A 42,481-nucleotide genomic window follows, 5' to 3' on the forward strand; every position below is an offset into this window, starting at 1 on the left:
GAGACGACCGGGTTCAGGCTGCACCCCGGGGTGAAGTTCGGGTCCTCCAGCAGCTTGAACTTGTCGAGCGTGATCACCCACGCAGCAAGCAGCCCTACCGCGCCCGTGACCACCAGCATCCATGCGAACGCCCGGCCCGCACCGACCCTCGTGTCCTGCTCGGGAACCTCGTTCCGGGCGGGGGACGCCTCGTCCTTCACGCGCGTCATCGTCATGGCGGCGACGTTACACGCGGAATCCTTTCATTGCGGTTTTAGCCGTTTCCTTCCACCGGAACGAGGGAAGGCCCCGGCGGCAGGTCAACACCCCTGCCTCCGGGGCCTCTTCGATCGGCCCGGTCAGGTACGCACCCTGCGCACGGGCAGCAGGCAGTGGGCGCTGAGGGCCACCATCTCCTCGTCCCCGAGGAACTCCCGCAGCTGCTCCTCGCCGACCGGCTTCCCCTGCACGGCCTCCGGCCAGGGGCGCAGGGAGCAGATCAGATAGGCCTTGCCGCTCTCGTGCGCGGCCTTCTCCCACTCCGGCGGCACCGGGCACTGCACCCTCATGAAGGGCAGGTTGAGCACCGCCTGTTCGGCCTCCACCAGCAAGGTGACCGGAATCCGGGTCTCGCGGGCGAGGTCCGTCACCTTGTCACCGATCGACAGCCCGATCTTCTCCAGCTCGCCGCGCAGCGCCTCCGACCCGGCCTCCGGCCCGTCGCGACCGTCCCCCAGGGAGTACACCATCAGGTACGGCATCACGGGCGAGTCGGAGTCGGCCTCGGGCTCACTGGCCCAGGGGATGACGATGAGGGTGCCCAGGACGGATTCCTGCTGCCCCGGCGTTGCGGCGGTGGTGGAAGAAGTCATGGTGCCGGATGGTACTGGCGCCTTACGGGTCCTTCAGGCGTTTTTCCACCCGTTCGGCCTATATGCCGGGGCTGTGATTCACCTGGGCGGGTAATGAGATGCGGTACCCCCGCCGGAACGGTCCGTGAGCAGGATCGTTTGCCCGGTGGGAGCCATGACGAGCAAGGGGAGCCCGATCGATGAGCGTCGCACAGTCGTTTACCCGTCTCCTCCCGCGTCGGCGCGCCGTGCTACGGGCGCTGTTCACGCTGTCCGTCACCGCGTTCACAGGCGGCACGCTCGCCCATGTCGCCGCCACACCCACCGAAGGGGCGGAAGGGGGGACGCCGGGTGGGTCCGACGAGATGTACAAGGGCCGGCACATCCAGGTCCACCCGCGGGCCGGGGCACGGTTCGACGTACGGATCGACGGGAGACCCCTGCACCTGATGCGGTGCGCCGGCGGCGGCTACCTCACTCCCGTCGACCACTACCAGTCGTACCCGACGCCCCTCGCCGCCGCTCGCGCCGCCGTGGACGAACTGGGCTCCGCCCAACTGGCCGCAGGAGGACACCATGGTGTACGTCCGTAAGAACCAGCGCGACCTGACCGCCGCCGAGCGGAAGAAGTTCGTCAGCGCGGTACTGGCACTCAAGCGGAGCGGCCGGTACGACGACTTCGTCCGAACGCACATCGAGTACTACAGCGCGGACGGCGAGGACGACCTGCGGGTCGCGCACATGGCGCCGTCCTTCCTGCCGTGGCACCGGCAGTACCTGCTGGAGTTCGAGCGGGCCCTCAGGAGCGTGGACCCGACGGTGACCGTCCCCTACTGGGACTGGACCCGCGACAACACCCCGGCCGCGTCCCTGTGGGGCGAGGACTTCATGGGCGGCAACGGCCGGCGCGGCGATCACCAGGTGATGACCGGGCCCTTCGCGTACGCCAAGGGCAACTGGCCGATCACGGTCGGCGTGACCGAAAGCCCCTTCCTCACACGGAACTTCGGCAACCCGGCCAACCCCATCGGCCTGCCGACCAGGCAGGAACTCGCCCGGGCGACCGCCGAGACCGTGTACGACTCCGCCCCATGGGACTCCACCAGCCGTACCGGCTTCCGCAACACACTCGAAGGATGGACCCGGGCCAGCGGCAACGGCCGCTGGCGCAACCACAATCGCGTCCACCGGTGGGTCGGTGGCCTGATGCTCGGCGGCGCGTCCGTCAATGACCCGGTCTTCTGGCTCCACCACTCCTTCATCGACCTGATCTGGTCGCGCTGGCAGAAGAAGAACCCCCGGGCCGCCTACCTGCCCGCCACCCCGCCCCCACCGAGCTCCTCCCAGTACCGGCGGGTCGTCGCCCGGCACGAGCCGATGCCGCCGTTCGAGGTCACCCCCGCCCAGGTCGCCGACCACCACCGCATCTACCGCTACGCGTGACGGCGCGCCGTACACGGGAACGGCCCCCTGGCCGGTGAGCCGGGGGGCCGTACGTGGCTGGACGCGCGGTGTGTTCGCTCAGCCGCCGTAGCCGTTCTTGTGGTCGTCCTTCTTGTGGTCGTTCTTCTTGTCGTCCTTCTCGTGGTGCTGGATGTTCGCGCACTTGTTGCCGAACGCGGGGTTGAGCAGGCCGACGATGTTGACGGTGTTGCCGCACACGTTGATCGGGATGTCGATCGGGACCTGGATCACGTTGCCGGAGATGACACCGGGGGAACCGACAGCAGCGGCGTCGGCGCTGGCGCCGGCCATGGCCACGCCGGATCCGCTCAGAACGACAGCGCCCGTGCCGACGATGACGGCGGCAGACCTTGCGATGCGAGACATCAAAATCTCCTTGTGCGTGGAAATCCGACCGCGGGCCTGCGGTCGTCACTCCCCTACAACGCCGCTGTCCAGGCCGGGTAACGGCCGCGCCACTCCAACAGCCGGTCGCGGCACAGGGTTCCCTCATTCGGCCGCGGGGAGAGCGCAGGGAAGGGTGAGGGGACGGTCAGTTCTTCGGCTGCGCGAGGCCGAGCGTCGAGCCGACCGCTGCGGTCACGGTCGGTGCCAGGAACCCGACCTGCGGCAGCTCGACGCCCGGCAGACCGAACGACTCGGCGCGCGGCAGGGTGACCGGGGAGCGGAGGATCGCGCCCGGCGTGGTCGCCTGCACCACGGAGGGGGGAGCCGCGACCAGGGCGCGGCCGGTCTCACCCTCGACGACGCTCGGCAGCGGGGCGCTGACCAGCGTTTCCGGCACAACCGCCGTGACCGGGAGCTGCGGCAGCCGCAACGACTGGACCTTGCCCTCCCCGTATCCGGTGAGCCCCATGGGTGCCCCCGGCATCGGGATGGGGACGCCGGTACGCAGTGTCGGCGTCTCCGTGGGCAGTACGGTGCCGAGTCCGTGCAGTGGCACGTCCACCGGTGCGACGGGTACGGCGGCGGCCTCGGCGGGCGACGCCATCGCCGCCGATGTGAGGCACGTGACGACGATCCCCATGCCGGCCTGAATTTTCCGGTTCATTGCTGCGTACGCCTTCCGGGGCTGGTGAGTACGGTGTTGCTGCCCGAAAGAACGAGCACGCGCCGAGAAGCGCGTCAGGTTTCGCCTGGTTGCAGCAATGCCGCCGCACCGGTGTTGACGACCGGATACGCCGAAAGGCCGACGGAAACGTCGTCGTTTCCCGTCGGCCCCGGCAGCGTCGCGTACGCAGCGGTACTTCCCGGCGTTCTGCCGGGTTTTCGCCAGGCGAATTACTTGCCCAGCGCGGGCAGTCCGCCCAGGAGCGGCTTCGCGGTGTCCTTCGCGGGCTCCAGCCCACCGGCGGTGTTCTGCACCTTGTTGACGGCCTTGCCGTCGGTCACTTTGCCGACCGCGTCGGCCGGAACGGCCTCGGTCAGTCCGCGCTTGCCCAGCGTTTCGACTCCTCCGTTGAGGCTCGACGGGGTGAGGTTGTCGACGGCGAAGGCCGGCGCGGCAGCGCCCAGAGCCATCATGGAACCGGCGACGACCGCAGCAACCTTGGTGGGCTTCATTGGAGTGAGTCCTTCCTGGAATGGCGTCTGTTCGCTGCAACTCACGCACACCACAGGCCATTTGGAATCACCTGTGCAGTGCTCTGCCTTCTGTAACGAGCCCTCCGCGTGGGGGAAACTCCGCGAGCCCGGAATTCTCGGCACTGCACTCGAACGATACGAACCCGTCCTATTCTCCGATCAATGTGAAAAGGAAGGCCGGCGGCCGTGTCGGCTCAGCGGGGACTGAGGCGGCACGGCCGTCGGAGTGGGGGTGCGTTCGCCTAGCGGTCGGCGGTCACCGGCGTCTGCGGGCTGGTGGCCGGGAGCGTGGTCGCGGGCAGCGTGTTCATGCCCGCCGCCGGCGTCCCGGTCATCTTGGCGACGTCCCGCATGATGGTGTCCATCAGGGTCTTGGTCGCGGCCTGGACCTGGGACGCCGAGGTGACCGCCTGGCCCTCCACCGCGGCGGCGACCAGGTCGTCGATGGCCTTGTCCATGGCGGCGAGAGCCTTGTCCATGTCCGCGTCCGCGGTGTCGACGGAGCCCATGGCGTCCAGGGCATCCAGGCCGTCCACGGAGTTCACCGGGTCCAGGAGGTCCGTGGGCATGTCGTCGGCCGCCGCCCCGGTGCCGGTGGTGCCGGTGGTGCCCGTGGTGCCGCTGGTGCTGCCGGTCTTCGATTCGGCCGCCGCCTCCCTCAGGGCCTCGATGGCGGCCGTGAGGTCCTTCATCTGCTGGTTCATCTCGGTGGCGGGGAGCGTCTGGGTGCTGTTCGTGCCCGATACGGTGCCGAAGACGGAGTCGAGCACGCCGCCGATCGAGCCGAGGATGTCGCTGATGTCCTGCGGCGACGTGGCCCGCTGCTCGGCGGCTTGATGGGTGGAGTGGGCGAGTGCGGGTCCCGCCGTACCGAGCGTGAGCGCGGCACAGAGTGCGGTGACCGCCACACGGCGGGGTGTCAGGAGACGCATGCCTTGTCCTTCCAGTGATGCGTCGAGAATGTGACATCACCGTGAGTCCGCTCATTGCGACCCGCAAACGCATGCGTGACAAGTGTGAATGGGCCCTACGGGTGAATCCGGCCGCCTGACCTGCCGCGAAAAGCCGCCGGCGGTACGTCGGCGGGCAATCGCCTTGCGCCGCCGATGGAGTGGCCCGCCCCGCTGCGCAAACGCAGAAGTGCGCCATCCCACGAGGGATGGCGCACAGTCGTCACGCCGGGTTGTCCGCGTGAAGCGGCGCGTCAGTCGTTGATGCAGACGTTGCCGAAGGTGGGGTTGAGCAGGCCGACGATGTCGATGGTGTTGCCGCACAGGTTGATCGGGATGTGGATCGGCACCTGGACCACGTTGCCGGAAATGACACCGGGAGACTTCACGGCCGCGGCATCCGCGCTGGCGTCGGCGTGCGCGACGCCGGTGGCACCGGCGACGGACGCGGCGACGGCGAAGGTCAGGACGGCTGCCTTCGCGGTACGGGACATGGTGACGAACTCCTGGGTTGGTGAGGCGCGGCGGCCGACGTGGCGGCTACACCGACAACGCCCCCAGAATCTCGCCGGTTGCGCGACCGAATGGGTGACGCGCCCCGCCGGACGCTCGCGCGCGACACGCCGCACCGGCAACGCGGCGTAAAAATCGGCAAGTTGCTCCAGCGGTGTTTCGCATGCTTCTGGTCGTGTTTGTTGAGTTATAACGTACATCTCGCTGGACGCGTCCTCACTCGTCAAAGCGGAGAACCAGTATGGGGAATTCAGAGGTTCTTGCAGTGCGGGCGCACCCGAATTCCGCGCGCCGCTGACATTCGCCCGAGCGCCGGAAAGCGCCGATCCCGCCGACCCCGTCGACTCCGCCGAAACCCTCCCTGCCGCCCGCTTCGCAGAAAGCTTCGTAGAAAGGGTCACGCGTGCGTCCCCCATTCACCGCATTGCATGTTGTCCAGCCGGGTGACGGCGGGGTGGCCCGCGTGGTCACCGACGTGGTCGGCGCGCAGCTGGAACTGGGAATGCGGGTCGCCGTCGCCTGCCCGCCCGGTACACCGCTGGCGGTCGCGGCCGACGTGTGCGGCGCGGACGTGCACCCGTGGCGGGCCGGCCGTGAGCCGGGCCCGCGGCTGGTCGCGGAGAGCCGCCGGATCGCCGAGCTCGTCGACCTCGTACGTCCCGACCTGGTGCACGCGCACAGCGCGAAGGCCGGGCTGGCCGCCCGGATCGCCGTACGCGGCCGGGTGCCCACCGTGTACCAGCCGCACGCCTGGTCGTTCGAGGCGGTCGACGGAGTGGCCGGCGCGCTCGCCAGGTACTGGGAGCGCTGGGCCGCCCGCTGGACCGACCGGGTCATCTGCGTCAGCGACGCGGAACGGCTGCGCGGCCAGCGCGCGGGGGTCCGGGCGCTCTGGTCGGTGGTCCACAACGGTGTGGACGCCCAGCGGTTCCGCACCGGGCCGGGCCGGGGCGCCGCCCGCGCCGCACTCGGGCTGCCCCCTTCGGCACCGCTCGTGGTGTGCGTGGGGCGGCTGTGCCGCCAGAAGGGCCAGGACACGCTCCTGGAGGCATGGACCGCCGTCCTCGACCGCGTACCGCACGCCCGGCTCGTCCTCGTCGGCGACGGCCCCGCCGCCGGGGCGCTGCACGCCGCCGCCGAGCGGTTCCGCGGGCCGGGGGCGGCGGGGGCGGTCGGCGCGGTCGGGCCTCCGTCGGTCACCTTCACCGGTGCCGTCGCCGACCCCGCGCCCTGGTACCGCGCCGCCGACCTGGTCGTCCAGCCGTCCCGCTGGGAGGGGATGGCCCTCGCGCCGCTGGAGGCCATGGCGGGCGGCCGGCCCGTCCTCCTCACCGACGTGGACGGCGCCCGCGAGAGCCTGCCACCGGGCCACGCGACGTACTGCCTGATCCCGCCCGGCGACCCGGCCGCGCTGGCCAAGGGCCTCACCGTGCTCCTCCAGCGGCCCGTCCTCCGGGAGGCCCTGGGCCGCCAGGCCCAGCAGCACGTACTCCGGCGATTCGACGTGCGGCGCGCCGGCGCGGCCATCGCGGACGTGTACCGCGAGGTGACCGCCGCGCCGCGCCACGAGCTCAGGGAGCCGATCTCCCAGTGACCACCGAAAGCACCAGCCCGGCCACCACCACCGTCGTCCCGCCCCAGGGGGCGGCGGACCGGGTGGCCCTGCCGCCGCGCCGCCCTGTTCCCGCCCCGCCCTTCGTCTCCTCCCTGGTCGCCACCGACTGCGTCGCCGTCCTGCTCGCCGCGCTGCTGCTCGACCCCGGGCAGCGCAGCGCCGCCCTGCTGATGCAGCTCACCGCGGGCCTGGTCGTGCTCAACGGGTACGCCGGCCTCTACCGGCCCGGCGCCGTCGCCTCCGTACTCGACGAACTGCCCACCCTCGCCGGGCGTGCGGCGATCGCGTGGTGCGCGGCCGCCGCGCTGCTCGCCGCGCGGTCCGCGCAGCTCGCCGTGGGCCTGGCCGCGCTGACCGCCGCGTACGCCGTCCACCTGGGCTTCGTGTGCGGGTGCCGTGCCGTCCTGCACCACCGGCGCCGTGCCGCCGCCCGCGCGCACCCGCGCTCCGCGCTCGTCATCGGCTCCACGACCGCCGCGCAGCGGCTGGCCGAGACGCTCGCCAGGCACCCCGAGTACGGCATCCGTCCGGTCGGCATCGTCACCACCCACCGCCCTCCGGCCCCGGCCGAATCGTCACTGCCGGTGCTGACGACCCCGGAGGAGATCCACCGGGCCGTCATCCAGAACAGCGTGCGCGACGCGGTGTTCGCCGGGGGCGAGCAGCCCGACCTCATCGCGCTGCTGTGCCACTACGGCTGCGTCGCCTGGCTGGTCGGCGACACCGGTGACGGCACGCCGATGAGCCAGCACCTGTGGGGTCACGCCTGCCGGCGCCTGGAGGCGCCGCCCGCCCACCGGGGGCGGCTGCCCAAACGGGTCCTCGACGTCACCGTCGCCGGGCTCATGCTCGCCGCGCTCTCGCCGATCCTGCTGCTGTGCGCGGCCGCGATCCGGCTGTCAGACGGCCCCGGCGTGGTCTTCCGCCAGGAGCGCGTCGGCCAGGACGGCCGGCTGTTCACCCTGCTGAAGTTCCGAACGCTGCGCCCTGCCGACGACGAGGAGGCCGCCACCCGCTGGAGCGTCGCCCACGACGAGCGGATGAGCGTCGTCGGAACGTTCCTGCGGCGTACCTCGCTCGACGAGCTGCCACAGCTGTGGAACGTGCTGCGCGGCGACATGAGCCTGGTCGGCCCGCGCCCGGAGCGTCCCTACTTCGTCACCAAGTTCAGCCGGGTCCACCCCGGTTACGCGGCACGGCACCGGATGCCCGTCGGGCTGACCGGGCTCGCCCAGGTGCACGGGCTGCGCGGCGACACCTCCATCGAGGACCGGTGCCGCTTCGACAACCACTACATCGACCACTGGTCGCTCTGGCAGGACGTGTGCATCCTGCTGCGTACGGCGGCCTCGCTGATCCGCCCGGCGGGCAGCTGATGCCGGTACGCAGGTGGGCGCCGTTGGTGCCGTTGCTCGCCGTCGTCGCGCTGCTCGCCGTCCCGCCGCCGCACGGCTCGTCGGGCACCGGCACGCCGGCGGACGCCGCGTCCGCCGTGCTGGTCGTCTTCTGCGCGGTACGGGTGGTCCGGGACCGGGCACGGCCCCTGTCACGGACGGCGGCCGTCGTGCTGGGCCTGCCCGTGCTGGGCATCTGCACCGCGGCCGTCGCGTCCCACGACCCGGCGGCGAGCCTCCCGGGCGTCGCCCGTTACCTCCAGGTCTTCGTCCTCGTACCGGCGGCCGTGGTGCTGCTGGTGCGGGACCGGCGGGACTTCACCGTGGTGGCCTGGGCGGTGATCGGCCTCGCCCTGGTGCAGGGCGCGGTGGGGGTGGTGCAGTACCTGACCGGCACGGGCGCCTCGTACATGGGGGAGGACGTCCGGGCGGTGGGGACGTTCGGGGCGACGGACGTGATGGGCATGGCGACGGCCGTCGCGTACGGGATCGTCGCCGCCGCGGGGATCGCGCTCGGCTCGCCGGGGCGGCGGGCCAGGGCGTGGGCCATGGCATGCGGCGGGCTGCTCGTCGTACCGCTGGTGGTGTCGTTCAGCAGGGGCGCCTGGATCGCGACGGTCATGGCGTGCGGTCTGCTGCTGACGCTGTGCGGGGTGCGGCGGGCCGTGCGGGTGGGCCTGGCGGCGGGGGCGCTCGGTGTGGTGCTGGTGGCCGGGCTGGGCGTCGGCTCGCAGCTGGTCCAGGAACGGGTCGCGAGCATCTCGCAGGTCACCGCCGCCCCCGACCGGTCGGTCACCGACCGGTACACCATGTGGGCCGCGGCGGCCGGGATGTGGCGCGCCGAACCGCTCACGGGCGTCGGGCTCAAGGGCTTCCCCCACTACCGGGACAGCCACGCCTCGCTGGCCCTGTCGTCGGGCAGCGACACGGCGGGCGCCGGCAGCGGCTTCCAGCGGCAGCCCCTGCTGTCGCCGCACAACATGTACCTGCTGGTCCTGGGCGAGCAGGGCCTGCTGGGCCTCCTGACGGTCGCGGGCAGCTGGCTCGCCCTGCTGGCGTGCGCCCTGCGGCGCCTGGCCGACACCCGCCGGGACGGCCTGGAGTGCGCCCTGGTCGCGGTGGGCCTGCTGGTGTGGCAGCTCGTCGACTTCGCGTACGCGGACATCGGCGGTCCCGCGACGGTCCTCACCGCCCTGGTGCTGGGCCTGGCCGCCTGGTGGTCCTTCGCCCCCCGCCCGGCGGCGACCACGTGCCCGGCCGGACTCCGGGGCGGCCCGCCACCGTCCCCTCGCCCCCGGGCCCCCTGGACGCCGTCCGACACGGCACCCGGCGCCCCGCCACGTACCGTGCCCGGCCCGGCCGCCGCCGCTCCGCCGCCGAACCGCCCCGTCACCCGCAGCGGGGGAGGTGGGCATGGCTGACCGCCCGCAGCGGGTGGCGATGGCCGCGCGGCCCGCGCCCGAGGGCGGGCCGACGGCATGGGCGCCGTCCGGCCGCCTCCTCGCCCGGGCGGCCGCGCTCACGGCCGCGCTGACGGCGGTGGGCGCCCTGCTGGGGCTGGTCCGGGACCAGTTGCTGGCCCGCACGTTCGGCGCGGGTACCGGCACCGACGCCTTCCTCGTCGCCTGGACCGTCCCGGAATTCGCGGCCACGCTGCTCATCGAGGACGGCATGGCCCTCGTCCTCGTACCCGCCTTCGCCGCCGCCCTCGCTCGACGGGCGGACCGGACCGGCGGCCCCGACCCCGTACACGCCCTCGTCAGGGCCACCCTTCCCAGGACGGTCCTCGTCCTGAGCACGGCGACCGGGCTGCTGGTGTTCACCGCGCCCTGGCTGGTCGCCCTGCTCGCGCCCGGGCTGCCGGAGCGGCAACTCGCCGTCGACTGCACCCGGTGGACCGCGACCTGCCTGCTCTCCTTCGCGCTCACCGGGTACTGCAGCGCGGCACTCCGCGCCCACGGCCGATTCCTCGCACCGGCCGCCATCTACGTCGCGTACAACGCCGGCATCATCACGGCGGTCGTCGTCCTCGACCCCGGCGCGTGGGGCGTACGCGCCGCCGCGGCCGGCGTCGCGGCGGGCGGCGTGCTGATGGTGCTGATCCAGGCGCCGGTCCTGTGGCGCCAACTGCGTGCCCCCGCCGCTCCGGCGAGGCCGCGACACGGCGAACCAGGACAGCGGCGCCTCGTCCTGGCCGCGCTCGCGCCGGTGATCGTGTTCGCGGTGAGCCGGCAGTCGCAGGTCCTGGTGGAGCGGTTCCTCGCCGCCCCGCTGCCCGCCGGGGCGATCTCGCACCTCAACTACGCGCAGAAGGTCGCCCAACTGCCGATGGTGCTCTCGCTGATGCTCTGCACGGTCAGCTTCCCGGTCGTCGCACGGGCGCTCGCGGCCGGTGACACGGCGACCGCGCGGCGGCGGGCCGAGCGGGACCTGCTGCTCGCCGGGGTGATCGTCCTCGTCGGCGCCGCCACCGTCGTGGCGGCCGCCCCGCAGATCGTGCACCTGCTGTTCCAGCGCGGCGCCTTCGACGGCGCCGACACCGCCGCCACGGCGGCCGTCATGCGGGTGTACGCCCTCGGGCTGCTCGGCCACACCCTCGTCGGCGCCCTCGTACGCTGCTACTTCTCCGCCTCCCGCCCCCTGTGGTACCCCGCCGCCGCCATGCTCGGCGGCATCGCCGTGACCGCCGCCGCCGGCGGGGCCTGGGCCGGGTCGTGGGGCACCGAAGGCATCGCCGCGGCCAACGCGCTCGGCATCACCCTCACCGCCGCCCTCCTCCTGCTCGGCGCCCGCGGGCAGAGCGTCCCGCTCGACGCGCGCCGCCTCGCCGCGGGCCTCGCCCGGCTCACCGTGGCGGCGGCCGTCGCCACCGCCGCCGGGTGGTGGTGCGCGGCCGGCCCGCCGCTCCTGGCGGTCGCCCTGGCGTGTGCCGCCGTCCCGGCCGTCTTCACCGCCACCGCCTGCGCGCTGCGCGCCCCGGTGGTCCCCTCCTTGATCCGCTCCGCGCATCCGTTCCGTCGGCTCACGAAGGCCCGATCATGAACCAGCCCAGAATCCCCCTGTGGGTGGCGATGTACCACTCGATCGACGACACCACCGACGACGACCCGTACCACGTGACCGTCTCCCCCTCCCGCCTCGACAAGCAGCTGCGCTGGCTGCGCGACCACGGCCTGCGCGGGGTCGGCCTAGGGCAACTCCTGCTGTACGCGGCACGCCACGGCGACACCCGCGGACTGGTCGGCCTCACCTTCGACGACGGATACGCCGACTTCCTCGACAACGCCGTCCCGGTTCTGCGCCGCCACGAGTGCACGGCCACCGTCTTCGTCCTCCCCGGCCGGCTCGGCGGCGACAACACCTGGGACGCGCTCGGCCCCCGCAAGCCGCTGCTCACCGAGGACGGCGTCCGCCGCTGCGCCGCCGCCGGCATGGAGGTCGCCTCGCACGGCCTGCTCCACGTCTCCCTCCCCGCCGCCCCCGAGCGCGTACTGCGCGAGGAGACCGCGGACAGCCGCGAACTGCTCCGTACGATCACGGGAACCGCCCCGGACGGCTTCTGCTACCCGTACGGCCACGTCGACGAACGGGCGGTGCGCGCCGTGCGCGAGGCGGGGTACGCGTACGCGGCCGCCATCGACCCCGGTCCCGTGAACAGCGTGTTCGCCCTTCCCCGGGTGCACATCGGGCAGCGCGACACCGCCTGGCGGCTGCACGCCAAGCGCCGGCTGCACGGGGTGCGGCGCGCCCCGGTACCCGTGTCATGAGGCCCCTGAAGGTCCTGCACGTCATCACCGGCCTCGGCATCGGCGGCGCCGAACAGCAACTGCGCCTGCTCCTGCCGCACATGGACCGCGTCCGCAGCAGCGTCGTCACGCTCACCAACCCCGGACCGGTCGCCTCCGCCCTCCGCGCCGACGGGGTGCCGGTCGCCCATCTCGGCATGCGCGGCAACCGCGACCTGTCCGCCCTGCCCCGCCTGACCCGGCTGATCCGGCACGGCGCCTACGACGTCGTCCACACGCACTTGTACCGGGCCTGCCTGTACGGCCGGCTCGCCGCCCGGCTCGCGGGCGTACGGACGGTCGTCGCGACCGAGCACTCGCTGGGCGCCGCACAGATCGAGGGCCGGCGGCTGAGCGGAGGGGCGCGCGCCCTGTACCTGGCCGGCGAGCGGCTCGGTACGTCGACGGTCGCCGTCTCCGACACGGTGGCCCGCCGCCTGGCCGCGTGGGGCGTGCGCCCGGGGCGCATCCGGGTCGTCCCGAACGGCATCGACGTGGAGCGCTTCGCCTTCGACCCGGCCGCCCGGCGGGCGGCGCGCCGGCGGCTGGGGCTGGCGCCCGACGCGTACGTCGTCGGCGGGGTGGGCCGGCTGGCGCCCGGCAAGCGGTTCGACACGCTGATCCGGGCGGTGGCGGCGGTCCCGGGTGACCCCCGGCTGCTGCTGGTGGGGGAGGGCGAGCAGCGGGAGCGGCTGGAGCGGGTCGCCCGGGAGTGCGGGGCGGCGGACCGGGTGGTGTGGGCGGGTGCGGTCGACCGCGGCCTGCCGGAACTGCTGGCCGCCATGGACGTGTTCGTGTCGACGTCCGCCGACGAGGCGTTCGGCCTCGCGATCGTCGAGGCGCTGGCCGCCGGGCTGCCCGTGCGGTACGTGGCGTGCCCCGCGCTCGACGACCTGCCGCCCGAGGAGGCGCCCGGGGCGCGCCGGATCGGTGGGACGGTCGCGGAGGTGGCCGCCGAGCTGCGGTCGGTCACCCGCGAACGGCTGGCCGTGCCCGCGGCCGTACACCGCTACGACATCGCGCGCAGCGCCCAGCAGTTGATGTCGCTCTACCAAGACCTTTACGACGGCCTTCACGACGACCTTTACGACGACCTTTACGACGGAGCGAGTTGTCGATGACCACGACCCAGTCCCTTGCCGTACGCCGCGCCATCGGCTGGCTCACCCGCCTCAGGCGCACCCGTCGCCGGTGGCTCGTCCCGGCCGCCGTGCTGCTGGGCGTCGTCGTCGGCGGCTGCTACGGGCTGCTGAAGACCCCCGAGTACGCGGCGACCAGTCACGTCATCGTCGTACCGTCCGCGAAGTCCGACCCGGCCGGGGCGATGGGCCTGGCACAGGCATACGGGCGGGTCGCCACCGACATCGCGATCGTCGGCGACGCCCAGGTCGCGGCCGGCGTGCCGGCGGACACCCTGCGCGCGAACGTGCAGGCCGCGACCTCGCCGGACGCCCCGATGATCGCCATCACCGCGAGGGCACCGAAGGCCGCGGCCGCGGCGGGCATGGCCGACAGCGTGGCCAGGGCCCTCGTGCAGAAGGGCTCCCACACGGAACGCAGCACCGGGGTGAAGGTCCTCCAGTTCACCCGGGCGGCCACGCCCACGAGCCCCGTCTCGCCGTCGGTGTCGCTGTCCGCGCTCGTCGGCGGCTGCGCGGGCGGGCTGCTCGGCGCCCTCGCCCTGCTGGTGCGGCCCCGGTACGCCCGGCACGGCGGCCGGCCCGGGTACGGGTCCGTGCCGGGGCCGGTGGCGCAGCAGGAGGCGCTCGTATGACGTGGGAGGTCACGGTCTGCCGGGACGGCGAGGAGTTCGGCCGGCTCGGGCGGGAGTGGACGGACCTGTACCGGCGCTGCGCCACGGTCACGCCCTTCCAGTCGCACTCCTGGCTGCACTCCTGGTGGGTGTCGTACGGCACCCCCGGCCGCCTGCGCATCGTCCTCGTACGCCGGGACGGCACGCTCGTCGCCGCGGCGCCCCTGCAACTGGTGCGCGGGCCGCTGCCGGTACTGACCCACTTGGGCGGGGCGATCACCGACTTCTCCGACGTGCTCGTCGACGACACGCACGCCGACGAGGCGGTACGGGTACTGACCGGCGCGCTGGGGCGGCTGGCCCGTACCGCCGTGATCGACATCCGGGAGGTACGGGCCGAGGCCGCCGCCCAGCGGGTGTACGCGAGCTGGCGCGGGCCGCGCCACCGCCTGCCCGACTCCGTCTGCATGGAACTGCCCGCCGCGTCCATCGACGAACTGGTCGGCCGGCTGCCGTCGTCCCGCGCCCAACGGGCCCGCTCCAAGCTGCGCAAGCTCGACAGGCTGGGCATCGAGGAGTACGTCGTCCCGCCCACCGAGGTGCCCTACGCCTTGCAGCGGCTGCTGGACCTGCACCAACGCCAGTGGGCGGACCGGGGAGTGACGCCGGAGCACCTCAAGCCCCGGTTCGCGGAGCACCTTCAGCGGGCGGTGCGGTCGATGGTGGAGTCGGGGGAGGCGATGGTGACGGAGTTCCGCATGGCGGGCGACGTGGTCGCCGCCGACCTCACCCTGATGTCACCGCTGCTGTCCGGCGGTTACCTGTACGGAGCGCATCCCGTGCTGCGTGACAGCAAGGTGGACGTGGCCACCCTGCTGCTGCGCAACGGCGCCCGGGAGAGCAGCACCAGTGGCCGCACCACGCTGAGCCTGTTGCGCGGGCGCGAGCCGTACAAGAGCCACTGGCGCCCCGAACCGGTCGTCAACCAGCGGCTGATGCTCGCCCGCCGGCGCACGGCGGCACCGCTGCTCCTCCTGGCCGGGTACGCGGCCGGCCGCCGCTGGGCGGCGGACCGGCTGCGCGACCGTGCCTGGGTGCGGCGGCTCAGGACGTGACGTGACGACGCCATTCGAGCCGGACGCACAATGTGCGGCCGAGCCACTTCTCGACCCAGTCGCCCAGATCCAGCGTCGTACAGGCGGGCTGCTGGGGCTGCGGCTCCGGTTCGGGCTGCGGTTCGGGCTCGGGCTGCGGTTCCGGTTCCGGTTCCGGAGTCGGCTCCGGGGCCGGCTCCGTGGGACCGCCCTTCCCGGACAGCATCGTGCGGAACACCTCGGACGACTTCGGATTCTCGCCGCACTGCCAGACGCCGTGCGGGCAGTAGTCGGTGATCGTGTGGTACAGCGGCTTGTGCCGGTCGATCCAGTCCAGCATGCGCCGCATGTACTCCGGGTTGTCACCGTTGCGGAAAAGACCCCACTCCGGATACGAGATCGGCTTGCCGTGCTCGGCGGCGAACTCCACGTGCTGCCGCAGCCCGTAGGGTTCGTTCACCTGCTCGTCGAAGGTCTGGCCCGAAGGCTGGTCGTACGAGTCCATCCCGATGATGTCGACGACGTCGTCACCGGGGTAGCACGCGGTCCACGGAATGGCGTCCCGCCCGCGGTTGGGCGCGAAGTCGAACCGGAACCGCTGCCCCGGCACCTCGCGCATGGCGGTCACGATGCGCTTCCAGTACGCCTTCCAGGCCTCCGGGTCGGGGCCGCAGCGGTGCGAGTACGTGATGCCGTTCATCTCCCAGCCGAGGACGACGACAGTGTCCGGCACGCCGACCTGTACGAGACGTTCCGCCAGCGCCCGGAAGTGCCGGTCGAACCGCCCGTCCGCGCCCAGCCGCAGCAACTGGCGTACGACGGGGTCGGGCAGGTGGCTCTCGTTGCGCTCCAGCATGGGCACGTTGAGGACGAACAGGCGGTCCTTCTGAGCCCGCCGCCACTGCGCCCAGTGCTCCAGGAACCCTGGGCGCCCCTCGATGTTGGTCCACACGTCGCCGGGCAGATAGGTGTGGCCCACGCGGAGCTCGGTGCCGCCGAGCCACTTGCTCAGCCCCGCCATGCGGTGGATGCCCAGCGGCCCGTAATGCAGGTAGGCCCCCACCGCCGTCCTGGCCGCCTCCGCCCCGTCCTGTGCCCCCGCTCCGGGTTTCGTCCCGCCCGCGTCCCCGGGGCCCGCGCCCTGCCCCGGCCCGTCCTCCGTCCCGCCCTCGGGCCCGGGTTCCGCACCGGGCGCCTGCCTGCGCTCCAGCCCCACCGCCGGAGCCGGCCCCGTCCCGCCCTCGGGCCCGGGTTCCGCACCGGGCGCCTGCCTGCGCTCCGGCCCCACCGCCGGAGCCGGCCCCGTCCCGGCATCCGTCTCCGCCCCGTCCCCCACCACCGTCCCGCTTCCTGAACCGCTTGTGGTTCCCGAGCCGCTCCCGGCGTCCGCACCGCTCCCGGCCGCCATCGCCGTACCCGTACCCGACCCCGTACCCGTGCCGGCGTCCCGGTCCCCGTCGGGCCCCGGCCCCTGCCGCGGTCCGGTCACCGGTGCCGGCCCGGCGGCGGGTCCTGGGGCCGCGTCCGCGCCGGGTGCGCGGGGGGCTGTCGGTACGGCGGCGTGGCCGGGCGTGGCCGACAGGGCGGAGCCCGCCATCAGCACGCTGAGCAGGCCGGCGGTGAGCACCCCCCGCCGCGCGCCGTTCGTCTTCGCTCTCCGGTGCCCCATGTCCGCTCCTTCGCCAGGCGTCAGGATTTCGCCAGCCACTCGGAGCAAAAGTATTCTTAATGGGCCGGTCGGGATCGCGGTCCCGGCCAACGCTAGGCCGTTGGGGGATTTCATCGCCCGCTTGGGGCATCGGGGCAGAGAAAAGCCGGTCCCGGAGTGCTCCGGGACCGGCTGTCACACGGCCAAGGCCTGACGCTGCGTCACTTGTTGATGCAGACGTTCCCGAAGGCGGGGTTCAGCAGCCCGATGGCGTTGACGGTGTTGCCGCAGATGTTGATCGGCACGTGCACCGGCACCTGGACGATGTTGCCGGACAGCACGCCCGGGGAGCCCACAGCGGCAGCATTGGCGTCAGCGTCGGCGACAGCAGGCGCGGCCGCACCCAGCGCCATGACGACACCGGCGGCGGCTACCGCAGCCTTCTTGCACTTCATAGTTTCGGGTCCTTTCCACAGGAGGAAGTCTTGCCACGGATTTCGTGACGAGCGAGCCGGAAGCGGCCCGGCTTCCACTGCGAAAATCACAACGAATGCCAAAGCGGAAAGACACCATCGAGGCTGATTTCCACACCGATTCACTCGAACCGCCGAGCACCGGCGGGAGGCAGACGGCTCAACGGCTGGGCCACACGGGGCGGGTCACCAGAACCTCCCATTCCTGGTCCGGCAGTCCGGGGACCGCCCGGCCCAGCGCTCTCCATTCGCGCACCAACGACGAATAGACGGGGACCGTGTCGGCCTCCGTCGCTTGCCTGCTCTGTGGGATGAGGGGCACACGCTGCCATTTACCGGCGCGAGGAGCCATGCCGAACCTTTCCGTTCACAGCAGCCTTGGCGAGGCTCTCGCATCATGTCACAGCCCGTGCTCGTCTCCTCACGGTTTCCGCATCAGAGTCACGGTCGGCGGGGCAGGGCGGCGAAGCGCAGACCGAAGTGGCCGAGGGTGCGTGGCAGCGGCCGGTCGGGCCGCAGCCGGCCGGGCCGTTCCGGCAGGTACGTGTGCCGTTCGAGCAGGGCCGCCAGCATGGTCGAGGTGACCAGCAGCACCAGGTCCTCTCCCGGGCACTCGCCGGGGCCGGCGCTGAACGGCATCAGCGCCTCGGTGTCCTGGGCCGTGCCGTCCAGCCAGATCTCCGGCGTGAACCGGTCGGAGTAGGGCAGCGACTCGTCGCGGTGGAACAGGGGCGTGTAGATCAGGAATTCGGTCCCGGCGGGCAGTACGTCCTCGCCCCAGTCGGTCTCGCGCACCGATTCACGCAGCAGGAACGGTGTGGTCGGCCACAGCCGTACCGACTCCAGCACGCAGGCACGGGTGTACGGCAGGAGGCGCGGCTCGGTGAGGTCGGTGACGGCCAGCTCGTTGCGTATCTGCGTCTCCTGCGCGGTGTGCGTGGACAGCAGGGCCAGGGCCCGGTAGGCCGCGATGCCCGCCGCGTCGAAGGCGAACAGCCAGTGCGGCACCTGACCGGCCGGGTCGGTGCCGGGCTCGGCGCGGGCGGCGGCGAGGGCGGCGGCGAGGCTGCCGGGCTCGGCGCGGTCGAGGTGGCCGCGGAGGCGGCGTTCGAAACGGTCGCGCAGGGCGGTGCGGCGCGGGGCGGCACCCGCCCAGTTCGCGGTGGAGCGCAGCCTGCCGAGCATCGCGGTCAGGCCCGTGTCGTCCCGTCCGGTGTCACCGAGGACGAGGCGGCGGGCGGTGCGGTCCCAGGCGGTGCGGAAGGCCGGCCAGTCGATCTCGCCGTCGCCGGCGGTCACCGCGCCCAGCAGTCCGCCCGCCTCCTCGCGGACGGTCCGCACCATCCGGGGGGCCAGGCTGTGCATCTGGTGGCCGTACTCCAGTACGGCCTCGTTGAACGCGCGCCGCGTGTCACGTTCCGCACCCCGCGTGATCAGCACGCCGTGCGGCTGGAACTGCTCCAGTGCCGCACGCTTCTCGCGGGTGGAGGGGGAGTACGGGTCCGGTGTGCCGTTCAGGACACGGGCCGCGTCGCCGGGCCGGAGGACGACGGCGAAGTGGCGCCCGGCCACATCGAACCGGAGCGGGCCGGGGCCGTAGGCGCCGCGCAACTCGGTGAGCAGCCCGGTGGCGCGCCGGTCGACGGCGTACCGCTCGGCGAGGGCCGTCCCGGCCCGGCTGCGGACGACGACGCCCGCCGCGAGAGTCGGTGCGACGACCTGCGCGACCAGCCGTGCGGTGTCGCGCGTGGACGCCCGGGCGGGGGTGTGCGTGGCCGTGTCCGTGCTGCTCATGGCCCCCGGGTGCCCAGGCCTCCGGCGGGTGAAACCGCAGGTGGGAGCGGCTTGCGGCCCGTCGGCGGTGGCCGGTCAGCCGCCCGTGGTCGGCCCGCCGCTGCCGAAGCCGCCGCTGGGGGTGCCGCCCCACTTGGCGTCCTTCTCGCTGCGCGGCGAGGAGTCGGGGTCGGTGCTCTGGTGCCTCAGCTCGTACGGCATCACCCGGTCCTCGCGCTCGTCCAGCTCGGCGGGGCGGCGGTGGCCCTCCGCCTCGCCCGGCAGCCCGGCGTCCAGCGGGCGGTGCGGCTGCTGGTCCGGTGTGGGGGGAGCGGGCTCCCGGTTCCGGATGCGCCGCCCCAGCCAGAACGCGCCGATCAGGAATCCGACGAGGAGGACACCCGCCACCAGCGGACCAATGCCGACGAGATGGTCCTTAGCGGCGAATTCCGTAGTGAATGTCGTGAGAGAGTTCATATGGGGCGTGTACCCCGTCATGTCGTGATCAGACATGTCCGTGGGCGTGGACGAGCCCATCATCGTTTAAGTGATTCATCCGTTTTTAGGTGATTGATCTCTTCGGGTGACCTGGCGCAACCTAAACGGTGGCCTGCTGTTGATCAGGGCGACCCCGAGCACAGGGTCTCTCGACGAGAAGGATGGACCATGATCAAGAAGGTTCTGGCCACCGCCGGCGTCGCCGCGGCCGTCCTTGGCGCGTCCGCGCCGATGGCCGCCGCCGTGGGCGACCGCGGAATCGACACGCAGAACGGCAACTTCGCCACCCAGTCGTACGGCAACACGACCACCGGTGGATACATGAGCCCGCAGATCGGTCTGATCCAGGGCTCGTTCAACAAGCCCTGCATCGGTCTGCCGGTCCAGGCTGACGTCCAGAACATCGTGGCCCTGGTCAACGTCGGTGTTCAGGACATCCTCAACGACACGCAGAACCAGCAGTGCGCCGAGAACTCCACGGCGGTCAAGGGCGACAGTGCCTTTTCGCACATCCTGGAGAACGTCCTCTCCGAGAACGGTGCCATCGCCGTCCAGAAGTGACGCGCGAGGTCGCCGTCCCGCGCGGTCGTCACGGCCGTGCGGGACGACCCAGCGTTGGCCTTCGGGCCACGCACAACGGGCTGACGCCCACCCCACGCGCCCGACGCCGGGCGCTGGCACGACCCGAGCACCGGGTCTCTCGACGAATGGGATGAACCATGTTCAAGAAGGTTCTGGCTACCGCCGGCGTCGCTGCGGCCGTGCTCGGCGCGTCCGCGCCGATGGCCGCCGCCGTGGGCGACCGCGGTATCGACACGCAGAACGGCAACTTCTCCAAGCAGATCTACGGCAACACCAAGACCGGTGGCTACATGAGCCCGCAGATCGGGCTGATCCAGGGCACGCTGAACAAGCCCTGCATCGGTCTGCCGGTGGAGGCTGACGTCCAGAACATCGTGGCCCTGGTCAACGTCGGTGTTCAGGACATCCTCAACGACACGCAGAACCAGCAGTGCGTGGAGAACTCCACGGCGGTCAAGGGCGACAGTGCTTTTTCGCACATCCTGGAGAACGTCATCTCCGAGAACGGTGCGCTCGCGATCCGCAAGTGACGCGTTCCGCACGCGGAGCCACCGCCTGGGCGGGCCCCACATCCGGCACCACGGATGTGGGGCCCGCCCTCGTGTGCGTGGGGACACGGGCGGGGAAGTCGTGTGAAACATTCGCCGGGGGCTGCCGCGTCAATGGGGTGTAAGGACGACGGCGGTGGGGTGAAGGGGAGGGCATGAGAAGGTCCCGAGCGGACGATTTCATGGAGTTCGCGGCGGGCCGCACCGGGCATCTCTTCCGCTCCGCCTGCCTGCTGACCAGTGGCGACACCCATCTCGCCGAGGACCTGGTGCAGGAGACGCTGGGGCGGATGTACGCGCTGTGGGGCCGGATGGCGCGGATCGACAGCCCTGCGGCGTACGCCCAGACCGTCCTCGTCCGCACCTACCTCACGCAGGCGCGCCGGCGCTCCTCGGGTGAGCGGCCGCTGGCCGAACTCCCCGAGACCGCCATGGGGCGGGGCGACGATCCGGCCCTGCGGGTGGCGCTGCTGGACGCGCTGGCCCGGCTGGCACCCAAGGACCGGGCGGTGGTGGTCCTGCGGTACTGGGAGGACCGCAGCGTCGAGGAGACCGCCGCCGCCATGAACGTCAGCGCCGCCGCCGTACGCACACGCTCCTCCCGGGCGCTCGCCCGGCTCCGTGAGCAACTGGGCGGGAGCCTGGCGGAACTGGCCGCCGCCGTCTGACCGAGGCCTCGCCCTCGACCCCTCGTTCGTTCCGCCCAGATCAGGAGCTGGTGGTTTCGCATGCCCTTTGAAGACGAGCTCGGGAAGGCGCTCCACAACACCGGTGGCACCTTCAGCGTCAATCAGCGTGGCCTGGTGGAGGGCGGCCTGGCACGCGGCCGCAAGAAGCTGGCCCGCCGCCGCGTCGCCATGGTCACGGGCAGCGCGCTGACCGTGGCCCTGGTGGCGGTCGGGGGGCTGTACGCGGTGCGGCCGTCCGAGGAGGACGGGGCGGGCGACCGGACGGCGGCCGCGACGACCCCCGAGGCGTACCGGCACTTCGAGGTCACCGCCGAGGAGATGAGGAACATCTTCGAGAACGGCATGAACCGCACCGGGATCGCCAAGATCCGCCCGCGCGTCGAGGGCAGCGGCAGCACGGACCCGGCCACGCCGGCGAAGGCCTCCATGACCTTCGAGGACGGCTGGGGTGAGGCGGTCGTCACCGTGTCGGTGCGCCGCGTCGACCCCTCGGACGCCAAGCTGAAGAAGCTGCTCGCCTGCCCGCCCAAGAAGGGCTCCCCCTATGAGGAGTGCACCAACCAGCCGGGCGACAGGGCCGTGAAGGGGTACACCGAATCCGGCAAGGCGGGCGGCGTCAAGAAGTGGGAGGTCACCATGGTCTCCCCGAACGGCTACCTCATCGAACTCGCGACCCAGAACGTGCAGGTTGCCGGGGCGGTGTCGCCCAAGGGCCGCAACCCGCGCATGAACCCGGGCAAGCTGCGGCACCTGGGGATGTTCGTCGACGCCTCCTTCACCCCGGCGGGAGAGCCGAACACCTTCGGGACGGTCAAGCCGGGATCCGCCGCGGAACCGGGCGACATCCTGCCCATCCTGAAGTCCCTGCTGCCCGAGCGCCTCAACGTGTCCTCCGAGGGCGGCAACGGCGCCGAGGGCCATGTCGTGGTGACCGACGGCAACGGAGGCGTGACCTACATCGAGGCGGTCAGGGTCGCGGGCGACAAGGAGTTCTGGAGCGAGACCCTGTCGGACGGTACGAAGGTGGGCACCCAACGGGTCCCGGCCCAGGAGCCGGGTGTCGTCCGATGGCGTGCCGACGCGTTGCGGGTGAACGGCCTCCGCATGGCGGTGTCCGCCTACAACGCCCCCACGCCCACGTCGGCCAAGCGGGGCGCCGAGCCCCTGATCACCATGGAGGAGCTGAAGGCCATCGCCCTCAGTCGGACCTGGCTCGTGGCCCGCTGACGCCCTGGGCAGCCGTCACTTCGCGTCGGAGTAGCGCTCCACCGTCGCCGTCGTGAAGGGGAACCGCACCGGGGTCTCCCCGAAGGCGATCCGTCCGGCCGTGTCACCGGCCGTGCGGATCGCCTCGGCGACCGCCGGGGCCTCGGCGGCGGGACAGTGCACGATCACCTCGTCGTGCTGGAAGAAGACCAGCTCCGCCCGCATCCCCGCCAGTGCCTGCCGCAGCGCCGCCAGCATCAGCAGCGCCCAGTCGGCGGCGCTGCCCTGCACGACGAAGTTCCGGGTGAACCGGCCCCGCGCACGGGCGTTCACCGAGGCGTACCCCGGGGTGAACTCCCCGTCCGACAGCGGTTCTTCCGCGCCTTCCTGGGGGATCCCCGCCTCGTCGGCCTCCGCCGCACCCGCCGCGCGCGGGCTCGTCCGGCCGAGCCAGGTGCGCACCAGCCGCCCCTCCTCACCCGCCTTCGCCGCGTCGTCGACATAGGCCACCGCCCGGGGGAACCGGCGGCGCAGGGCCGCCAGGTTCTTCAGGCCGTCCCCGCTGGTCTGCCCGTAGACCGCGCCGAGCAGCGCCAGCTTCGCGTGCTCGCGGTCGCCGGAGAAGGCCCGGTCGGACAGGCGTGTGTACAGGTCGTCCTGGTGGCCCGCGACCTCCATCAGCCCCGGGTCCCGGGAGATCGCCGCCAGCACCCGGGGTTCCATCTGGTCCGCGTCCGCGACGACGAGCCGCCAGCCGTCGTCCGCGACGACCGCCCGCCGTATGACCTTCGGGATCTGAAGGGCGCCCCCGCCATTGGTCGTCCAGCGCCCGCTGACCGTGCCACCCGGGAGGTACTCCGGCCGGAAACGCCCGTCCCGCACCCAGTCCTGGAGCCAGCTCCAGCCGTGCGCCGTCCAGATCCGGTACAGCTTCTTGTAGGCGATGAGCGGCTCGACCGCCGGGTGGTCGATCCCGGCGAGCTCCCAGCGGCGCGTCGAGCGCACCTTGATGCCCGCCTGGGCGAACGCCTTCACCACGTCCGCCGGCAGGTCCGGGCGGACGCGACGCCCGAAGGCCGCCGACACCTCGTCCGCCAGCTCCGCCAGGCGGCGCGGCTCGCCCCCGCCCGCGTACCGCTCGCCCAGCAGCTCGTGCAGCACCGCGCGGTGGACGTCCGCCCGCCACGGCAGCCCGGCCCGGTGCATCTCGGCGGCCACCAGCATCCCGGCGGACTCGGCCGCGGTCAGCAGCCGCATCCGCCCGGGATGCTCGGCGGCCGCGTGTCTTCGGTGCTGGTCCGCGTACACCTCCAGGAGGGCCTCGAAGGGGAGGTCCGTCGAGGGCTCGGGCTCGAAGAGCGACGACTGCGCGCCCGGCTCGGCCGCCCTGAGCGGCGGATCCGGCGGTACGGGACGGTCGTGCAACCGTGCCCAGGCCGCCGCCGCGGAGCGGGGCTCACCCAGGCGTCCCTCGTGTCCGAGCAGCAGCTGCTCGGCGTCCTCGATGTCGTAACACCGCTCGACCCGGACACCGGCTGCCAGGAGCCGCGGATAGACCGCACCGGTGGACCGCCACACCCACCGGCCGACCTCCGGCCGTGACCGCACCGCCTCCACGAGGTCGGGCTCGGTCAGCACGGGGCCGGCGGGCAGGCCGTCCCCACCGAGGGGGACGAGCCGCGCTCCACCGCCCTCGGTGCCGTCCACCACCCAGCGTTCGCTCACGCATGCGAGTCTGGCACCCGGCACTGACAATCGGCCGGAGCTACGCCGCCGCGTGGCAGACCGCGGCCGCCTCGCCGCGCGAGCCGACGCCCGGCTCGGTGAGGGCGTTCGCCCCGTGGTCACGCCGCAGCAGCGTCAGCCGCCGCTTGCTCAGCCCGCCCGGGTCCACCCCGTCGACCTCGACGCGCCCGCCCGTTGCCGGTCGAGGCCGGCCGCGCACCGGAGCAGCGTCGGCCTGCCGGACCCGGACGTGAAGGACCCGGCGCGGACTGCCGGCAGGTGTCTTCGGGGGTGGGGCCGTCCCTGCCCCCTGCGACCATGGACACCGGAAGCGGCGTACGCGCGAGGAGGCGGGGACCATGTCAGCGGGGCACTCGGAGGCAGGTGTCGTGGAGCGGGCGTTCGCCGCCGCTCTGTACGCGGAGGACGACACCGCCCTCGACACCGGTGCCTCCCTCCTGGCCGCCGACCCCGCCGCCGACCCGGAACTGGTCCGCCGGGGCGAGGAGTTCCTGCGCCGGGCGTGGCAGCGCGGCTGGCAGCCGGCCGATGTCCTCCGGCTCGTACGCCGTGACCTGGACGAGCACCACGTACGGCTGGTGGCGGGACTGATCGTCGCCGAGACGGGCCGTTATGAGCACCTGCCGCCCCGGTGGGCCGCGCAGCTCGCGGAGCTCGGCGACACCGACTGGCGCGCGGACCGTTTCTCGTACGCCACGGCCGTGCTGGAGCTGTACCGGCTGCTCGCCCGGCTGCCCGCGATCGAGCCGGTTGGCCCCGCGCCGGGCACGTCGCCCCTGCACGCCGCGCCCGTGCACGGCGAGCCCCGCATGCTGGCCCGGATCCGGGCGCTGCTCGCCAAGGCGGAGGCGACCGACTACCCGGAGGAGGCCGAGGCGCTCACCGCGAAGGCGCAGGAGCTGATGGCGCGGTACAGCCTGGACGAGGCCGCTCTGGCGGCGCGCACGCACAGCGCTGAGGAGCCGGGGGCGGTACGGGTCGGCGTCGACGCGCCGTACGAGACGGCCAAGGCGATCCTGCTGGACGCGGTGGCGTCGGCGAACCGCTGCCGGGCGGTGTGGAACGAGGCGTTCGGCTTCTCGACCGTCGTCGGCTTCGAGCCGGACCTGGAGGTCGTCGAGCTGCTGTACACCTCGCTGCTGGTCCAGGGGACGGGTGCGATGACCAAGGCGGAGGCGGAACAGCGGAAGGGCGGACGGAAGCGTACGAAGACGTTCCGCCAGTCGTTCCTGCTGGCGTACGCCCACCGGCTCGGCGACCGGCTCGCGTCCACCTCCCGCCGGGTCACCGCCGAGGAACCGACCCTGCTGCCGGTCCTCGCGGCACGGGACGTGGCGGTCACGGCCCGGGCGGACCGGATGTTCCCCGAAACGACCACCACCAGGGTGCGGGGCGCCACCGACGAGGCGGGCTGGCACCACGGCACGGCGGCGGCGGACCGGGCGCGGACGGACCACGGGCGTGCGCGTGGCCCTGAGCAGGGGCGGCTGCCCCAGTAGGGGCGAACCCTCCCAGTGCCCGCAAAGCCCGTCAGCCGCGTGAACAACGCTCCGGGTCAGTACACCTAGGGCGTGTCCGCCCTGCGGAGCGTGTCCTTCGTGCCGCCGGTCCAGGTGACGACCAGCTTGCCCTTGTCGGTCCTCGCGGAGCCCTCCGTGCGGGCGGTGTATCCGTCGCCGCAGGTCAGGGTGAGTGTGACGGGGTTCGTGCCCCGGGCGGTGCCCTGGCAGACGTGCGCGTCGGCCAGCGCCACGGCGTGGCCCTTGCTGATGGTGACGCTGACGGGCTTGCCGTCCGTGAGCCCCACCCAGGACCCCTCCGCCTCGCCGGAGGTGACGGGGGAGGCGGTCGGGGACGGGGTGGGGCTGCTGAGCGGCGTCCCGGCTTCGCCGGGTCCGCCGGAGGGTCGCTGGTCGCGGCCGCCGCCGCAGCCGGCCAGCGCGAGCACGGCGGTGACACCCGCCGCCGCGACGAACCCGGTACGTACGAGCCTGAGCGCGTTCACGCCACGTCTCCCCAACGTCGGTGCCGGAAACGCGCGCCAAGCTACCAGCCGGTAAGGCCTGCTACCAGGACGACTTGGTGACCCCGGGCAGGAAACCGGCGTGCGCCTGCTGTCGCACGTTCACCCGCGAGAGCCCGAACCTCCGCAGGTGTCCGCGCGGGCGGCCGTCCACGCTGTCGCGGTTGCGTACGCGCGTGGGGCTGGCGTCGCGCGGCTGGCGGCGCAGTTCGGCCTGGGCGGCGAGCCGCTCGGCCTGAGGGGTGCCGGGGTGCCGGATGAGTTCCTTCAGCTCGGCGCGGCGGGCCGCGTACCGCTCGACGACCTCCTTGCGCCGCTCATTGCGGGCGATCTTGCTCTTCTTGGCCATCAGACCTTCACTCCCCGGGCGCGGATCCGGGCCACGGCGGCCTCGATCCCGATCGAGTCGACGGTCTTGATGCCCTTGGTGGAGAGGGTGAGCCGGACGTACCGGCCCTCGCTCGCCAGCCGGTAGCGCTTGCGCTGGATGTTGGGGTCAAAGCGCCGGGACGTACGCCGGTGCGAGTGCGAGATGCGGTTGCCGAAGCCCGGCTGGGCGCCGGTCAGCTGGCAGTGGGCGGACAAGGGTGACCTACCTCTCTGGACACTGTCTTGGTAATGGAAACCATTTCCATTTACTCTACCCCCATGGCCCGCAACGAACTCCGACCGGTCATCAAGCTCCGGTCCACCGCCGGCACCGGCTACACCTACGTGACCCGCAAGAACCGCCGTAACAACCCCGACCGCATGACGCTGCGCAAGTACGACCCGGTCGTCGGACGCCACGTCGACTTCCGAGAGGAGCGCTGACCGATGAAGCAGGGCATCCACCCCCCGTACGAGCCCGTCGTCTTCCGTGACAAGGCGGGCGGCTTCGCCTTCCTGACCCGCTCCACCGCGACCAGCGACAAGACGGTCGAGTGGGAGGACGGCAACACGTACCCCGTCATCGACGTCGAGATCTCGTCCGCGAGCCACCCCTTCTACACGGGCCAGGCGCGCGTGCTGGACACGGCCGGGCGCGTGGAGAAGTTCCAGAAGCGGTACGGGTCCCAGGCCCGGAGCGAGGCCCGCTGATGCTGTCCGTCGCCCTCGTCGGCGGGCTGCACTCCGACGCCCGCGCGGCCGCCGTGGAGCGGCTGCTCGCCACCGTCCCCGGCAGCGTGGCGCTCCACCACGACCTGTCGACGGCCCCCGAGGGGACGGTCGTGCGGACGGTGCGTGACGCGACCGGCGTCCTGTCCACGGACGAGGCGCCGCTGGTCAACGACTGCGCGTGCTGCGCGCTGCGTGAGGACCTGGTGCCCGAGCTGGAACGGCTGGCCGACGCCGGACTGACGCGGCTCGCGGTGGTCGAGCTGTGGGACTCGGTCGAGCCCAAGGCGATGGCCGAGGTCGTCGCGGCGGCCGGGCTCACCGTCACGTCCGTGATCACGGCCGTCGACCCGGCACTGCTGCTGCCGTACCTGGGCAACGGCGACGACCTGATGGAGGCGGGGCTGGCCGCGGCCGCCACCGACCAGCGCACGGTCGCCGACACCTGGGCCCGCCAGCTGGAGTACGCCCCCGTGCTCGCCGTCCTGGACAGTCCCGACGCGGACGACGAGGACCGCGCGCTGCTCGCCCAGCTCCACCCGACGGCCCGCCGGGTGCCGGTGCCGGACGGGGACCTGGCCGCCGCCGCGCTGGCCGGGTTCGACGTGGAGGCCGCGGCGGCCGCCCAGCACCCGGCCTGTGCGCTGCTGCCTCAGGAGGCGGAGGCGCACGGCGTCGGTACGTACGTGTGGCACCGGCGCCGCCCGTTCCACCCGGAGCGGCTGTACGCGGCGCTGGAGGACCTGTGCTGTGCGGCGGCGCGCAGCCGGGGGCGGTTCTGGCTGGCCGACCGGCCGGACACGCTGCTGGCGTGGGACGCGGCGGGCGGCGCCCTGTGCGTCGAGCCCGCCGGGCCGTGGCTCGCCTCGCTGCCGGACGCCGCCTGGGAGATGGTGCCGCCGGTGCGCCGTGCGGCGGCCGCGCTGGACTGGGACCCCGAGCACGGGGACTGCTGCCAGCACCTGGTCTTCACCTCGCCCGGCCTGGACCGTGAGGGGCTCGCCGAACTCCTCGACTCCTGCCTGCTCACCGACGCGGAGTACGCCGCCGGCCGCGAGGCCTGGAAACGGCTCCCGCCCGCCTTCGACGCCCTCCTGGAGGTCTGACCCCATGTCCCCCCGCCGCTCGGCCGACCGTAAGCCCGCCAAGGCCCGCCCCAACCCGCTGGACCGCGACGGCATCACGTACATCGACTACAAGGACACCGACCTGCTGCGGAAGTTCATCTCCGACCGCGGCAAGATCCGCAGCCGGCGCGTGACCCGTGTATCCGCCCAGCAGCAGCGGCAGCTGGCCCGCGCGATCAAGAACGCGCGGGAGATGGCACTGCTGCCGTACTCGTCGTCTGCGCGCTGACGTTCCTCGGGTACGCGCATCCGACGAAAAGGCCCTCCTTGTAGGAGGGCCTTTTCGTATGCCGTGGAGGAAGGAGGGAGCCATTACGGCCCCTCAGACGTCTCTATGGGCGTACGGGGGAGTAGCAGCGCTCTTGTCACCACGGGGACACCCGCTGTGCACGTGCATCTGCACGCGCGCCTGCACGGGAAATCACCGCTATGATCCCGATAGTTGACACCTGCATCATGTATCTCGGGGAGCGTCCTGTGCACCACGTGTACAACGGCATGGCGGCCACGGAGCTTCACGGCGTCGTATGGCAGAAGAGCAGGCACAGCAACTCGCAGGGTTCGTGCGTGGAGTTCGCCAAACTGCCCGGCGGGCATGTCGCCGTACGCAACTCGCGCCACCCGGACGGCCCGGCGCTGGTCTACACCCCGGCCGAGATCGAGGCCCTGCTGCTGGGCGTCAAGGACGGCGAGTTCGACCACCTGATAGCCGGCTGAGGCCCGTCGGCCCCCGGTGCGCGGCGTCGAGGCGCCGCCCGGGGGCGGCGCCTCGACGGTGTCCGGCGGGGTCTACGGCTTCTGCGGCGTCTCCGAGAGGCGGAACAGCGCCCAGACCACCTTGCCGTGCAGCGTGCCGGCCAGCGGGTGCCAGCCCCAGCTGTCGCTGAAGGACTCGACCAGGAACAGCCCGCGGCCCGACTCGGCCGCGAAGTCCTCCTCCGACTCGCGCGTCGCGGGGCTGTCCGGGCTGGGGTCGCGCACCGCGCACACCAGCCGGCTCGCCCAGCGCATCAGGTGCAGCCGTACGGGCGGGTCGTGCGGGGCCTCGCGGGGCGTGTCGGCGGGCAGGGCGTGCCGGAGCGCGTTGGTGACGAGTTCGGACACCACCAGCGCCACATCGTCGAACCGGTCGGTGAGGTCCCACTGGGCGAGCGTGGTGCTGGTGAACTTCCGGGCGCCGCGCACCGCTTCGAAGCGGGCGGGCAGTGCGCACGAGGCGGAACTGGAGACGGAAGCGGCGTCGATCGGCGGAAGCCCCTGCCTTAAAGGCTCGAGCATGGTCGATCCATTCGTCCCCATGCGAGGCACTCCCGGGATTCGCGGCTGTGGTGCGACAACACGAACGACTACGCAGGTGCGCGGGGTCCATGGTTCCGAACGGGACCACCTGATGCAAGGGCAGATGCACGTGCACGCGCCCGACCTGTCCACCCCCGTGCCGATTGCTGGCCATATCTTCCCCCCATGACTTTTACGGGCAGCGCCCCTGCGGGGGCGTGACTCGGTCAAGGCTTCGTCTTTCCGTAACCGGGCGAGTACGCGGTGAAGCGTTTTGGTGGCAGAATCCGCCGTCTCGGGGCTCGGGGGTGCTCCGTCGTACACATCAGCGATGGGGAGGGTTGGAGACGTGACCGCAAGTGAATCGAGCGGTTCCGTGGTGCGGCGCATCCTGCTGGGTTCGCAGCTGCGGCGGCTGCGTGAGTCCCGCGGCATCACCCGTGAGGCCGCCGGCTACTCGATCCGGGCGTCCGAATCCAAGATCAGCCGTATGGAGTTGGGCAGGGTGAGCTTCAAGGCGAGGGACATCGAGGATCTGCTCACCTTGTACGGCGTCACCGACGACACCGAGCGCGAGTCGCTCCTCGGCCTCGCCCGCGAGGCCAACGTCACGGGCTGGTGGCACAGTTACGGCGATGTGCTGCCGGGCTGGTTCCAGACGTACATCGGCCTGGAGGGCGCCGCCTCGCTCATCCGCATCTACGAAGTGCAGTTCGTGCACGGCCTGTTGCAGACGGAGGCGTACGCGCACGCCGTCGTCACCCGTGGCATGCCGGACGCCCCGCGGGCCGAGATCGACCGGCGCGTCGCGCTGCGCCTGGAGCGCCAGAAGGTCCTCGTCTCCGAACGTGCACCGCGATTCCACGCCGTTCTCGACGAGGCCGCGCTGCGCCGCCCGTACGGGGACCGGGATGTGATGCGCGACCAGCTCAAGCACCTCATCGAGGTCTCGGAGCGGCCCAACGTCACGCTCCAGGTCGTGCCCTTCAGCTTCGGCGGCCACGCGGGCGAGAGCGGCGCGTTCACCATGCTGCGGTTCCCCGAGTCCGACCTCTCCGACATCGTCTACCTGGAGCAGCTGACGAGCGCCCTCTACCTCGACAAGCGCGAGGAAGTCGCCCAGTACGAGCGGGTGATGGAGCGGCTGCATCAGGACAGTCCGGGCCCCGAGGAAAGCCGCGACCTTCTCCGAGGTCTCCTCCAACTCACGTGACCCGCCAGTAGGATGACGTCCCATCAAACGCCTGGATGAGCCTCGGCGCGCGCCCTCGGGAAGGGATGGCATGTCCTACTTCACAGACCTGGCCCTGCAGTACATAGACGGTGAGTGGCGGGCCGGCGGCGGCTCGTGGGACATCATCGACTTCAACCCCTACAACGAGGAGAAGCTCGCCTCCATAACCGTGGCCACGGTCGAGGAGATAGACCAGGCCTACCGGGCGGCCGAGCGGGCCCAGCGCGCGTGGGCGGACACCAATCCGTACACGCGCCGCGCCGTTTTCGAGCGGGCGCTGCGGCTCATCGAGGAGCGCGAGGCCGAGATCACCGAGGCGATCATCGCCGAGCTCGGCGGTACGCGGACCAAGGCCGGCTTCGAGCTGCACCTGGCCAAGGAGTTCCTGCGCGAGGCGGTCAACCTTGCCCTGCGCCCCGAGGGCCGTATCCTCCCCTCGCCCGTCGACGGCAAGGAGAACCGCCTCTACAGAGTGCCGGTCGGGGTCGTCGGCGTCATCAGCCCGTTCAACTTCCCCTTCCTGCTCTCGATCAAGTCCGTCGCCCCGGCGCTCGCCCTCGGCAACGCGGTCGTCCTCAAGCCCCACCAGAACACGCCGATCCTCGGTGGCGCCCTGGTCGCGAAGATCTTCGAGGACGCCGGTCTCCCGGCGGGCCTGCTCAACGTCGTGATCACCGACATCGCGGAGATCGGTGACGCGCTGATCGAGCACCCGGTGCCCAAGGTCATCTCGTTCACCGGATCCGACCGGGTCGGCAGGCACGTCGCCACGGTCTGCGCCGCCAACTTCAAGCGGTCCGTCCTGGAGCTGGGCGGCAACAGCGCCCTCATCGTGCTGGACGACGCGGACATCGACTACGCGGTCGACGCGGCCGTCTTCAGCCGGTTCGTGCACCAGGGGCAGGTGTGCATGGCCGCCAACCGGGTGCTGGTGGACCGGGCGGTGGAGCGGGAGTTCACCGAGAAGTTCGTCGCCAAGGTCCGCACCCTGAAGACCGGTGACCCCGCCGACCCCGCCACCCACATCGGCCCGCTCATCAACTCCTCCCAGGCCGAGGCGGTGACCACGCTCGTCGACCAGACCGTCGACGCCGGCGCGACGGCGCTCGTACACGGCACCGCAAAGGGCAACGTCGTGGCACCGACCGTGCTGGCCGGCCTGCCCGCCGACTCCCCGGTGCTGGGCCAGGAGATCTTCGGGCCCGTCGTGATGCTCATCCCCTTCGACGGGGAGGACGAGGCGGTACGGATCGCCAACGACACCCCGTACGGGCTCAGCGGCGCCGTGCACACGGGTGACGTCGAGCGTGGCGTACGCATCGCCCAGCGCATCCACACCGGCATGATCCACATCAACGACGGCACCGTCCACGACGAGCCGATCGTGCCGTTCGGCGGTGAGAAGCACTCCGGCGTGGGGCGGCTGAACGGCGAGGCGACGGTGGACGCCTTCACCACCTACAAGTGGATCTCCATCCAGCACGGCCGGAGCCGTTTTCCCTTCTGAGAGCCCCTGCCGCGCGAGTTGAGGACAGAATCTGACCGCAAGGGTCCGTAGGTTGGTTGTCGTAAGGCACCGACCGGAAAGGCGGACCAGGTCATGGTCACTCACGTTCCCGCAGAGGCTCACGGCGACGAGCGCGGCGCGCTGCTGAACTTCATCGAGGCGCAGCGCGGCGCGGTCCGCCGTTCGGTGCTCGGGCTGACCGATGAGCAGGCCGCGTCCCGCCCCAGCGCCAGCGAGCTGTCGCTCTCGGGCCTGCTCAAGCACGTCGCCGAGACGGAGCTGAGCTGGCTGCGGATGGCGCAGCAGCAGCCCAACGAGAAGCAGCGCACCGAGGAGACCTGGGCGGACAGCTTCCGGCTGGTGGAGGGCGAGTCGGTGGAGGGCGTGCTGGCGTTCTGGGACGCGGTGGCCGAGGAGACGGCGGAGTTCCTGCGGACGGTGCCGAGCCTGGACGACACCTTCCCCCTCCCCGACGCCCCCTGGTACCCCAAGGACGCCCGCGTCTCGATGCGCTGGCTGGGCATGCACCTGGTCGAGGAGATCGCCCGGCACGCCGGGCACGCCGACATCATCCGCGAGTCGCTGGACGGGAAGGGCGCCTTCGACCTGATCGCGCTGGAACGGGCCTGACCCGCGCCGCGCGCCGGAGCCCCCCTCTGCGTACCCTGGCCTGGTCAAAGTTGACTAGGAAGGTGTGTGAGGGGATGTCGGCGATCCGGCTGCTGGTTCTGGGGGCCGTGCGCCAGCACGGGCGGGCGCACGGCTACCAGATCCGCAACGACCTGGAGTTCTGGGGCGCGCACGAGTGGTCCAACGCCAAACCCGGCTCGATCTACCACGCGCTCAAGCAGATGGCCAAGCAGGAACTGCTGCACGCGTACGAGACCGCGCCGAGCACGGCCGGCGGCCCGCCGCGTACCGAGTACGAGATCACCGACAAGGGCACCGAGGAGTACTTCGCGCTGCTGCGCGAGTCGCTGACGGCGTACGACCGGAGGGACCTGCTGTCGGCCGGTGTCGGCTTCATGGTCGACCTGCCCCGGGAGGAGGCCGTCGCCCTGCTCGGACGGCGCCTCGAGGGGCTGGAGCGGTGGCGGGCGTCCGTCACGGAGTACTACACGCCCGAGGACGGGCCGGAGTCGCTCGGTCACATCGGCGAGATCATGAACATGTGGGTGCACTCGGCGGACGCGGGGGCCGAATGGACGCGCGGACTGATCGAGCGGATCGAGGGCGGCGCGTACACGTTCGCGGGGGAGGGTGAGCCCTTCGTGGGTGTGCTGCTGGAGGGGCAGGAGAACCCGTACGCGACGGGGACGCCGCATCCCGAGGACGATCAGTAGCTAGAAAAGTTTGACTAGTGGTCGACCGTGGTAGTACTCTCGCCGAGTAGTCAAGTTTGATTACCGGGTGAGGGTGGAGGGGATCCATGGCGGACGCGATCGTCGTCGAGGGCGCACGGAAGCGGTACGGCGACAAACAAGCCCTTGACGGGCTGGACCTGGTGGTCGGCCGGGGTACGGTGCACGGCGTCCTGGGGCCGAACGGCGCCGGCAAGACCACCGCGGTACGGGTCCTGGCGACGCTGCTGCGGCACGACGAGGGCCTGGTGCGGGTAGCCGGGTTCGACGTGCGGACCCACGCGGACGAGGTACGGCGGCGGATCGGCCTGCTCGGGCAGCACGCGGCGCTCGACGAGGGGCTGAGCGGACGGCAGAACCTGGAGATGTTCGGCCGGCTGCACCACCTGGGGGCACGGCGGGCGGGCGCGCGGGCGGACGAGCTGCTGGAGCGGTTCGGGCTCGCCGGCACCGGCCGCAAGGCGGTCAAGCAGTACAGCGGCGGCATGCGGCGACGGCTGGACCTGGCCGCCTCGCTCATCGGTGCCGGGCACGGCACCGAGCCGGAAGTGCTGTTCCTGGACGAGCCGACGACCGGGCTCGACCCGCGCGGGCGGGCCGAGGTGTGGAACTCCGTGCGCTCGCTGGTGGGCGGCGGCACGACCGTCCTGCTCACCACGCAGTACCTGGAGGAGGCCGACCAGCTCGCGGACCGGATCTCGGTCGTCGACCGGGGCCGGGTCATCGCCGAGGGGACGGCGGACGAGCTGAAGGGCAAGGTCGGCGGCGACCGGATCGACATCGTCGTCCGCGACACACGGCACCTGGCCGCCGCGGCCGCGCTGGTGCTCGGCACGGCCGAGGTCGACGAGGACCGGCGGCTGGTCAGCGCCCCGGTCGAGGACAGGATGACGGCGCTGACCCGGGTCGTACGGGACCTGGAGGCGGCCGGGATCGAGGCGGAGGACATCGCGGTGCGGCGGCCGACCCTGGACGAGGTCTTCCTGCACCTCACGGGCGGTACGAAGGCGGAGGTGGCGGCATGAGCGCGATTGGATGGGCCGTGGCCGACTCGTGGACCATCACCCGGCGAGAACTGGCCCACTGGGCACGCGAACCGGCGCAGATCGTCATCGGGCTGGCCTTCCCGGTGATGATGCTGCTGATGTTCGGCTACCTCATCGGTGGCGGGAGCGGCGTCGAGGGCCGGTACATCGACTATCTGATCCCCGGCATGTTCGCGCTGACCATGGCGTTCGGCCTCGAAGCCACCATGCTGGCGGTCACCCAGGACCTCAACAAGGGCGTGATCGACCGCTTCCGGTCCATGCCGATGGCCAACGGCGCGGTCCTGATCGGGCGTTCGGCCGCCGACATGCTCCAGTCGGCGCTCGGCCTGGCGGTGATGATCGGCGCCGGGTACGCGGTCGGCTGGCGGGCGCACGGCGGCCCCGGAGCGTTCCTGGCGGCCGTGGCGCTGCTGCTGTTGCTGCGGTTCGCGATGCTGTGGATCGGCATCCACCTCGCGATGGTGGCGGGCAGGCCGGAACTGGTGCAGGCGGTGCAGATCCTCGTCTGGCCGTTCGCGTTCCTGTCCAACGCGTTCGCGGCACCCGGCTCGATGCCGGACTGGCTGGGCTCGCTGGTCGAGTGGAACCCGCTGTCGGCGACCGCGGCGGCGGTACGGCACCTGGTCGGCCCACCGGAGATCGCCCAGGCCGCGGGAGCGTCGTGGGCGGCCCGGCACGCGGAACTGCTGGCGGTGGGCTGGCCGCTGGTGCTCCTCGCGGTGTTCTTCCCGCTGGCGGTGCGGAGGTTCGGCCGGCTGAGCCACTGACGGGCGCGGGCGCGCGGTGCTTCCACGGCGCCACGGCCCGCCCCGGCCGGCCTGCGAGGCTGAAGAGGGCTTGCACCTCACGTGGCGTGAGGGCCCAGCCTGGTGGGCGTACCGAGAAGAAGGGAGCGGAGAGCCATGAGCTACTCCGTGGGACAGGTCGCCGCTTTCGCCCATGTCACGGTGCGCACCCTGCACCACTACGACGAGATCGGACTGCTCTCCCCGAGCGGCCGCAGCCACGCGGGCCACCGGCGTTACGACGACGCCGACCTCGACCGGCTGCAGCAGATCCTGTTCTACCGGGAGCTGGGCTTCCCGCTCGACCAGGTCGCGGTCCTCCTCGACGATCCCGACGCGGACCCGCGGGAACACCTGCGGCGCCAGCACGAGCTGCTGACCACGCGGATCGCCGAACTGCAGAAGATGGCCGAGGCCGTCGAACACGCCATGGAGGCGAAGAAGATGGGCATCAACCTCACGCCCGAGGAGAAGTTCGAAGTGTTCGGGGACCACGACCCCGACCAGTACGCCGAAGAGGCCGAGCAGCGCTGGGGCGGCACCGAGGCCTACCGGGAGTCCCAGCGCCGTACCGCGCAATACACCAAGGCCGACTGGCAGCGCATCAAGGACGAGGCCGCCGAGTGGGGCGCCCGGTACCAGGCCGTGATGTCGGACGGCGAGCCGCCGACCGGCGAGCGGGCGATGGACCTGGCCGAGGAGCACCGGCAGCAGATCGTCCGGTGGCACTACGAGTGCACCTACGAGATCCACCGGTGCCTCGCGGACATGTACGTGTCGGACGAGCGTTTCAAGGCCTACTTCGACGCCATGGCCCCGGGCCTCGCCGAGCACCTCCACGACGCCATCCACGCCAACGCCGCCCGCCGCGCCTGACCGCCCGCCCGCGCGGCTGCCCCCGGGGGTGGGGGCTTCGCGGGGGTGGGCCCCGGCCCCCCCCGGGGGCGCCGCGGGGGCGGGAACCGGGCTCGGAGGGGGCGTGGAACCGGGAGGGGGGTGGAAGCGTTGATAGCTTTGGGCAGCCATCCCCCGCCCACCGACCCAGGAGCCCCGGAACCCGTGAATACGCTTGCGCTCGGACCGAGCTGGCTGGACCCGGACTACCTCATCGAGACCTTCGGCCTCATCGGCGTCCTGGTCATCGTCTTCGCCGAGTCCGGACTGCTGATCGGTTTCTTCCTCCCCGGTGACTCACTGCTGTTCACCACCGGCCTGCTGGTCACCACCGGCGTGCTCGACACCCCGCTGTGGCTGGTGTGCACGCTGATCGTGCTGTCCGCGATCATCGGCGACCAGGTGGGTTACCTCTTCGGCCGCAAGGTCGGGCCGGCCCTCTTCAAGCGCCCGGACTCCCGCCTCTTCAAGCAGGAGAACGTGGAGAAGGCCCATGAGTTCTTCGAGAAGCACGGCCCCAAGTCGCTGATCCTGGCCAGGTTCGTACCGATCGTCCGGACGTTCACGCCGATCATCGCCGGTGTGAGCCGGATGAACTACCGCTCGTTCATCACCTTCAACGTCATCGGCGGTGTCCTGTGGGGCGCCGGCGTGACGCTGCTCGGGGCGTCGCTGGGCAAGATCGAATTCGTGCACAAGAACATCGAGCCGATCCTGATCCTCATCGTGCTCATCTCGGTCGTCCCGATCGTGGTCGAGTACCTGCGGGCCCGCTCGCAGAGCAAGAAGGAGCCGGTCGTCGAGGACGGCACGCCCCCGGCCCAGCGCGGGCGGCACGCCAAGCGCTGACCTCAGGACACCTCGTCCTGGACGGGCCCCTCTTCCTGTTCCTCCTCCTCCGCCGCGGCCGTCATCGTGCGGACCAGCGGCGTCAGGGCCGTACCGAGCAGGGTCGCCGCGGCGATCGAGCCCAGGGCGATGCCCCAGCCGACCGGCCCGAGCGGGGTGCAGCCGAAGAACTGGCTGACGCCCGGGGTCTGGATGACGGCGGCCAGCACCGCCGCCGAGCCCAGGCTCGCGGCCAGGACGTTCCGGTCCAGGCCGCCCGTCGCGAGGGTCTGCGCCAGCTGCGTACCGACGACGGCGGCCAGCGCCACCGTGCCGGCCCGCCTGCTCCGGCCGGTCAGGCGGGCACCGGTCCACGCCAGCCCCGCGCCGGTGGCGGTGATGGCGCCGCGCAGCAGCATCTCGTGGGTGAGCGCGCTGCCCAGCGAGCGGCTCGGGCCCTCCGCCAGGAGCCGTTTCGCCGTCTGGCCGGCCGGTTCGCGCACGGCGATGGCCAGCGAGGGCGCCAGGTCGGTCAGCAGGTTGACCAGCATGATCTGCCGGGCGTTCAGCGGCGTCGCGCCGGTCAGCGTGGAGACCAGCACGCTGAAGGTGACCTCGCCGAGGTTGCCGCCGATGAGGATGCCCAGCGCGGCCCGTACCGACGCCCACATGGCCCGGCCCTCCATCAGCGCCGACACGATCGTCTCCAGCCGGTCGTCGCTGACCACCAGGTCCGCGGCCGCCGTCGCGGACGGGGTGCCGCGCCGCCCGAGCGCGATGCCGATGTCGGCGAGGCGGATGGCGGGCGCGTCGTTGGCGCCGTCGCCGGTCATCGCGACGACCCGGCCGATGCGCTGGTACGCCTGGACGATACGGACCTTGTGGTGCGGGCTGCACCGGGCGATGACGTCCACGGTCGGCAGCAGCTCGTCCAGCTCGTCGTCGTCGAGCTCGTCCAGCTCGGCGCCCGTGCAGACCTTCGGGTCGGTGACGTCGCTGATGGTGGACGCGATGGCGTCGGCGGTGGCCGGATGGTCACCGGTGAGCATCACGGTGTGCACGCCCGCCTCCCGCAGCCGCGCGGTCGCGGGCGCGGCGCCCGCCCGGACCGGGTCGGCCAGCGTGACGAACCCCAGGAAGGTCAGGTCCCGCACGCTGTCGTCGGTGAGGTCCTCGCCGGGGTCCATCCGGCGCTCCGCCACCGCGAGGACCCGCCGCCCGGCGCCCGCCAGCTCCTCCGCCTCGGCGTTCAGCCGGGCCAGCCCGTCGTCGTCGAGCGCCTCCGCCCGGTCGTCGGGGGTCCGCCGCCGGGCGCAGCGGTCCAGGACGTTCTCGGGCGCGCCCTTGACGCTCAGCAGCAGGCCGTGCGCGGTCTGCCCGGACGTGGCGTGGTAGGCGCGGGACGGCTCGAACGGCAGCGTGTCCAGCCGCCGCCAGCGCGCCGCCGCCTGCCGTACCGACACCTTGGCGCCCGCCGCCCCGGCCGTCACGGCACGGTCGGTCTGGTGGGCCATGGGCTCGGCCTGCCGGGCGGGCGGGGTGGCCCGCAGCGCGGCGGCGAGGACGTCCTTGCGGCGGCCGTCCAGCCGGTCCAACGGCAGTGCGCTCTCCCCGTCGCTCACCGCGGCGAGTTGCAGCTTGCCCTCCGTGAGCGTCCCGGTCTTGTCGAAGCACAGCACGTCGGCGCGGCCGAGCGCCTCGATGGTGCGCGGGTTGCGGACGAGCGCGCCGACGTCCGCCAGGCGCCGGGCGGCGGCCAGCTGGGCGGCGTTGACCAGGAACGGCAGCCCCTCGGGTACGGAGGCGACGGCGAGGTTCACGGCGGAGGCGAGGTTGTCGGCGAGGGGCCGTCCGTGCAGCAGGCCCGCCGCGGCGACCGCGCTGGCCGACCCGATCGCGATGGGCAGGCTGGACCGGGTGAGCGAGGCCAGCCGGGCCTCCACGCCGGTCTCGGGCGCGGCCTGCCGGGCGGTGGCGAGGCTCCGCCCGACCTCGGTGCTCGAACCGGTCGCCACGACCACGGCCACGGCCCGGCCGGAGGAGACGGTGGTGCCCTCGTAGACCATCGAGCGGCGGCCGGTGATGTCGGTGGCGACCACTGGCGCCGGGTCCTTGTGGACGGCGAGGGACTCGCCGGTCAGCGACGACTCGTCGACCTCCAGCCCCTCGGCCTCCAGCAGCCGGCAGTCCGCCGGCACGACGTCCTCGGGGCGCAGCAGCACGATGTCGCCCTCCACCAGGTCGCCGGCCGTCACCAGCCGCTCGCGCCCGCCTCGGCGTACACGGGCGCCGATGGCCGAGCGGCGGAACAGCTCCTCCAGCGCGCGTTCGGTCCGTACGCGCTGGAAGCCGCCGATGAGCGCGGAACCGCCGGTGATCGCGGCCACCAGCATGGCGTCGGTGCGTGACCCCACGGCGGCGGCGAGGGCGGCACCCCCGGCCAGGACGGGGGTCAGGGGATTGGCCAGCTCCTCGACGAACGCGGCCGGCAGGGTGAGGCGGGCGGGCTCGTTGCCGCCGGTGGACCCTCCGGTGCGGGCGGCCGCCTCGTCGGCGGTCAGACCGTCGGAGCCGGTACGCAGCCGCTCCAGGACCCGGTCGGTGGGCATCAGGTGCCACGGCACGGTCGTCACCGGCGGGGCGAGGGGACGGGCCAGGAGCTGCCGGGCACGCCAGGCGCCCATGGTGAACGCCACGCCCGCGGCGGTGGTCCCGGCCGCCATGCCCCGCGCGGTCGCCTGGGCGGGCGGCGCCTGGAGGGCGGCCACGGCGCCGACGCCGCTGCCGCCGGCCGCGAGCACGGCGCTGTCCCGGTCGACGCGGGCCGCCATGCCGACGGCGTCCACGATGATCCCCGCCGATTCGAGGTCGGCGCCCACGATGAGGTGGGCGCCCCAGGCGGGCGGCTCGCCCTCGCGGTGCACGCCGACGCCGCAGTCGGCCACGCCCAGCGCCCGCCGGTTGCCGGACACCAGCAGGATCACCGCGCCGTCGGCCTGGAGGCCGCGTACGGAGGCGACCAGGCGCCCGCCCCCCGGGACCACCGCGTCGACGAAGGTGAACGCCGGGGCCTCCCGGTCGGTCGCCAGCACCACCCGCGCCCCCGCCCGGCGGGCCGCCGCCGCGACGGCCTCGGCGCCCGGGGCGGTCTGCGTGGCGAGCCCGGCCACCGCCTGGAGACGGCGCCCCTTGGCCAGGCCGAGCGTCTTCTCGGCGCCCCGGCGGCGCAGCCGCCCTTCCGCCTGCCGCCCGGTGCGGCCGGTGAGGTCCAGGTCGTCCAGCGGTCCCAGGACCCAGCCGTCGTCGTCGCGGGCGGTCCGCAGGGGCGCGTCGGAGTCGAACAGCGCGAAGAGCCGCCCCGCGGTCAGCTCGGGGTCGGCGCCGCTGAGCAGCTCCAGGTCCACGGGCTCGTACCGGTCGCTGCGCAGCGCGTCCTCCTCCAGGACGACGGTGTCCACCTGGCCGAGCCGACGCAGCGCGCCCCGGTCCATGGTGACGACGCCACGCATCGCCAGGGCACGGCCCAGGCGGGTGGCGAAGCCCTCGCGGCCCGCCTCCGGGGCCTTCGGTACGGCGGACAGGGCGACGGCCAGCCCCTTGCGCGGCCCGGCGAACGGGACGCTGAGTGCCCCGGCGGTCAGGCCCGCGACCATGGCCCGCTCGGCGTAGCGGTCCACCGAGTCCTTGGGCGTCGGCCCGGCGCGGTCCACGACGAGGGGCTCGGCCCCGGCGTCCTCGGGCCCGTGGACGAGGTCCGGCTCGGCGTCGGCCCACGCCTTGCGCTCCGCCGTGGCCTCCCGCCACTGGGCGACCCTCTCGAGTACGTCGAGGGCGAGTCCGCCACCGCGTGTGGCGACGCCCTGGGCGAGGGCGCTGACCACGGGCAGGACCGACTCCGCCTGCTCGACGCTGCTGAGGTCGGCGACCAGGTGGCGCAGGTCCGGGTGGTGCTGGAGGGCCCCCGTGAGCGCCGCCACCTCGGGCGGCAGCCGGAACCAGGGGGCCAGCTGCCGTACCGAGGCGAGGGCGAGCCCCACCGTGTCGGCCGCGAGCGCGGGCACCGACTGGCGGGTCCTGGGGCCCTCGCTGGGGTGGTGCGGCTCGGGGCACCACTCGTCGAACTCCTCGATCTGGGCGGCGAGCTGCCCTTCCGCGCGCTCGACGAGGGCGACCAGTTCGCGATCGGACGGCGGCGGTGCGGCCACGGCCACCACCACCCGCTCGGACGGCGCGTTCACCCGGGCCCACAGCACGCGCGGATGCTCCTCCAGGGCGCGCTCGACGCGCCGGGCGACCCGTTCGCCGCCCGCGCCGTGCACGCCGTGCACCTCGATGTAGCAGCGCCCGGGCCGCCACCAGACGCCGCGCTGCGGCAGCCCCATGAGCTGGGCGGCCACATCGGCTGCGCCGCGCACCCCGGCGGCCACCCCGTACGTCACGCCGGAGGCTATGGGTCCGAGCAAGTGCAACGGTGACATGGGCTGGTTCCTCCGGTCCGTCGTCTCAGCCGTCCAGGAATGGATACCCTGAAATATGGACAACCCGCCCATACCGCATCCATGGATGTGAGATCTGTGGCCACATCTTCAGCACCTCGTAAGCGCACCACACCGTCCCCCACCCAGAACCAGGCCTCCACGGGAGGCCGCACGATCAGCTTCACCGTTCCGTCCCTCGACCGGGTCGCCAACGGCGCGGCGAACGCGGCGATGCTCCCGGTGGCGGCCGCCCGCCAGGTCCTCCCCGCGAAGGGCGGCCTGCCGCTCTACCTCGGCCTCGGGGCCCTGGGCGTCGCGGACGTCATCGAATGGCCCGTCGCCATCGGCATCGGCGTCGGCTACGCCGTCCTCCGCCGCGGCGGCCTCATGACGGGCGCTGCCCGCCCCCGCGCCACCGCCACCGCCTGACGGCGCCCCCGCCGGTCGCCCGCCTGCGGTCCGGGCGGTCGGCCGGTGGGCCAGGGTCGGCCCGGGGCACCGTGCGGCGCCCGCGGGCGGGTCGGGGCCGGTGTGCGGTCGTGCGGCGCCCGCGGGCGGTCGGCCGGGGCCGGTGGGCCCGGGTCGGGGCCCCTCCGGGCTCACCTCCTCGCCGTCGGCGGGGCACCGAGCCGGTCTCGTGGCCGTATCTCGCCGCCGATCGTCCCCCTACGCCC

47 protein-coding genes are annotated in these 42,481 nt (G+C 72.6%); 29 read left to right on the forward strand and 18 right to left on the reverse strand.

Features of this window, described 5'->3' with window-relative positions; all coding sequences use genetic code 11:
* On the reverse strand, window positions 1-209 hold a 209-nt coding region (locus ABT360_RS25915), incomplete at its 3' end, for a vitamin K epoxide reductase family protein (RefSeq protein WP_351821222.1).
* Window positions 210-338: 129 nt separating this feature from the next.
* Window positions 339-851, reverse strand: coding sequence for a DUF5949 family protein (locus ABT360_RS25920; RefSeq protein ID WP_351821109.1), 513 nt, complete (start codon window positions 849-851; stop codon window positions 339-341).
* A gap of 179 nt (window positions 852-1,030) precedes the next feature.
* Between ABT360_RS25920 and ABT360_RS25925 the strand changes: the two genes are divergently transcribed.
* Entirely contained in the window at window positions 1,031-1,423 is a 393-nt protein-coding gene (locus tag ABT360_RS25925) for a tyrosinase family oxidase copper chaperone (RefSeq protein WP_351821111.1), read from the forward strand.
* Window positions 1,407-2,273, forward strand: a complete 867-nt coding sequence (locus ABT360_RS25930) for a tyrosinase family protein (protein WP_351821113.1) — start codon at window positions 1,407-1,409, stop codon at window positions 2,271-2,273. The genes ABT360_RS25925 and ABT360_RS25930 overlap by 17 nt, the downstream gene beginning before the upstream one ends.
* Before the next feature lie 78 nt (window positions 2,274-2,351).
* Here the strand turns inward: ABT360_RS25930 and ABT360_RS25935 are convergent, their stop codons facing one another.
* From ABT360_RS25935 to ABT360_RS25955, 5 genes are all read right to left on the reverse strand, one after another.
* The gene (locus ABT360_RS25935) at window positions 2,352-2,660 is read right to left on the reverse strand and encodes a chaplin (protein ID WP_351821115.1); all 309 of its coding nucleotides are present in this window, start codon (window positions 2,658-2,660) and stop codon (window positions 2,352-2,354) included.
* 166 nt (window positions 2,661-2,826) lie between these two features.
* Complete coding sequence (locus ABT360_RS25940) at window positions 2,827-3,345, reverse strand: hypothetical protein (RefSeq protein ID WP_351821117.1); 519 nt, start codon at window positions 3,343-3,345, stop codon at window positions 2,827-2,829.
* 230 nt (window positions 3,346-3,575) lie between these two features.
* Entirely contained in the window at window positions 3,576-3,857 is a 282-nt protein-coding gene (locus ABT360_RS25945; RefSeq protein ID WP_351821120.1) for a hypothetical protein, read from the reverse strand.
* Window positions 3,858-4,120: 263 nt separating this feature from the next.
* Window positions 4,121-4,810, reverse strand: a complete 690-nt coding sequence (locus ABT360_RS25950) for a hypothetical protein (protein WP_351821123.1) — start codon at window positions 4,808-4,810, stop codon at window positions 4,121-4,123.
* Between the two features lie 272 nt (window positions 4,811-5,082).
* The gene (locus ABT360_RS25955; protein WP_351821125.1) at window positions 5,083-5,322 is read right to left on the reverse strand and encodes a chaplin; all 240 of its coding nucleotides are present in this window, start codon (window positions 5,320-5,322) and stop codon (window positions 5,083-5,085) included.
* A 422-nt stretch (window positions 5,323-5,744) separates the two neighbouring features.
* On the opposite strand from ABT360_RS25955, the gene ABT360_RS25960 reads away from it, so the two are divergent.
* The 8 genes from ABT360_RS25960 to ABT360_RS25995 are packed head-to-tail and all read left to right on the forward strand — an operon-like array spanning window position 5,745 to window position 15,003.
* A complete protein-coding gene (locus ABT360_RS25960; RefSeq protein ID WP_351821127.1) occupies window positions 5,745-6,935 on the forward strand; it encodes a glycosyltransferase in 1,191 nt (396 codons plus the stop codon).
* Entirely contained in the window at window positions 6,932-8,332 is a 1,401-nt protein-coding gene (locus tag ABT360_RS25965) for a sugar transferase (RefSeq protein ID WP_351821130.1), read from the forward strand. The genes ABT360_RS25960 and ABT360_RS25965 overlap by 4 nt, the downstream gene beginning before the upstream one ends.
* Window positions 8,332-9,771, forward strand: a complete 1,440-nt coding sequence (locus ABT360_RS25970; RefSeq protein ID WP_351821225.1) for an O-antigen ligase family protein — start codon at window positions 8,332-8,334, stop codon at window positions 9,769-9,771. Before ABT360_RS25965 ends, ABT360_RS25970 begins: the two co-directional genes overlap by 1 nt.
* Window positions 9,764-11,392, forward strand: coding sequence for a lipid II flippase MurJ (locus ABT360_RS25975; protein WP_444852325.1), 1,629 nt, complete (start codon window positions 9,764-9,766; stop codon window positions 11,390-11,392). Before ABT360_RS25970 ends, ABT360_RS25975 begins: the two co-directional genes overlap by 8 nt.
* Window positions 11,389-12,117 carry a polysaccharide deacetylase family protein gene (locus ABT360_RS25980; protein WP_351821133.1) on the forward strand — a complete coding sequence of 243 codons (729 nt, stop codon included), beginning with the start codon at window positions 11,389-11,391 and terminating at the stop codon, window positions 12,115-12,117. The genes ABT360_RS25975 and ABT360_RS25980 overlap by 4 nt, the downstream gene beginning before the upstream one ends.
* A gap of 5 nt (window positions 12,118-12,122) precedes the next feature.
* Window positions 12,123-13,256 carry a glycosyltransferase gene (locus ABT360_RS25985; protein ID WP_351821227.1) on the forward strand — a complete coding sequence of 378 codons (1,134 nt, stop codon included), beginning with the start codon at window positions 12,123-12,125 and terminating at the stop codon, window positions 13,254-13,256.
* Window positions 13,253-13,909, forward strand: coding sequence for a lipopolysaccharide biosynthesis protein (locus ABT360_RS25990; protein ID WP_351821136.1), 657 nt, complete (start codon window positions 13,253-13,255; stop codon window positions 13,907-13,909). The genes ABT360_RS25985 and ABT360_RS25990 overlap by 4 nt, the downstream gene beginning before the upstream one ends.
* Window positions 13,906-15,003, forward strand: a complete 1,098-nt coding sequence (locus ABT360_RS25995; RefSeq protein WP_351821139.1) for a GNAT family N-acetyltransferase — start codon at window positions 13,906-13,908, stop codon at window positions 15,001-15,003. Before ABT360_RS25990 ends, ABT360_RS25995 begins: the two co-directional genes overlap by 4 nt.
* Here ABT360_RS25995 and ABT360_RS26000 read toward each other — a convergent pair.
* The 4 genes from ABT360_RS26000 to ABT360_RS26015 all read right to left on the reverse strand — a co-directional run bounded on the left by ABT360_RS26000 (window position 14,993) and on the right by ABT360_RS26015 (window position 19,353).
* Window positions 14,993-16,270 carry a glycosyl hydrolase gene (locus ABT360_RS26000; protein WP_444852327.1) on the reverse strand — a complete coding sequence of 426 codons (1,278 nt, stop codon included), beginning with the start codon at window positions 16,268-16,270 and terminating at the stop codon, window positions 14,993-14,995. The two genes, ABT360_RS25995 and ABT360_RS26000, sit on opposite strands and share 11 nt — an antisense overlap.
* Window positions 16,271-16,851: 581 nt before the next feature.
* Complete coding sequence (locus tag ABT360_RS26005) at window positions 16,852-17,085, reverse strand: chaplin (protein WP_351821142.1); 234 nt, start codon at window positions 17,083-17,085, stop codon at window positions 16,852-16,854.
* Between the two features lie 459 nt (window positions 17,086-17,544).
* Window positions 17,545-18,897 (reverse strand): cytochrome P450, encoded by a 1,353-nt coding sequence (locus ABT360_RS26010; RefSeq protein WP_351821145.1) that lies wholly within the window; start codon window positions 18,895-18,897, stop codon window positions 17,545-17,547.
* 75 nt (window positions 18,898-18,972) lie between these two features.
* Entirely contained in the window at window positions 18,973-19,353 is a 381-nt protein-coding gene (locus tag ABT360_RS26015; RefSeq protein WP_351821148.1) for a DUF6479 family protein, read from the reverse strand.
* Between the two features lie 189 nt (window positions 19,354-19,542).
* On the opposite strand from ABT360_RS26015, the gene ABT360_RS26020 reads away from it, so the two are divergent.
* The 4 genes from ABT360_RS26020 (at window position 19,543) to ABT360_RS26035 (ending at window position 22,420) form a co-directional block, all read left to right on the forward strand.
* Entirely contained in the window at window positions 19,543-19,935 is a 393-nt protein-coding gene (locus ABT360_RS26020) for a rodlin (protein ID WP_351821150.1), read from the forward strand.
* A 158-nt stretch (window positions 19,936-20,093) separates the two neighbouring features.
* Window positions 20,094-20,486 (forward strand): rodlin, encoded by a 393-nt coding sequence (locus ABT360_RS26025; protein WP_351821153.1) that lies wholly within the window; start codon window positions 20,094-20,096, stop codon window positions 20,484-20,486.
* Window positions 20,487-20,659: 173 nt separating this feature from the next.
* Entirely contained in the window at window positions 20,660-21,172 is a 513-nt protein-coding gene (locus ABT360_RS26030; protein WP_351821156.1) for a SigE family RNA polymerase sigma factor, read from the forward strand.
* A gap of 60 nt (window positions 21,173-21,232) precedes the next feature.
* The gene (locus tag ABT360_RS26035; RefSeq protein ID WP_351821159.1) at window positions 21,233-22,420 is read left to right on the forward strand and encodes a hypothetical protein; all 1,188 of its coding nucleotides are present in this window, start codon (window positions 21,233-21,235) and stop codon (window positions 22,418-22,420) included.
* Window positions 22,421-22,435: 15 nt separating this feature from the next.
* Here the strand turns inward: ABT360_RS26035 and ABT360_RS26040 are convergent, their stop codons facing one another.
* Both ABT360_RS26040 and ABT360_RS26045 read right to left on the reverse strand, forming a co-directional pair.
* Window positions 22,436-24,124: a bifunctional 3'-5' exonuclease/DNA polymerase gene (locus ABT360_RS26040; protein ID WP_351821162.1), complete on the reverse strand. Its 1,689-nt coding sequence runs from the start codon at window positions 24,122-24,124 to the stop codon at window positions 22,436-22,438.
* A 40-nt stretch (window positions 24,125-24,164) separates the two neighbouring features.
* A complete protein-coding gene (locus tag ABT360_RS26045) occupies window positions 24,165-24,344 on the reverse strand; it encodes a hypothetical protein (RefSeq protein ID WP_351821165.1) in 180 nt (59 codons plus the stop codon).
* A gap of 139 nt (window positions 24,345-24,483) precedes the next feature.
* On the opposite strand from ABT360_RS26045, the gene ABT360_RS26050 reads away from it, so the two are divergent.
* Entirely contained in the window at window positions 24,484-25,644 is a 1,161-nt protein-coding gene (locus ABT360_RS26050) for a DUF2786 domain-containing protein (protein WP_351821168.1), read from the forward strand.
* A 65-nt stretch (window positions 25,645-25,709) separates the two neighbouring features.
* Here the strand turns inward: ABT360_RS26050 and ABT360_RS26055 are convergent, their stop codons facing one another.
* The 3 genes from ABT360_RS26055 to rpmB form a co-directional block, all read right to left on the reverse strand.
* Complete coding sequence (locus ABT360_RS26055; protein WP_351821170.1) at window positions 25,710-26,150, reverse strand: hypothetical protein; 441 nt, start codon at window positions 26,148-26,150, stop codon at window positions 25,710-25,712.
* Between the two features lie 61 nt (window positions 26,151-26,211).
* Complete coding sequence (rpsN, locus tag ABT360_RS26060) at window positions 26,212-26,517, reverse strand: 30S ribosomal protein S14 (protein WP_351821173.1); 306 nt, start codon at window positions 26,515-26,517, stop codon at window positions 26,212-26,214.
* On the reverse strand, window positions 26,517-26,753 hold the full coding sequence (gene rpmB, locus ABT360_RS26065) for a 50S ribosomal protein L28 (RefSeq protein WP_351821175.1): 237 nt from the start codon (window positions 26,751-26,753) through the stop codon (window positions 26,517-26,519). The genes rpsN and rpmB overlap by 1 nt, the downstream gene beginning before the upstream one ends.
* Window positions 26,754-26,816: 63 nt before the next feature.
* On the opposite strand from rpmB, the gene rpmG reads away from it, so the two are divergent.
* The 5 genes from rpmG (at window position 26,817) to ABT360_RS26090 (ending at window position 29,110) form a co-directional block, all read left to right on the forward strand.
* Complete coding sequence (rpmG, locus tag ABT360_RS26070) at window positions 26,817-26,981, forward strand: 50S ribosomal protein L33 (RefSeq protein WP_290113321.1); 165 nt, start codon at window positions 26,817-26,819, stop codon at window positions 26,979-26,981.
* Between the two features lie 3 nt (window positions 26,982-26,984).
* Entirely contained in the window at window positions 26,985-27,248 is a 264-nt protein-coding gene (locus ABT360_RS26075; RefSeq protein ID WP_351821179.1) for a type B 50S ribosomal protein L31, read from the forward strand.
* Window positions 27,248-28,372 carry a CobW family GTP-binding protein gene (locus ABT360_RS26080; RefSeq protein WP_351821182.1) on the forward strand — a complete coding sequence of 375 codons (1,125 nt, stop codon included), beginning with the start codon at window positions 27,248-27,250 and terminating at the stop codon, window positions 28,370-28,372. The genes ABT360_RS26075 and ABT360_RS26080 overlap by 1 nt, the downstream gene beginning before the upstream one ends.
* Window positions 28,373-28,376: 4 nt before the next feature.
* Window positions 28,377-28,622, forward strand: coding sequence for a 30S ribosomal protein S18 (gene rpsR / locus ABT360_RS26085; protein ID WP_351821185.1), 246 nt, complete (start codon window positions 28,377-28,379; stop codon window positions 28,620-28,622).
* 248 nt (window positions 28,623-28,870) lie between these two features.
* Window positions 28,871-29,110, forward strand: coding sequence for a DUF397 domain-containing protein (locus ABT360_RS26090; protein ID WP_351821188.1), 240 nt, complete (start codon window positions 28,871-28,873; stop codon window positions 29,108-29,110).
* Between the two features lie 72 nt (window positions 29,111-29,182).
* Here the strand turns inward: ABT360_RS26090 and ABT360_RS26095 are convergent, their stop codons facing one another.
* Window positions 29,183-29,692, reverse strand: a complete 510-nt coding sequence (locus tag ABT360_RS26095; RefSeq protein ID WP_351821191.1) for an ATP-binding protein — start codon at window positions 29,690-29,692, stop codon at window positions 29,183-29,185.
* 328 nt (window positions 29,693-30,020) lie between these two features.
* Between ABT360_RS26095 and ABT360_RS26100 the strand changes: the two genes are divergently transcribed.
* The 8 genes from ABT360_RS26100 (at window position 30,021) to ABT360_RS26135 (ending at window position 37,350) form a co-directional block, all read left to right on the forward strand.
* Window positions 30,021-30,884, forward strand: a complete 864-nt coding sequence (locus ABT360_RS26100; protein WP_444852326.1) for a helix-turn-helix domain-containing protein — start codon at window positions 30,021-30,023, stop codon at window positions 30,882-30,884.
* A gap of 70 nt (window positions 30,885-30,954) precedes the next feature.
* Window positions 30,955-32,412, forward strand: a complete 1,458-nt coding sequence (locus ABT360_RS26105; protein WP_351821196.1) for an aldehyde dehydrogenase family protein — start codon at window positions 30,955-30,957, stop codon at window positions 32,410-32,412.
* Between the two features lie 93 nt (window positions 32,413-32,505).
* On the forward strand, window positions 32,506-33,042 hold the full coding sequence (locus tag ABT360_RS26110; protein ID WP_351821199.1) for a DinB family protein: 537 nt from the start codon (window positions 32,506-32,508) through the stop codon (window positions 33,040-33,042).
* Between the two features lie 74 nt (window positions 33,043-33,116).
* On the forward strand, window positions 33,117-33,755 hold the full coding sequence (locus ABT360_RS26115; protein ID WP_351821202.1) for a PadR family transcriptional regulator: 639 nt from the start codon (window positions 33,117-33,119) through the stop codon (window positions 33,753-33,755).
* Window positions 33,756-33,841: 86 nt separating this feature from the next.
* A complete protein-coding gene (locus ABT360_RS26120) occupies window positions 33,842-34,798 on the forward strand; it encodes an ATP-binding cassette domain-containing protein (RefSeq protein WP_351821205.1) in 957 nt (318 codons plus the stop codon).
* Window positions 34,795-35,589 (forward strand): ABC transporter permease, encoded by a 795-nt coding sequence (locus ABT360_RS26125; protein WP_351821208.1) that lies wholly within the window; start codon window positions 34,795-34,797, stop codon window positions 35,587-35,589. Before ABT360_RS26120 ends, ABT360_RS26125 begins: the two co-directional genes overlap by 4 nt.
* Window positions 35,590-35,724: 135 nt before the next feature.
* On the forward strand, window positions 35,725-36,483 hold the full coding sequence (locus ABT360_RS26130; RefSeq protein WP_351821211.1) for a MerR family transcriptional regulator: 759 nt from the start codon (window positions 35,725-35,727) through the stop codon (window positions 36,481-36,483).
* A gap of 183 nt (window positions 36,484-36,666) precedes the next feature.
* Window positions 36,667-37,350 (forward strand): DedA family protein, encoded by a 684-nt coding sequence (locus ABT360_RS26135; protein WP_351821214.1) that lies wholly within the window; start codon window positions 36,667-36,669, stop codon window positions 37,348-37,350.
* A gap of 2 nt (window positions 37,351-37,352) precedes the next feature.
* Here the strand turns inward: ABT360_RS26135 and ABT360_RS26140 are convergent, their stop codons facing one another.
* The gene (locus tag ABT360_RS26140) at window positions 37,353-41,807 is read right to left on the reverse strand and encodes a cation-transporting P-type ATPase (RefSeq protein ID WP_351821217.1); all 4,455 of its coding nucleotides are present in this window, start codon (window positions 41,805-41,807) and stop codon (window positions 37,353-37,355) included.
* 96 nt (window positions 41,808-41,903) lie between these two features.
* Between ABT360_RS26140 and ABT360_RS26145 the strand changes: the two genes are divergently transcribed.
* Complete coding sequence (locus ABT360_RS26145) at window positions 41,904-42,236, forward strand: hypothetical protein (protein WP_351821220.1); 333 nt, start codon at window positions 41,904-41,906, stop codon at window positions 42,234-42,236.
* Window positions 42,237-42,481: the final 245 nt, after the last annotated feature.

The organism is Streptomyces sp. NPDC000229 (genome assembly GCF_040300825.1).
Classification (GTDB): domain Bacteria; phylum Actinomycetota; class Actinomycetes; order Streptomycetales; family Streptomycetaceae; genus Streptomyces.

Bases quoted from the DNA above. Each gene is read 5' to 3' on its own strand.
- ABT360_RS25920 (WP_351821109.1), bottom strand. From the start codon at position 851: ATGACTTCTTCCACCACCGCCGCAACGCCGGGGCAGCAGGAATCCGTC.
- ABT360_RS25925 (WP_351821111.1), top strand. From the start codon at position 1,031: ATGAGCGTCGCACAGTCGTTTACCCGTCTCCTCCCGCGTCGGCGCGCC.
- ABT360_RS25930 (WP_351821113.1), top strand. From the start codon at position 1,407: ATGGTGTACGTCCGTAAGAACCAGCGCGACCTGACCGCCGCCGAGCGG.
- ABT360_RS25935 (WP_351821115.1), bottom strand. From the start codon at position 2,660: ATGTCTCGCATCGCAAGGTCTGCCGCCGTCATCGTCGGCACGGGCGCT.
- ABT360_RS25940 (WP_351821117.1), bottom strand. From the start codon at position 3,345: ATGAACCGGAAAATTCAGGCCGGCATGGGGATCGTCGTCACGTGCCTC.
- ABT360_RS25945 (WP_351821120.1), bottom strand. From the start codon at position 3,857: ATGAAGCCCACCAAGGTTGCTGCGGTCGTCGCCGGTTCCATGATGGCT.
- ABT360_RS25950 (WP_351821123.1), bottom strand. From the start codon at position 4,810: ATGCGTCTCCTGACACCCCGCCGTGTGGCGGTCACCGCACTCTGTGCC.
- ABT360_RS25955 (WP_351821125.1), bottom strand. From the start codon at position 5,322: ATGTCCCGTACCGCGAAGGCAGCCGTCCTGACCTTCGCCGTCGCCGCG.
- ABT360_RS25970 (WP_351821225.1), top strand. From the start codon at position 8,332: ATGCCGGTACGCAGGTGGGCGCCGTTGGTGCCGTTGCTCGCCGTCGTC.
- ABT360_RS25975 (WP_444852325.1), top strand. From the start codon at position 9,764: ATGGCTGACCGCCCGCAGCGGGTGGCGATGGCCGCGCGGCCCGCGCCC.
- ABT360_RS25980 (WP_351821133.1), top strand. From the start codon at position 11,389: ATGAACCAGCCCAGAATCCCCCTGTGGGTGGCGATGTACCACTCGATC.
- ABT360_RS25990 (WP_351821136.1), top strand. From the start codon at position 13,253: ATGACCACGACCCAGTCCCTTGCCGTACGCCGCGCCATCGGCTGGCTC.
- ABT360_RS25995 (WP_351821139.1), top strand. From the start codon at position 13,906: ATGACGTGGGAGGTCACGGTCTGCCGGGACGGCGAGGAGTTCGGCCGG.
- ABT360_RS26005 (WP_351821142.1), bottom strand. From the start codon at position 17,085: ATGAAGTGCAAGAAGGCTGCGGTAGCCGCCGCCGGTGTCGTCATGGCG.
- ABT360_RS26010 (WP_351821145.1), bottom strand. From the start codon at position 18,897: ATGAGCAGCACGGACACGGCCACGCACACCCCCGCCCGGGCGTCCACG.
- ABT360_RS26015 (WP_351821148.1), bottom strand. From the start codon at position 19,353: ATGAACTCTCTCACGACATTCACTACGGAATTCGCCGCTAAGGACCAT.
- ABT360_RS26020 (WP_351821150.1), top strand. From the start codon at position 19,543: ATGATCAAGAAGGTTCTGGCCACCGCCGGCGTCGCCGCGGCCGTCCTT.
- ABT360_RS26025 (WP_351821153.1), top strand. From the start codon at position 20,094: ATGTTCAAGAAGGTTCTGGCTACCGCCGGCGTCGCTGCGGCCGTGCTC.
- ABT360_RS26030 (WP_351821156.1), top strand. From the start codon at position 20,660: ATGAGAAGGTCCCGAGCGGACGATTTCATGGAGTTCGCGGCGGGCCGC.
- ABT360_RS26035 (WP_351821159.1), top strand. From the start codon at position 21,233: ATGCCCTTTGAAGACGAGCTCGGGAAGGCGCTCCACAACACCGGTGGC.
- ABT360_RS26050 (WP_351821168.1), top strand. From the start codon at position 24,484: ATGTCAGCGGGGCACTCGGAGGCAGGTGTCGTGGAGCGGGCGTTCGCC.
- rpsN (WP_351821173.1), bottom strand. From the start codon at position 26,517: ATGGCCAAGAAGAGCAAGATCGCCCGCAATGAGCGGCGCAAGGAGGTC.
- rpmG (WP_290113321.1), top strand. From the start codon at position 26,817: ATGGCCCGCAACGAACTCCGACCGGTCATCAAGCTCCGGTCCACCGCC.
- ABT360_RS26075 (WP_351821179.1), top strand. From the start codon at position 26,985: ATGAAGCAGGGCATCCACCCCCCGTACGAGCCCGTCGTCTTCCGTGAC.
- ABT360_RS26080 (WP_351821182.1), top strand. From the start codon at position 27,248: ATGCTGTCCGTCGCCCTCGTCGGCGGGCTGCACTCCGACGCCCGCGCG.
- rpsR (WP_351821185.1), top strand. From the start codon at position 28,377: ATGTCCCCCCGCCGCTCGGCCGACCGTAAGCCCGCCAAGGCCCGCCCC.
- ABT360_RS26095 (WP_351821191.1), bottom strand. From the start codon at position 29,692: ATGGGGACGAATGGATCGACCATGCTCGAGCCTTTAAGGCAGGGGCTT.
- ABT360_RS26105 (WP_351821196.1), top strand. From the start codon at position 30,955: ATGTCCTACTTCACAGACCTGGCCCTGCAGTACATAGACGGTGAGTGG.
- ABT360_RS26110 (WP_351821199.1), top strand. From the start codon at position 32,506: ATGGTCACTCACGTTCCCGCAGAGGCTCACGGCGACGAGCGCGGCGCG.
- ABT360_RS26115 (WP_351821202.1), top strand. From the start codon at position 33,117: ATGTCGGCGATCCGGCTGCTGGTTCTGGGGGCCGTGCGCCAGCACGGG.
- ABT360_RS26120 (WP_351821205.1), top strand. From the start codon at position 33,842: ATGGCGGACGCGATCGTCGTCGAGGGCGCACGGAAGCGGTACGGCGAC.
- ABT360_RS26125 (WP_351821208.1), top strand. From the start codon at position 34,795: ATGAGCGCGATTGGATGGGCCGTGGCCGACTCGTGGACCATCACCCGG.
- ABT360_RS26130 (WP_351821211.1), top strand. From the start codon at position 35,725: ATGAGCTACTCCGTGGGACAGGTCGCCGCTTTCGCCCATGTCACGGTG.
- ABT360_RS26140 (WP_351821217.1), bottom strand. From the start codon at position 41,807: ATGTCACCGTTGCACTTGCTCGGACCCATAGCCTCCGGCGTGACGTAC.